A 43,824-nucleotide genomic window follows, 5' to 3' on the forward strand; every position below is an offset into this window, starting at 1 on the left:
TCACGCGCGTCGCCTGACCTCGAGGGGAAAGGGGCGAACTCGGCCTCAACTCGAGTTGCGCAACAACGCCTCCGACACGCTCCCCTGACCGCATGGACGGCCGAACGCCTTGACCGCCGTCTGACAGCCCTTGTCGGCTCGGCGCCGCCACATTCCCCGCCTATCACATGGAAGTTGTCATGACGTCCGAACGCCTGTTTCTGATTGGTGGAGGTGGCTTCGTGGGCCAGAACCTCATCCGTCACTACACAGTCCGAGGCGTGGAGGTGCTCGCGCTGACCCGGAGCCCCGAGTCAGCCAAGGTCGCCGAGGAGCCCGGTCGATCGAAGGTGATGTGCTCGCGACCGGCTTGGAAAGAGTTATGACCAGAAGCCAGTGGCTGATTCATGCCGCGGCAGACACAGGGCACGGCACGCGCGAGCAAGCTTGGGTAAATCTTGAGGGCACTCGCAACATCTTTGGGTCGGCGCGTTCAATTGGCGCCAGGCGAGCGCTTATTATCAGCACCGAGTCCGTTCTGCTTGCTGGGCGGCCGCTAGTGGATGCGGCCGAGGATCAGCCCTTCCCGCGCAGGCCGGCAGGTTCCTATTGCCAGACCAAGGCGGCCGCCGAGCGTATGGTGCTTTCATTCGCCGGCCCAGACTTCGAGGTTGTCGCTATCCGGCCCCGGTTCGTGTGGGGACGCGACGACACCACGGCGATGCCAAACCACGTCGAAGCAGCCTGGTCAGGGCGTATGGCCTGGATCGATGGCGGACGGTATCGGATCTCCACCACTCACATCGCCAATCTTTGCGAAGGCGTCGCACGCGCGTTGGAAGGAGGCCGGAGTGGGGAAATCTACTTCATCGCGGAAGAGGCGCCGTCCTCTTTCGGGATTTTGTGTCCCAGCTACTGGCCATGCAAGGGATTCAGGCGCCGAACAGGATCGTCCCGCGATTGGTCCTCCGCAGCTTGGCCGAGGTCAGTGAGTTACTTGCCACGATCGGTCGTGGGCGGGTCACTGGTCCTCTCAGCCGCCAGGAGTACTCCACCATGGCCGTCGAGGTGACGTTGAACACCGCCAGGGCTCGCAAGGAACTGGGATACCGGCCAGTCATCTCCATCGAAGAGGGTTTGGCCGAACTGATGTCCATGCGAGGGTTGCAGCCTCGCGCGGCTGAGCCTCACAGCGACTTTGTACACGCCGCGGGAACCCAGTAATTGTTCTATTCCAGCGCGATGTGACTTTGGATCTCACAAGCTCTGATCAGTTGCCGATAGGGCGTTTTCTCGAAGGAGGTCCGGTCGCTCATCGGCCGCCCTGGCCGCATCTACCAACCACTCGCGGAAGGCTCGCATGGCCGGGCTGGGCTCGCGAGAGTGGAGACGCGTAAGCCAGTAGCTGCCCGTCTCCACCTCGGCTTCGAAAGGCCGAGCGAGCCGGCCGTTCTCAAGATATGTCGCAAAGAGCCGAACGGGGAGGAGCGCCACGCCGTGCCCGGCCGCGGCCATCTCGGCCAGCGCGAGTGAGGTATCGAACATGGGGCCGCGCAGGGGCGGACAGGGCGCCTGTGCCGCCTCGAACCACCGGGGCCACTCGTCGGCGCGGTAGGATCGCAGAAGCGCCTGACCCTCCAAGTGCTGTGGGCTGGCGAGCACATGGGCCACCTCGGGCCGGCAGAGCGGCGACATGGGAGCTGAGAACAGGCGCTCCGCCACCGTAGCCCGCCAGCTGCCGTCGCCGAAGCGAATGGCGAGATCGAGGCCTTCGCCCGCAAGGTCGACACGGTTGTTGTTGGTGTAGATGCGCAGGTCGACCGAGGGGTGCAGCGCTTCGAACGCCCTGAGGCGCGGCATGAGCCAGCCCACAGCAAAAGTGCCTACGACACCCACATGCAGGGTTTCGTGAAAGCGGCCGTCCATGAAGCGGTCGAGGGTGTCCGACATCCGATCGAAGGCCGTGGTCAGCACTGGCACCAGCGCCGCGCCCTCGTCGGTCAGGACGAGCCCACGCGGCACGCGCCGGAAGAGGTTCACGCCCAGCCGCTCTTCTAGGCTCTTGATCTGGTGGCTGATGGCCGCCTGCGTGACGCACAACTCGACCGCCGCTCGGGTCAGGCTGAGATGACGCGCGGCGGATTCGAAGGCACGCAGGGCATTGAGCGGGATCTGGGGGCGGTCCATGCGAGCTATGAGGAATTCTAATCTTGGCGATGAGATACCATCGTTTGTGGCCCAATGCGGGCCGCGATATCCAGCCTCTACGCAAGAAAAAATATGAGGCATGGTATGCAGACACGTCGCAGCTTCCTGATCTCGTCGGGGCTGGTGGCCACTTTGGCCGCTTCTCCTGCCTGGACGCTGTCCTTTCCGTCCGGGGTCTATGACCTGCTCGACACGGCGATGGCGGATCTCGAGGCGCGCAGTAGAGGCCGTCTTGGAGTCGCCATCCTGGAGAGCGGATCGGGCATGACCTACGCTTGGCGGGGCATGGAGCGGTTCCGGATGGCCAGCACCTTCAAGGCCCTGCTTGCGGGAGCGGTGCTTCGTCGGGTGGACCAGGGCCAGGAAAGTCTCGCGCGTGAGGTCGAGGTCAGGCCCGAGGATCTGGTCGAATACGCCCCCGTGGTGGAGCCGATGGTGGGGCAGAGCCTCACGGTTGGAGCGCTCTGCGAGGGCACTGTAACCTTGAGCGACAACGCCGCCGCTAACCTTCTCCTCGACAGCATGGGCGGCCCGGAGGGCTTCACCGCCATCCTTCGTGAGATTGGTGACGAGGTAACACGCCTCGACCGCCGCGAGCCCGACCTGAACACCGGCACGCCCGACGACCCGCGCGACACCAGCACGCCCCTGGCCTACCTTGCCACGCTGCAGCGGATGCTTCTAGGCAACGCGCTGTCGACCGCCGGGCGCGAGCAACTCCTAGCTTGGTTGGTGGCCAACAAGACCGGCGATGATCGCATTCGCGCGGGGGTGCCCGAAGGCTGGACGGTGGGCGACAAGACCGGCACGAGCGGGCAGGGCGACATCCACGACATCGCAGTTCTGGTCCCGCCGAAGGGGGTACCCATTCTGGTGGTGGCCTTCCTCTCCGAAACCGACCAACCCATTGAGGAGATGAACGGGATCCATGCGGAGATCGGCGCCTTAGCCGCTCAGGTGGCCTAGCAGGGGCTTCGGCCACGTTCTGCTCGAAGCCCGAGGCGGTGACGACGATGGTGCCGAGAAAGACGGGTTCCTCGCCCGAGACATCCACGACCGGCACGCCCTGCGCCAAGGCCAGGGATGGCCCGAGCAGCGTTGCCAGCGCCGTTGCGTGGGGCAGGCGGGATATGCCGGATCGGGTCATCGCTCGTGCCTTTCGATGGTTCGCCGCACGGATAGCCAACAGTGTACCTGGACGGGCCTCGATGGCGGGTCTTTCAGCCGGCGGCACCATTATGCGTAGTGAAGCGCGACCCGGTGGCCGTCCACCTCGCGGACGGTGACGGGCGTGCCGTAGAGCGCGCCCAGGCGTTCGTCGGTCAGGACTTCGCCGGGGGGACCCTCGAAGGCCAGCCGCCCGCGTTTCAGCGCCACGATGCGGTCGGCATGGGCGGCGGCATAGTTCACCTCGTGGAGGACGGCCACGATGGTGCGCCCGTGGCTGTCGGCCACCTCGCGCAGGGTCCGCATGAGGTGGCGCGCATGCGCCATGTCAAGGTTGTTGAGCGGCTCGTCGAGCAGGAGGTAGTCGGTGTCCTGCGCGAAGGTCATGGCCACCAGCGCCCGCTGGCGCTGCCCGCCCGAGACCTCGTCGAGGAAGCGATGGGCGAGGTCCTGGAGGTCGAAGAGGGCGAGGGCCTCCTCCACTTTTTCCTGGTCCCCGGGACCGGGCCGGCCGCGATGGTGCGGAAAGCGGCCGAAGCCCACGAGGTCGCGCAGGGTGAGGCGCGTGCCGATGGGCGTCTCCTGCCGCAGGATGGCGAGCTTGAGCGCGAGCCGGTCGGTGGGGGTGCGGGCGACGTCGAGCCCATCGAAGCGGATGGCGCCCCGTTCGAGCCGCTGGAGCCGCGCCATGAGCGACAGGAGCGTGGACTTGCCCGCGCCGTTGGGGCCAATAAGCGCGGTCACTCCGCCCTTGGGCAGGCGCAGCGTCACGTCCGACAGGATGGGCTGCCCGCCGATGGCATGGCTCACGCCGTCGATCTCGATCATCGCTGCGGCTCCTTGAGGACGAGGAGGAGGAAGGCCAAGCCGCCCAGGAACTCGACCACCACACCCAACGTGGCGGTGAGCCCGAGGAGCCGTTCGACCACGATCTGCCCGCCCACCAGCGTGATCCCGGCGATCAGGGCCGCCGCGGGCAGGAGGAGGGCATGGCGGTGGGTCCGCATCAGGCGGTGCGCGAGCGCGGTCACGAGGAGGCCGAAGAAGGTGACGGGTCCCACGAGAGCCGTGGAGACGCTCACCAGCGCCGCCACGAGGACGAGGACGAGGAGCACGGCGCGGCGATGGTCGAGCCCGAGTCCCACCGCTGTGTCGCGTCCGAGCGCCAGCACGTCAAGCCGGTGGCGCATGACCCAGGCCCCCGCGGCGGCGGCGGCCGAGAGGAGGGCCGCGAGGCCCAGGAGTTCGGTGTCCACCGCGCCGAAGCTCGCGAAGGAGCTCGCCTGCGCCACAACGAAGTCGTTGGGATCGATCAGTCGCTGAAGGAAGCCCGCGAGGCTGCGGAAGAGAACGCCCAGGATGAGGCCGGTGAGCACCATGCGGTGAAGGTCGGGCCGCCGCGAGCCCAGGAGCGTGCCGAAGAGGAGAAGCCCTGCCCCCATGAGGAGGCCGCCCTCCAGGGCGAAGCGCGCCGTGGCGGGCAGCGCGGCCGCGCCCACGCCGCCCAAGCTGAAGACGAGGCCCGTCTGGAGGAGCACGAAGAGCGCGTCGAAGCCCATCACCGAGGGCGTGAGGATGCGATTGCTGCTGACGGTCTGGAACAGGACCGTGGCCACGGCGACAGCCGTGCCCACGACGAGGAGAGCCGCGAGCCGCGCGCCCCTCCAAGTCAGGATGAAGCCCCAGTCTCCCTGCGCGCCCAACGTGAGGAATGCCGCGCAGAGGACGAGGAGGGCCGCAGCCAGGGCGAGGAGCCGGCTATCCTGCACGGCCGGGCCTGCCGTAAAGGAGAGCCAAGAAGACGAGGGCGCCCACGACCCCGAAGACAGTGCCCACGGGGATCTCGTAGGGATGGCGCACCAGCCGGCCCAGGAGGTCGCAGGCCAGCACCAGAATGGAGCCGAGGAGCGCTACCCCGGGCAGCGTCGCGCGCAGGTTGTCGCCCAGGAGGCGGCTCGCGACATTCGGGACGATGATGCCCACGAAGGGGATCATGCCCACGGTCACGACCGTGAGCGCCGAGACCACGGCGACGATCAGGAGCCCTCCGAGCACCACTCGCTCGTAGTCGAGCCCGAGGCTCACGCTCGCCTCGCGCCCGAGCCCCACGATGGTGAAGCGGTCGGCGGCGAAGTAGGCTCCCACGGCCACCGCGCCCGAGAGCCACAGGAGCTCGTAGCGGCCCAGGAGCACGCCCGAGAACTCGCCGTTGGTCCAGACCTCGACGTATTGCAGCAGGTCGAGCTGGTAGCCGATGAACATCACGACCGAGCCCAGGACGGAGCCGTAGACCAGCGCCACCAGCGGCACGAGGAGGGGCTGGGTGGGCGGGAGCCGGCGGACCAGGACGAGGAAGCCCGCCGTGGCGAGAAGCGCGCAGAGGCTCGCCACCACCATCTGCGCCAAGAGCGGCGCCCCGGGCCAGAGGATGGTCACGAGGAGGATGCCCAAGGCCGCGCCCTGGCCGGTGCCGGCCGTGGTGGGCTCCACGAAGCGGTTGCGCACCAGCATCTGCATGACGAGGCCTGCCACCGCCATGGATGCCCCGGTCAGGATCACGGCCAGGGTGCGGGGCAGGCGGCTCACGACGAGCACGCCCCAGGCGTCCGGGTCGCCCGGTGCAAGGTCGATCACGCCGGTCAGGAGGCTCGCCACCGACAGCGCGGCGAGCAACGCCGCCGCGCCCCATGTCACCCGGGCCGTCATCGATCAGCTCGCAGGCCCGAAGGCCTCGAGGAGGCGGTCGAGGTTGCGTCCGAGCGCCTGCACGCCGCCGCCCGCCACGTAGGACTCTGCCGCGGGGAGATAGATCACTTGGCCCTCGCGCCAGGCGGTCGTCTCGGCCACCAGCGCGTTGTCGAGCGTCTCGGCTGCCCGCGCGCCTTCGTCTCCAATGGCCGCGGCGCGGTCGATCACGATCAGCCAGTCGGGGTTGGCGTCGCGGATGAGCTCGAAGCCGATGGCCTCGCCGTGGCTGTCGACCGAGAGCCCTTCGACGGCCTGCGGCAATCCGAGGTCGGTGTGGAGCCAGCCGAAGCGCGAGCCCGCGCCGTAGGCCGAGATCTTGGGCCCGTTGGTGAGCACCACGAGCGCCGTGCCACGCCCCTCGACGGCCGCGCGGGCTTGGGCGAGCTGGGCCTCGATCTCCGCCCGGATCGCCCCGGCCTCGACTTCGCGGCCCAGGAGCGCGCCGTAGGCGTCGAGCCGAGCGAGAGCAGTGCCCACCAGATCGTCGCCCGGGATGGTCATGTCGATGGTGGGGGCCACCTGCGCCAGCGCGTCCACCTGTGCGGCCGAGCGGCCGCCGGCGACGACGAGGTCGGGGGCGAGCGCGTTCACGGCCTCGAAGTCCGGCTCGAAGAGCGTGCCAACGACTTCAGCGTTCGCCGCGAAGTCCTGGAGGTAGTCGAGCGTCACCTGATCGGGAGCGCCGGCGGCCGTGGCGCCCAGCGCGTCGAGCGTGTCCATGGCTGCCACGTCGAAGACGACGAGCGTGTCGGGCGCGACGGGCACCTCGGCGGACCCGCGAGCGGTCTCGACCGTGACGGTCTGGGCAAGGGCCGGCGCGGCCGCGACAAGGGCGGCCACGGCCAGCACGAGGGTGCGTGCCATGGAGGTCTCCTGATGCTGATGGGTCCGGGCGGATGGCTGGCGGGACGTGGCTGGGCCGGACGAGCCTTCAGCTAGCGGGTTGTGCCGCACAGGTCCAGAGATTAAGTCGACAGAAACACTCGGAGTTGATGACCCATGCGGACGGCCCAGACGCGCTTCGACACGGAGCAGGGCGCGAAGTACCTCGCGCAGCTCTGCAAGCATTTCGCCCACAAGACCACCGCCGAGTGGTCCGACACCGAGGGGCGGATCGAGTTCACCGGCGGGCGGGCGCATCTTTCCGCCCAGCCTGCGGGCCTTGCCATCCGGGTGGAGGCGGAGGACGAGGGCACGCTCGACCGCCTCAAGGGCGTGGTCTGGAGCCACCTCGTGCGCTTTGCCTTCCGCGAGCCGGAGCGGCAGCCCGTGTGGGACGCTCCCTGATCCGCGACGCCGGCCGTCCCTGGCACGTCCGACTGTGCCGCGCCCGTTAGCTGTAGCCGATCATCCGGCCCGCCAGCAGCACAAGCGGCCAGAGCAGGAGCGAGACGGCGGCTATGGCCTGCCCGGCGCGGGTCCCGGCCGCCCCGAGCCGGACGTGCAGTCCCGCATTCACGAGGGCGGCCGCGAGCAGCGCCATCTTGAGCCGGAACCAGCCGTTCTGCACGTAGTCGGTCGCGGCCGTCGCGAAAAGCAGGCCGCCGAAGACGCCGGCCATCACGAGCCCGGCCACCGCGAAGGGCCGCAGGAAGGCCACGACCGCCGCGGGCTCCGGGCCGGGCACGAGGTGCAGGAGCCGCAGGTCCATCGGCACGACCGCCCCGACCAGCAGCCCGAGCCCTGCGACATGCCCGGCGTTCACGAGGGGATAGGCCCAGCGCGACGCCCGCAGGTGCTGGGCCAGCGCGGTCGCCTCCAGCGCCTCCGGAAACGTCACGAGCGGTCGGGATAGAGGTCGTGCAACTGGCCACCGATCACGATGCGCTCGGCCTTCATGAGGAGTTGCGCGGGGTCGGTGGAGCGGTGACCCTCGGCGGTCAGTTCCGCCCCGGGGGCGAGCATGTCGTCCGACAGGCCCGCCTGCGCGTTGCGCCAGGGCTGGCCGACCTCGACGGTCCAGGACTCGCCGTTCGCCTCGACGGTGAGGACCCCGTGCGGGTTGCCGAGCCGGGACTCGGTCACGACGCCCGTCAGGGAGAACTCGCCGTCGGCCGTCCAGCGCCAGCCGTGATGGGCCAGCGCGGGCGTCGCAAGCAGTCCGAGAACGACGAAGGCGTGGAACAGGCGCATGGGTCCCTCCTGTCGATACCAGACCTCACGATGCCGGACCCTCGGCCCGGGCGGGATGACGAGTTCGTGACCAGGCGACCGCCGTCGGAGCGGGCGCGGCTCCGCGCCGCCTGAAGGGCCGTCACCCCGATCACAAAAAGACGGCATGATCGCTCGGGTCGCCAGTCATGTTCATCCTGCGACCCTCGCCGCCGGCCTCCCGGTCGGTGCGGGACCCGGCCGGCGCTTCTCCGCGGCCCTCGGTCCTCACGATGGCGACCATTTGGGGGACGCTGGGCGCGCTCGCGCTCGTCGATCACCACCGCCCGATCTAGGCCGAGTGCCGTCATCCCTTGGTAGTCCGGTTCTTTGACTTTGAGGGCCTCCGCCTCCCTGACCTTGAGCGCGGGACCGGCTCGCCGGTCGTGCTCTCGAACGGGAACGGTGGGATGATCCAGGGTTTTCTGTCGCGCGGCCCGGTGGGTGAGGCGGCGCTCCGGCATTGCTTCTTCGCCTTCGATGGACCGGGCCTCGGCTACAGCGACCGGCCGCGCGTCACGGTCTGGACCCAGGGGGCGGAGGCAACTTCCTAGCGGCCGTCCTGCAGCGGCTCGGCCGTCCTCGTGGGCTACAGGGAAGAGGACGCCTTGGGCGGGACGCGCCTGCGCAACCGGTCCGAGTTCAAGCACCTCTTCGAGCGGCGCATCGCGCAGGTGATCAACTCCGACCCGGCTCATGTGGGTGGGATCAGCAAAACGGTTCGGATCGGGAACTGGGCCGAGGCCTACGACGTCGCGCTCGCGCCGCATTGCCCGGTGGGGCCCATCGCGCTCGCGGCTTGCCTCCGGGTGGACGCCGTCTGCCACGACGCCTCTATCCAGGAGCAGTCACGGGGCATCCACTACAACGCCGGAGGCGAGGTTACGGACAACCTGCTGCCCGGCCATGACCTGATCCTGCGGGACGGGTTTCTCCATATCCCCACGGGGCCGGGCCTCGGGATCGAGGTGGACGAGGCCGCTGTAAAGCGGGCGGCGCAGGTCGGCCACCGCTGGCGCGCGCCGCTCTGGCGCCATCGGGTCGGGTCCATCGCCGGATGGTGACGGGGGTTCATTGCGTGCTCTTCGCGCTCTGGGCCTCGCAGGAACGGCTTGACCGTGGCGCGATGCGGGCTCAGGCGGACTATGTGCGGGCGAACGGGCCGACGGGATCGTAATCCTGGTGCTCGCCACCGAGGTGGGCCGGCTGTCGCTGGCCGAGAAGCGCACGGCCATCGCCTGGGCGGCCGAGGACGCGGGCGGGCTGCCGCTGTCCGTCACCGTGGCCGCGAACCCGATGACGGAGCAGCGGGAGATTCTGCGCGCCGACGAGGACGCCGGGGCCGCCCTCGCCATCCTGCATCCGCCGCTGACGGGAGCTACGGGGCGGCGGAGTACATCGAGGCCTTCGCCCGGGTGGGGGAGGGGGCGGCGCTGCCTCTCGCCATCCAGAACGCGCCCAGTACCTGGGGCGGTCGCTGTCGGGGGTGGACGTGGCCGCGCTGCGGGCATGGATGCCGAGCCTGACCGGTGTGAAGGCCGAGACCTCGGCTGTGGGCCTGGCCGGGTTCATCGCGGCCCTGGGCGATGGGATCACCGTGCTGAACGGACGTGGGGCCCAGAGATAACAGACTGTCTGCGCGTGGAGTGCCAGGGCTTCATCGTCGCCCCTATGTCCTGTCCGGCGTGGGCCGTTGCTGGCGCGCCTGGATCGCGGGGGGACTGGCGATCCACGACCCTACCCCGGCGCTGCGCCACACCGAGGCCGGCCTCCGGCTGGTCCGGCGCTGGGCTGCCGGCGCGTGATGGCGGCTTCCACTTTGTCCAACATAGTTATTGACATTGTCCGACAATGAGCGAGGCTGCAGGTGGAATAGCCCCGGACGTCGCATGGTCGCTTCCCTGCACATAGCCAGTCCTGAGACGCGCGTCGGGCATGACGTGATGGACGGCTTGGTGGCGCTGGTGAGCGCCGAAGGGCTGAAGCCCGGGGATCGCCTGCCGCCAGAGACGGAGCTGGCTCGCCGCCTGGGCGTGGGGCGTCACAGGCTTCGCGAGGTCCTGACCGCTTGGGCGCGAGTGGGGATCGTGAGCCGCAACAAGGGTGCCGGGACGGTCCTGGCCGCGCCGATCACCGGGCGGACGCTGGCGCTCCCCCTGGCCGTCACGCTGGAAGCCGAGAGCCTGCTGCGCACGCTCGCCGTCCGGCGCCCGCTCGAGATCGAGGCGGTGCGGCTGGCGGCCCGGGACGCCGCCCCGACAAGCCGGGACCGGATCACGGCCCGCATGCTCGACCTGATGGTGATCTTCGATGGCGGCGGCGACTGGCGCGCGGCCGATCGGGCCTTCCACGCCGCCATTCACGAGGCTACCGGCAATCCGCTGTTCGGCCAGATCATCGGCCAGCTCCAGCGCGCCTTCGACGAGGTCTACGCCACCCCGTTCGGGATGCCGCAGCTCGGGTCGTCCACGATCCCGATGCACCGCCCCCTGGCCGAGGCCGTGGTCGCCGGACGGGCAGACGAGGCGGCCGACTGGATGGCCCGCATCCTCGAAGACACCGAGGCGGCCGCCCGCGCGGTCATGGAAGGACACCGATGACGGGCCCTCTGTCCATCGCCACCCGCCTGACGAAGCCCTGGAGCGATGGGGCGGGACCGATCACGCCGCCGATCCAGCAGACCTCGCTCTTTGCCTTCGACGACTACGCGGCCTTCGAGGCGCGCATGATGGGAGCGTCGGACGAGCCGCTCTATACCCGCGTGCAGAACCCCACCGTCGCGGCCTTCGAATCCATGATGGCCGACTTGGAGGGCGGGGCGGCGGCGGTGGCCTTCGCCAGCGGCATGGGGGCGATCTCGGCGACGCTCCTGGCCCTGGCCCTGGCGCGGCCCGGCGCGCGCGTGGCCTGCGTCGAGCACGTCTATCCCGACGCCTACCGGCTTCTGGAGCGGGTGCTGCGACCCATGGGGGTCGAGGTCAGCTATCACTCGCCCGAGGCCTTCGCGGAGGACGCGGAGCTGCTTCGGGGCGTGGACGTGGCCTATCTCGAAAGCCCCACCTCGATGGTGCTGGACGTCATCGACCTGCCACGCGCGGCCGCCCATGCGAGGCGCCATGGAACGATGACGGTGCTGGACAACTCCTGGGCGACGCCGGTCCACCAGCGCCCGATCGAGTCGGGGATCGACGTCGTGGTCCATTCGGCATCGAAATACATCTCCGGCCATTCGGACACGGTAGCCGGCGTGGTCGTGGGAACGGCCGAGGTGGTGGGTAAGATCCGCGACCTGACGCTGCCGCTCTTGGGCGCCAAGCTCGCGCCCTTCGAGGCCTGGCTGCTGGTCCGGGGCCTCAGGACGCTGGTGCCGCGCATGCGGATGCACGAAGCGACGGCAAACCTGTTCGTGGACCGGCTGGCCCGCCGGCCCGAGGTGACGCGGGTCCGGTCGCCGGGGCCGAACGCGACGCCGGGGCTGACCGGGCGGTCGGGCCTCCTGTCCATCGAACTGGCCGAAGGGATCGACATTCCCCGCCTTGCAGATGGTCTGAAGCATTTCCGCCTGGGCGTGAGCTGGGGCGGGTTCGAGAGCCTAATCGTTCCCGCAGCGATCACGCTGAAGCAGTCGGGCGAGAAGAACGCCCCGCAGCGCTTTGGCGTGAGCCCGCGCCTCGTGCGCCTGTCGCTCGGGCTGGAGGACGCCGAGGACCTCTGGGCCGATCTCGCCGCCGCGCTGGAGGTGGCTGCCGCCTGAACAAACGACAAGCACGGCCCGCCAAGAGGCCGCCCGTACCAACCCAAGGGAGTTACACATGACGATGCGAACCGGACTGCTTTCCAGCGCCGCGCTGGCGCTCATGACCGGCGGGGCCTGGGCCGCCGACCTGACCCTGGTCGAGGTCATCACCTCGCCCGAGCGGACCGAGATCCTGGAGCAACTGGTCTCCGCTTGGGAGCAGGAGACCGGCCACACGGTCGAGATCGTGAGCCTGCCCTGGGGGCAGGCCTTCGAGACGCTGGCGACCATGGTGGCCGGCGGCGACATCCCCGACGTGGTGGAGATGCCCGACCGCTGGCTCGCGCAGTATTCGGCGGCGGGGCAGCTCGTGGACCTCGGGCCCTATGTGGCCGAGTGGGAGCATGGCGGCACGCTGACCGAGCAGACGGTGCGGATGGGCAGCATGACCGCCGCCCAGAAGCTGGAGCAGATCCCCTATGGGTTCTACCTGCGCGCCATGTTCTACAACAAGGACCTGCTGGAGCAGGCGGGCGTGGCCGAGCCGCCCCGCACCATGGAGGAGTTCGTCGCCGCCGCGAAGGCCGTGAGCGAGATGGAAGGCAAGTCGGGCTACTGCCTGCGGGGTGGTCCCGGCGGCACCAACGGCTGGATGATGTTCGCGGCCGCGATGAACGACAGCCCCGAGTTCTTCACCGAGGACGGCCAGTCCACGATCAACCAGCCCGGCTCGGTCGCGGGGCTCCAGATGCTGATCGACCTTTACACGTCGGGCGCCGCGCCGCGCGACAGCATCAACTGGGGCTTCAACGAGATCGTGGCGGGCTTCTACTCGGGCACCTGCGCTTTCCTCGACCAGGACCCCGACGCGCTGATCGGGATCGCGGACCGGATGGACCCCGAGAGCTTCGCCGTCATGCCCATGCCGGTGGGGCCGGGGGGGCGTGCCTTCCCGACCATCGGCTACGCCGGCTGGTCGATCTTCAACGCGACCGAGTTCCCGGACGAGTCCTGGAGTCTCGTGGCGCACCTGTCCTCGCCCGAGTCCAACTCGGTCTGGGCCCAGCGGGTGGGGGTCATCCCGATCCACCAGGGCGCCGACCAGGACCCGTTCTTCCGGACCGAGCAGTTCGCCGGCTGGTTCGAGGAGCTCAACAACCCCGACACCTACATCCCGCTGTCGATGCCGTCGTACCTCGAAGGCTTCGGCTACTTCGCCGACCAGCTCTCCATCGAGACGGCGCAGCAGGCGCTCTTGGGCGAGATCACGGCGCAGGAGATGGCCGACCAGTGGGCCGAATACCTGACGGCAGAATATGCAAAGTATCAGGAGGCCAATTGAGCGCGGCCCTGGCCGACGCCTCCGGGGAACCCCGGGGGCGATTCGCCCGCGTCTATGGGGCGCTGGTGGTGGAGCCGTGGCTCTACCTCCTGCCCTCGCTCCTGCTGATCGGGCTGGTGATGCTGGTGCCCTTGGCCATCGGCCTCAGCTACTCGTTCCGCGAGTTCAACCTGCTTCGCCCCGGCGCAGCCGAATGGGTGGGGCTGCGCAACTATCGCGACCTGTGGAGCGATCCGCAGTTCTGGCGCGCGCTGCGCAACACGTTGATCTGGACGGGGGCGAGCGTGGTCCTCCAGTTCGCCCTAGGGCTCGGGCTCGCTCTCCTGCTGAACACGCAGTTCCATGGCAAGCGGATCGTACAGGCGCTGGTCTTCCTGCCCTGGGCGGTGCCGACCTTCCTGACCGCGCTCACCTTCTCCTGGCTGCTCAACCCGGTGATCGGGCCCGTGCCCCACTGGCTCTTTGCGCTGGGCCTCATTGAGGAGCCGTACAACATCCTCGGCAACCCCGACACGGCGCTCTGGGGGCCCATCCTCGCGAATGTGTGGTACGGCGTGCCGTTCTTTGCCATCACCCTGCTGGCCGCGTTGTCCGCCATCCCGGGCGAGCTCTATGAGGCCGCCGAGATCGACGGCGCCTCGGCTTGGCAGACGTTCACGAAGATCACTCTACCGTTCCTCGCACCCATGATCGCCATAACGGTGATGCTGAGGGCGATCTGGATCGCCAACTTCGCCGACCTCATCTACGTGATGACCGGCGGCGGTCCCGCCAACTCGACGCAGATCCTGTCGTCCTACATTTTCACCACGGCCTTCCGCCGGCTCGACTTCGGCCACGCGTCGGCCGTGGCGGTCGTCCTGCTTCTTCTTCTCATGGTCTATGCGGCGCTCCTGCTGGTGGTGCGGTCGCGGCTGGTGCGCCACTGATGGCGGCGCTGGGCCGCCCCAACCCGGTCCTCGTGGCGGGCAAGTACCTCGCCGTCGCCGCCTATGTGGCCTTTGCGCTGTTCCCGCTTTACTGGCTCGTGAAAATCGCGGTGACGCCCGACCGGCTGATCTATTCCGAGGGGACGCGCTACTGGCCCTCGACGGCCACCTGGGACAACTTCCGCGCCGTCCTCGCCTCGGATTTCCTCCAGTTCTTCGTGAACTCCGTGATCGTGTCGCTGTCCACGGCGGCGATCACGGCCCTGATCGCGGCGGGGGGCGGCTATGCCTTCTCGCGGTTTCAGTTCCGCGGGAAGCGCTGGGTCGTGGCGTTCCTGCTCCTGACGCAGATGTTCCCGCTCCTGATGATCATCGCGCCGATCTACCGGATCGTCGCTGGGCTTGGACTGCTCAATACGCTCCCAAGCCTGATCGTCGTCTACACGGCGTTCAACATCCCCTTCGCCATCTTCCTGATGCAGTCCTTCTTCGACGGCATACCCAAGGACCTGGAGGAGGCCGCGATGATGGATGGCTGCACGCGAATGCAGGCGTTGCGCAAGGTGATCCTGCCGCTGACGCTGCCGGGCCTGGGGGCCACGCTGGGCTTCGTCTTCACCGCCGCCTGGTCCGAGATCCTGTTCGCGCTGATGCTGATCCGGGACGATGACCGCATGACCTTCCCGGTGGGTCTCCTCAACTTCGTGTCCAAGTTCTCGGTCGACTGGGGGCAGATGATGGCCGCGGGCGTTCTGGCGCTGATCCCGTCCTGCCTCTTCTTCGCATTCATCCAACGCTACCTCGTGCAGGGGCTCACCTCCGGCGCGGTGAAGGGCTAGACACATGGCAAGCATCGAACTGAGCGGCATCGCCAAGGTTTACGGGCACGTCGAGGTTCTCCGCGACGTGGACCTCGTCGTGAACGACGGGGAGTTCGTGGTGCTCGTGGGGCCTTCAGGCTGCGGCAAGTCCACGCTGCTGCGCATGATCGCGGGGCTGGAGCCCATCTCGTCCGGGCAGCTCGCCATCGGAGGGCGTCGGATGAACGAAGTGCCGCCGCGCGCCCGCGACATCGCCATGGTCTTCCAGAGCTACGCGCTCTACCCGCACATGACCGTTGCGCGGAACATGGGCTTTCCCATGGAGATCGCACGTCGGCCCAAGGCGGAGCGTCAAGGGCCAGTCGCGCGGGCGGCCGAGGTGCTGGGCCTGCAGAACCTTCTCGAACGCTATCCGCGCGCGCTGTCCGGCGGTCAGAGGCAGCGTGTCGCGATGGGTCGCGCCATCGTTCGCGCGCCCGCCGCCTTCCTGTTCGACGAGCCCTTATCGAACCTCGACGCTGCGCTGCGGGTCGAGATGCGGCTCGAGATCGCACGGCTGCATCGCCGGCTCGGAACGACAACCGTCTATGTGACCCACGATCAAGTCGAGGCCATGACGCTCGCGGACCGGATCGTGGTGATGAACGCGGGCCAGATCCAGCAGGTGGGCACACCCATGGATTTGTACGAGCGGCCAGCCAACCGCTTCGTGGCGGAGTTCATCGGCTCGCCCGCCATGAACATCATCGAGGGAACCCCAGTGCCCGGCGGCCTCCGCATCGCGGAGGGCATCGTCTGGCCAGCTCCCTCGAATGTGACGGCGCTGGGCGTCCGCCCCGAGAATCTGAGCCTCGCGCCCAGCAGCGTCCCAGGCCTTCCGGCGGAGATCCAGATCGTCGAGCGCCTTGGGTCCGACACCAACCTTTATTGCGAGACGCGGGACAACGGCATCCTGCTGGCACGGGTACATGGCAACCTCGACCTCGGCGTCGGGGCTCGCATCACGCTATGGCCCGACCCATTGCGGTTGCACGCCTTTGACGCGCAGGGGAGGCGCATCGGCTGATATCCGTCTCTCGTTTCGAAGCTCAGTGGCCAGTACCGTATCAGTCAAACGCACTCTCGTGCGGCTTGTCCCAGGCTGAGCCGCCTCGTCCTGCCCCTGCCTGGTCCGAAGCGGCCCGTCTTGAAGCGTGAGGCCCTCGAATGGCTGACACTGAAGTCGGTCCGATAACCATCATGCTGCCGACCCGGGCCGGTGGGGCGGTAGGCCCTGCGCGTCGAGGGTCCTGGGCACGCGTTCAAGCATCCGCCTGGCAGCGGTTGTGAGCCGAGGGACTCCGTAGCCGGCCAAGGCAGGGTCAAGGGCCTACGAGTCTCTTGCTCGACTCGACGGCCCCGCGGCTGGTGCCTTGGCCGCTCGGAGCGCTACACCCTCAAAGGGGTGGCGGCTCCATGCTGGGGCCCGGCTCAAAGCCCATGGGCCAGATGAGACGGCCGGGCTTGAGGCCCGCCGGGCTGGCGAGCACATCCACCACGGAACGGCCCAGGGCGCGGCCGAGCTCGCCCAGGTCGAGCCGGAAGCAGGCGAGGCTCGGCGACAGGAAGCCGAGCTGCGGGTTCTGGCGGAAGCCCACGACCGACAGGTCCGCGCCGGGCCGAAGGCCCGCCCGCTCCAGCGTGCTGTAAAGGCCGATCGCCATCATCTCGTGTCCGAGCATGACCGCCGTCGGCCGCGGGTCCATGGCCAGGATCGCCTGCGCGACCTCGACGCCGCCGTTCTCGCTCGCGCTCGTGCGGAGCACCAGCGCGGGGTCGTCGGGCAGGCCGAGCGCGGCCACCGCGGCGCGATAGCCTCGGAGGTAGAGGTGGGCGAGGTTGGCGTCGCCCTGTGGCACGGCAACGGCGATCCGTCGATGACCCAGCGCGGCGAGCCGCTCCACCGACTCGCGCGCGACCGTCTCGAAGTCGAGGTCGATCCAGGCGTAGTCGCCCGGCGTCTCGCTTCGGCCAAGGGCAACAAACGGCGTGTCGCTCCCCGCGAGGTAGGCGATGCGGGCATCCTGCCTCCGGGTAGCGCTGATGATCAGGGCATCCACGGCGCGACGGGCCACCTGGCGCTCCAAGAAGGCGATGGGGTCGTCGGCCGAGTGGCAGGGCAGAATGACGAGGTCGAGGCCTGCAACCGCTAGCTCTTCCTGCAGCGCGTCCACCAGCCACATGAAAAAGCTATCGCCGCCGAGAGTGCTGGGGTTGCCGGTCTCCATGACGAGGCCCACGGTGCTGGTGCGGCCGTGGCGCAGCGCCCGGCCAGACTGGTTCGGACGGTATCCCATCTCCCGCGCGGCATTGAGAACGCGGTCCCGCGTGGCGGGGTTGACGTCGGGCCGCCCGTTGAGAGCGCGCGACACCGTGCCGATCGACAGCTCCAACCGCCGCGCCAGCGCCCGGATCCCGCTCATCCGCTCTCCTCCTCGGCTGATCCCTTCGAAGATGTTTGACAGCAAGCGCGGCCGAGCGGTAGCGTCGGAAACGTTTACGGTGGTGGTCCGGAGGAGCGGACGCCCCGGCTGGAGGAGAGGGCGTCCCGCTCCGAACGAGGGCGCCCACCGGGAGGAAAAGATGCTGCGTGCCGTGATGGCCGGCTGCGGAGCCATGTCCAACGGATGGCTTCGGGCGATCCGCGAGACACCCGCCTTGGCGGCCGAGGTGGAGGTCGTGGGCCTCGTGGACCTCGACGAAAGCGTGGCCCGGGCGCGGGGGGCGGAGCACGGGCTCGACGTGCCTGTCGGTGCCGACCTCGGGGCGATGATCGACATGGTCCGGCCCGATGCCGTGTTCGATCTCGTGGTCCCCCCCGCCCGCGCGGGCGTCGTGGAGCTGGCGCTGGCCCGCGGCTGCCACGTCCTGTCCGAGAAGCCGCTCGCCACGTCGATGGAGGAGGCGCGCCGTCTCCTCGCCGCGGCCGAACGGGCGGGGCGCATCCATGGGGTGGTACAGAACCGCCGTCACCTGCCCGGCATCCGGCGGGTGCGTGCGCTCTTGGCCTCGGGCGCGTTGGGCGAGCTCACGGCGATTCACTCGGACTTCTTCATAGGCGCCCACTTCGGAGGGTTCCGGGAGGAGATGGACCATGTCCTCCTCCTCGACATGGCGATCCACACCTTCGACCAGGCGCGATTCCTCAGCGGGCTCGACGCGGCGCGGGTCTACTGCAGGGAGACCAACCCGCAGGGATCGTGGTACCGGCACGGCGCGGCCGCCGAAGCGCTGTTCGACATGGAGCGGGGCGTCGCCTTCACCTATCGCGGCTCGTGGGTGGCCGAGGGGGCCAACACCGCCTGGGAAGCGTCCTGGCGGATCGTCGGCACGCGCGGGACCGTGCTCTGGGATGGAAACGAGGGCATCGAGGCGCATCGCGTCGCCGGCGGGGAGGGGTTCTTCCGTCCGCTGGAGGAGGTCCCCGTGCCCGAGACCGATCTTCCTGCCGAAGGTCATGCGGGGGTGATCCTCGACTTTGCCCGGGCGCTGCGCGAGGGGCGCCGTCCCCTTACCGACGCCCGCGACAACATCCGTTCCTTGGCGATGGTTTTCGGCGCGATCCGGAGCGCCGAGGCCGGGGCCCCCATGCCCGTAGAGGGCACCGACCTCGAAAGGACCACCGCATGAGCGACCCCGCCAAGAGCATCCGCATCGGCACGATGGTCTCCGCCTCGGGCGGCGAGGCAGCGGACCGGATCGCGCAGATCGCCCATCTGGGCTTCGAGAGCTTCGAGCCCTTCTTCTGGCAGACCACGAACGGCCAGGACCTGGCGGAGCTGGGAAGGCGCTGCCGAGACGCCGTCGGCGACCGCGATATCACGATCTCGACCCTGGGGATGTTTGGCAACCCGCTGGAGGACCAGCCCCTCGACCGTGACACGCTCCAGGGCTGGAAGGACTGCATCGACAGCGCCCACCACTTCGGAGCGACCTGCGTGGCGGGCTTCACCGGCCGCGTCCGGGGCAAGCCGCTGCCGGAAAGCTTGCCGCGGTACCGCGAGGTCTGGTCGGAGCTCGGGCGGCGGGCGGCGGACAAGGGCGTGCGCATCGCCTTCGAGAACTGCGCGATGGACGGCAACTGGCAGACGGGCGACTGGAACATCGCCCACAATCCCGACGCCTGGGAGCTCCTGTTCAACGAGACGCCCGAGGAGCACTTCGGGCTCGAATGGGAGCCCTGCCACCAGCTCGTCTACCTGATCGATCCCTTGCCCCAGATCCGCAAATGGGCGGACCGGATCTTCCACGTCCACGGCAAGGACGCGACCGTGCGCTGGGATGTGATCCGGGAGCACGGCATCTTCGGCAAGCTGCCCTTCGTGTTCATGCGGACGCCGGGCTTCGGCGACTCGAACTGGAGCGACATCATCAGCGAGCTGCGGCTCGCCGGGTGGTCGGGATCCATCGACATCGAGGGCTGGCACGACCCGGTCTACCGCGGGGAACTGGAGATGACCGGGCAGGTCCGGGCGCTTCGCCATCTCAAGGAGGCCCGGGGGGGCGACTTCGTCGCCGAGGACGGCTCCTATGGCGGCGGCGACCCGTCGCTCCTGGACGGCTAGAGGCAGCTTCCAGCATGCCGCTCGATCTTGGCTTGACAGGTGTCGAGAAAGCGGTTTCCCTGCATGAGAAATCGCTTTCCCAAGGGGCCGCGATGCTTGTCGGAGACCGCATCCGCCTGTCAGACGTGGCTCGCGCCGCCGGGGTGAGCCTCGCCACCGCGTCCAAGGCGCTGAATGGTTCCGGCCGGATGACGGCCGAAACGCGCGAGCGGGTGCGGCAGGCCGCCGAGGCGATGGGCTTCCGTCCCAATGCGATGGCCCGGGCGCTGAGCAGCCAGCGCAGCTTCACCGTCGGGCTCCTGACCAACGACGGCTACGGCCGGTTCAGCATGCCCGTCATGGCCGGGGTGGCCGAGGCGCTGGTGGACCAGGGGGTCTCGGTCTTCATGTGCGGGATCGAGGACGACGCCGCGCTTGGCCGGCTGCACGTCGAGGCGATGCTCGACAAGCAGGTGGACGGGATCATCTGCAGCGGCAAGCGCATCGACCGCCGGCTGCCGGTCGACCTGTCGGACCTGCCCGTCCCGGTTGTCTATGTCTTCACGGATGCGCCGGAGGGCGCGGTGTCGCTGGTTTCGGACGACGCGCAGGGGGCCCGCGAAGCGGCCGAGTGGCTGGCCGGGCTCGGCCGCCGACGACTGGCCCACGTGACGGGGCCGGCAAGCTTCGCCTCGGCGCGCGAAAGGGCGCGGGTATTCCGCGAGGTGACCGGCCCAGATTCGACCGTGCTGCACGGCGCCTGGAGCGAGGCTTGGGGGCACGAGGCGGTGGCCCGCCTCTGGGATGGGTCGGCGCCGCCGCCCGACGGCCTCTTCTGCGGCAACGACCAGATCGCCCGCGGCGCTGTGGACGCCCTGCGCGAACGGGGGGTGGCCGTGCCTGGCGATGTGTCGGTCGTGGGCTTCGACAACTGGGAGATCGTGGCCGCCGCCACGCGTCCCCCGCTGACCAGCATCGACATGAACCTCAAGGATCTGGGGCGGGAGGCGGGCCGCCTGATGCTCGCCCTGTCCGAAGGTCGGGCCGTGGAGCCGGGCGTCCGGCGGCAGCCCTGCCGGCTCGTGGTCCGCCAGTCCTGCGGAGGAGGATCGGCACGCTGAAGGTCCGGGCGCCCCGGCGCCCGGGCGACCTGACGAGATGCCCAGCGGGGGCATGCTGCCACCGCCGGAACCTGCCGAAGGGAGCCAACAAGTCTCCCACGGCCTGAATCGCGGCCCCGGCCGCACCAGGGAGGACCCGATGAAGCTTTCCACCATCCGACTTTGGGCCGGCACGGCGATCGCCGGCATGGCCCTGTCTGGCGCCGCCCTGGCGCAGGAACCCGTCACGCTCGTCATCTGGTCGATCGACGGCGCCCAAGGGCGGCCCGGCCCGACCGACACCTTCTCGCGCGAGTTCGACGAGATGAACGACGACATCGTCGTCGAGTACCGCGCGCTGCAGTTCGACGAGATCGTCAACGAGACTCTGCGGGCCTACGCCTCGGGCAACGCGCCCGACATCGTGAGCTTCGACAATCCCGACTTTGCGCTGTTCTCGTCGCGCGGCGCGATGCTCGACATCACCGACATGGTGGCCGAGTCCGATGCCATCGACCCTGAAAACTACTTCGAGGGGCCGCTCAACTCGGTCATGTGGGAGGGCCGCATGTACGGCATCCCCAAGTACACCGACACCATCGGCGTCTTCTACAACAAGGACCTGCTCGAGGCCGCGGGGGTCGAGCCGCCCCGCACCTGGGCCGAGTTCGAAGCTGCGGCCGAGAAGCTCACCGATCCGGCGGCCGGCGTCTACGGCGCCACCTTCTCCGCGCGCGGCAACGAGGAGGGGACGTTCCAGTTCCTGCCCGTGATCCAGATGTCGGGGGGCGACTACTCCAACGTGAACACGCCCGGCGCGCAGGAGGCGCTGGCGCGCATGAAGCGGATGATCGACAACGGCTGGGCCAGCCAGGACGTCCTCACGCTGGGGCAGTACGACTCCACGGGCACGTTCAATTCGGGCAACGCCGCCATGGCGATCTCGGGCCCCTGGGAGCTCGACCGGATGTCGGAGGACGCGCAGTTCGAGTGGGGGGTGACGCTGCTGCCCACCTTCGAGGAGGGCGGCGCGCGTTCCTCGGCCCTGGGCGGCTTCAACCTCGGGATCATGTCCACCACCGAGCATCCGGAGGAGGCGTTCCGCGCGCTCGAGTACTTCGCCGAGCAGGACGACCGCCTGTTCCCCGAGTTCAACTACCTGCCGGCGCGCAACGACATCGAGCTGCCCTCGTCGGGCAACCCCGCTATCGACGAGGCGCTGGCGGTCTTCCAGGAGCAGCTCCAGTACGCCCAGCCGCGGGGACCGCACCCTGACTGGCAGCAGATCTCCAAGGCCATCTACGACGCCATGCAGGCGGCCCTGACGGGCCAGGCCGAGCCCGAGGCCGCGCTCGCTCAGGCGCAGGCCACCATCGACGGCGTCGTCAACTAGGTCCTTCGCATCCCCGATGAACGGCACCGGCCCCCGCGGGCCGGTCCCTCCACCCTCTGAAGGGAGGCGCGCCATGCGTCGCATCGTTTCAAGCCTCGTGGACGGCAGAGGCTTCGACATTCTCCTCGTGGGGGTGACGATGCTCTTCCTCCTCGTGATGGCGGGCCTGCCGCTCGTCTACAACGTCCTGATGAGCTTCCAGCAGGTGGACATGTTCACCCTGGGCGCCTGGGTCAGGCCCTGGGCGGGCTGGGACAACTACCGCGCGGTCCTCTCGCAGCCCGAGTTCCCCCTGGTGATGCGCAACACGGCCGTCTTCGTCTTCGGCTCGATCGCGGGGCAGTTCGTGCTGGGCTTCGCCTTCGCGCTGTTCTTCATGCTGCGCTTTCCCTTCGCCGCCACGATCCGCGGCCTGTTCCTCGTGTCCTGGGTCATGCCGGGTCTCGTGGTCGGCGCGATCTGGAGCTGGATGCTGGCCGGCGACTACGGGGTGGTGAACGCCATCCTGTCCGGGATGGGCCTAGTCGACCGTCCGCTCTTCTGGAAGTCCGACCCCGGACTCTCGATCTGGGCGGTCACCGTCGCCAACATCTGGCTGGGCCTCGCCTTCAACATGCTGCTCCTGTCGGTGGGGCTCGCGGCGATCCCGAGGGACCTCTATGAGGCGGCCGAGCTCGATGGCGCCGGCGCGGCCCAGCGCTTCGCCACGATCACCCTGCCGATGATGCGGTCCACCATCGGGGCGGTGCTGGCCCTGGGGCTTATCTACACGCTCCAGCAGTTCGACCTTTTCCCGGCGATCACCGAGGGCGGCCCCGCCAACTCCTCCAACGTGGCGCAGTACTGGGCTTGGCAGTGGTCCTTCCAGGTGTTCGACTTCGCCAAGGGGGCCACGGTGTCGGTCATGATGCTGGCCTTCGTGCTGGTGGCGGCCGCCGCCTACGTCTGGTCCACCCGGAGCGAGGTGCGCGGATGACCCGCCTGCGCTTCCCCTGGCTCTTCCTGTCGGTCGCGCTGCTCCTCGCCGCGGCCTACCTCTTCCCGCTCTACTGGATGTACGTCACGAGCCTGAAGGGCGCGTCCGAGATCTTCGCCAACCCGCCCACCTTCTGGCCCCGCGACCCCGATCCCGCCATCTACCCCGAGACCTGGATCCGCCGGACGATGCCGGTGTTCCTCTGGAACTCGGTCGTGATCGCCGCGGGCGTGACCGCGCTGACCGTGCTCCTGGGGACGGGCTGCGCTTATGTCCTCGCGCGGTACCGGTCGGGCTGGATCGACGTGGCGCTGTTCGTGATCCTGATGCTCCAGGTCCTGCCGGCCTCGGTCATGATCACGCCGCTCTACGTGGGCTTCAACCAGATCGGCCTGCTCGACACGCCGCGGCTCGCGGTGATCCTGGCGGCCGCCGCCAAGGCCGTGCCGTTCTACATCGTCCTCGTCCGGGCCACCTTCATGAACGTGCCCCGCGAGCTCGAGGAGGCGGCGCTCGTGGACGGCAACTCGCGCTGGGGGGCCTTCTTCTTCATCGTCCTGCCGCTCGCCCGCAACGGCATCCTGGTGCTCGCCATCCTGACCTTCATGACGGCCTTCGGTGAGTACATCTACTCGCGCTCCATCATCACCGAGCCCCGCTACCAGCCGGCGAGCGTGGGCCTCTCGGGCTTCCTCGGCCCCAACTCGACCCAGTGGAACGGCATCATGGCCTATTCGGCCATCTACGTGACGCCGATCCTGGTCCTTTTCGTGATCCTCCAGCGCCGGATCGTCTCCGGCCTCACCGCGGGAGCCCTCAAGTGACGCCCCAGATCGAGATTTCCGGCGTCGACAAGCATTACGGCGCCTACCACGCGCTCAAGGACATCAACCTGACGATCCCGAAGGGTCGCTTCGTGGCGCTCGTCGGGCCTTCGGGCTGCGGCAAGTCCACGCTCCTGCGGTCCATCGCGGGGCTCGAGACGATCAGCTCGGGCACGATGCGCATCGCCGGCGAAAGCATGGCCGGCGTGCCGCCGCGCCGGCGCGACGTGGCGATGGTGTTCCAATCCTACGCGCTCTACCCGCACATGACGGTGCTGGGGAACCTGACCTACTCGCTCCGCTTCAAGCAGGTCGCCAAGGCCGAGGCGCGCCGGCGCGCCGACGAGGTGGCGAGCACCATCGGCCTCACGCAGCTCCTGCATCGCTACCCGCGTGAGCTGTCGGGCGGGCAGCGCCAGCGCGTCGCCATGGGCCGGGCGATCATCCGCGAGCCCAAGGCCTTCCTCTTCGACGAGCCGCTCTCGAACCTCGACGCGGCGCTGCGCGTCCACATGCGGATGGAGATCCGCGCCCTCCACGACCGGCTCAACGCCACCTCGGTCTACGTCACCCACGACCAGATCGAGGCCATGACGATGGCCGACCACGTGGTGGTCATGCGCGACGGCCGGATCGAGCAGCAGGGCGAGCCGCTCGAGCTCTACGACCGCCCCGCCAACCGCTTCGTCGCAGGCTTCATCGGCTCGCCTGCCATGAACTTCGTCGAGGGAACGGTGGAGCCCGACGGCGCCTCCGTTCGGCTCGGCCTGCCTGGCGGGCCGGTGCTGCCGCTCGGCCGGCGGGCCGAGCCGGGGCGCCCCGTGACGGTCGGCCTCCGGCCGGAGCACCTCCGGGTGGACCCCGCGGGCGCCCAGATGCGACTGACCGTCCGAGCCGTCGAGTCGACCGGATCGATGACCTACACGACCACAGAGAGCGAGCCCGAGCTGATGCTCGTGGCCCAGGGTCGCGGGGGGCTCGGGCCCGGCGACGCGGCTCCGCTCTGCATCGATCCCGGCAACATCCACCTCTTCGACCGCGAGACGGGCCTGACCCTCTGACCGCGGCCGCGCCCCTGCCTGCGAGGACCCCCATGCGCACCTATTCGTCCGTTCCCTTCAGCCGGGTTTCCGTCACCGGCCCGTTCTGGCACGAGCGGCTCGAGACCGTGCTGACCCGCACGATTCCGAGCCAGCTACGGATGCTCGAGAAGTGGGACATCCGGGAGTCGATCAGGCTGCCCCAGCCCGTTCCGCCCCTCACGCAGCCGCGCGGGCCCAACGGCTTCACCGTGCAGGTCTTCTGGGACAGCGACATCGGCAAGTGGATCGAGGCCGCCGCCTACGCCCTGTCCCACCGCCGCGACGAGGAGGTGGAGCGCGAGATCGAGTCGATGATCGACGACCTCGAACGCGCGCAGGCGCCCGACGGCTACCTCAACTGCTGGTATCTCGAGCGCGAGCCCGAGAACCGCTGGACCAACCTCCGCGACAACCACGAGCTCTACAACGCCGGGCACCTGCTCGAAGGGGCGGTCGCCTATTTCCACGCCACGGGGCGCGACCGGTTCCTGCGGATCATGGAGCGCTTCGTCGACCATATCGCCGCCACCTTCGGCAGCGGGCCCGGCCAGAAGCGCGGCTATCCCGGCCACCAGGAGCTGGAGCTCGCGCTCATCCGCGCCTGGCACGCCACGGGGCAGCGCAAGTACCTCGACCTCGCCACCTACTTCATCGACGAGCGCGGCACGCGGCCCGGGGGCGTCCACTACTTCGACGAGGAGGCGCGTGCCCGCGGCGAGGACCCGAAGGACTACTGGTTCGCCGACTCGGGCTACGAGTACAGCCAGGCCCACCTGCCGGTGCGGGAGCAGACCAAGGTCGTGGGTCACGCGGTCCGCGCCATGTACATGTACGCCGCCATGGCCGACCTCGCGGCCGAGCACGACGACGCGGCCCTCAAGGCCGCCTGCGAGGCGCTCTGGCGGGACGTCACCGAGCGTCGGATGTACGTCACCGGCGGTTTCGGACCGTCCGAGCGCAACGAGGGCTTCACCCGCGACTACGACCTGCCCAACGACACCGCCTATGCCGAGACCTGCGCCAGCGTCGCCATGATCTTCTGGGCCGCGCGGATGCTGAACCTCGATCTCGACGGGCACTACGCCGACATGCTCGAGCTCGCGCTCTACAACAACGCGCTGGCCGGGCTGTCGCTGGACGGCGAGCACTACTTCTACGACAACAAGCTGGAAAGCGACGGCAGCCACACGCGCTGGGCCTGGCATCGCTGCCCCTGCTGCACGATGAACGTCTCGCGCCTCGTGGCCTCGGTGGGCGGCTACGTCTACGGGCTGGCCGATACGGAGGTGGCGGTCCACCTCTACGGCGGCTCCGGGACGACGCTGCCCGTCGCGGGTGGCCAGGTGACGCTGCGCGAGACGTCGAACTACCCCTGGGACGGCCGCATCCGGGTGGAGGTCGCGCCGGAGGGCGCCGGCCGCTTCACCCTGTCGCTCCGCATCCCGGGCTGGTGCCAGGGCGCGGCCGCCCGGGTCAACGGCGACGCGGTGCCTGTCGTCCCCGAGCGTGGCTACCTCCGGATCACCCGCGCCTGGGCGCCGGGCGACGTGGTGGAACTCGACCTTCCGATGCCGGCCGAGCGGCTCCACGCCCATCCCGACGTGCGTCAGGACGCAGGCCGCGTGGCGCTACGGCGCGGGCCGCTCGTCTACTGCGTCGAGGAACGGGACCAAGACGTGCCGCTGCACCGGCTCCGTCTGGACGACGGGGCACCCCTCTTGGCGCGGCATGAGCCGGCCCTGCTGGGCGGCATCACCGTTATCGAGGGCACCGCCCGGGCCGCGGAGGCTAAGGCCTGGGGTTCGGCCCTCTACAGAACGGAGCCCGCGCCCGAGCGTCCGGCGACGCTGATCGGGGTGCCGTACTACGCCTGGGCGAACCGCGGTCCGAATCCGATGCAGGTATGGCTGCGACAATAGAACGGAGGCCCATGCCCGGGAGCCGTATTTATCCGGCTGAACATGCATTCCGCGTCGCCAAGGAGAGCGGGTTCTGTGAGGTTCCCTCCGACGGCTCCGGATATCGTGGGCTGATAAAGGCCAGCCGGTACCGCGGTTCATGTCCGGCGAAGTGGCGCCAGGACGATGGCAGGCCGGGGACGATGTCCAACCCGCTATCGGGCCGCGCCGGTGGGCGAGCGCGGCCCGGCGCAACTCCCGTTCGTCGGCTTTGGCCAAAAGCAGCGTCTCCTGGGGGTCCTCTAGTGCTCGACCCGAGGCAGACCCGTCGCTGAGGCATCCCGCGGCCACACATCGTCAGCGGGACGCGTCAGTCCGATGAGGCGCTGCCCTCGCGGGAGAAGGTGGCGTCCCTCGGGCCCGTCGCCAGAGCCGGCGGGCGAATCGGCGTCCTGCTGGACGGCGGTTGCGGCGGATGCAAGTGGGACTGGGGGGTCCGTGCCGATGCTCTGTTGCAGGATCCAGTTGCGTGGTTCTTCCGGCACATGATTGCGATTGGCGCAGCGACCGATGAGACGGGCAGCGCGAGGATGAGCGATGATCTGGCGGTTCCGGTTCTGAAGGGCCGAGGTCAGTGCCGGGACGTGCCCGGCCTCCACATCGTCGAGGCGACAGAACCGGGTGGCACCGGAGTGTCGGGGACGATGCCCGCGGTTCTGGCGATCCGTGCTCGCCTGCCGTCACCTTGCCTGGGGGCAGGCTGCAATCGGCGGACTGACAGTTCCGTTCGCGGCGCGACTTTGAGGTTCAAAGGCTTATCTCGAGGAGCGGAATCGTCGGTAAACGATCAGAACGCTCCTCCGCTACCACCAATTCCTGACAGATTGGCGATCCGGCCAAGTCTCGTCGCGGAGGCGGCCCGGGATCCGGGATGGCCGGGCCATTCACCTTCTGCGTGGCCAAAGGCTGTCCGCCAGTTGCCGGGCCGTCTGCCTCAGGACGCCGCGCGCCTCGGGGTCGCCCGCGACCATGGAGCCCAGGAAGCCGCGCGCCTGCTTGAACGTGATGTGCGGCGGCAGGGGCGGCACGTCGGGGTCGGTCACCATGTCGAGCACGAAGGGCCGGTCGGCCGCGAGCGCCTCCTCCCAGGCGGGACCGACCTCGGCGGGGTCCTCGACCCGCCGGCCGCCCAGGCCGATGAGCTTGGCGAACTCGGCGTAGGGTACGTCGGGGAGGTCCTGGCTGCCCTCCCACTTGGGGTCGCCCGCCTGGATGCGCTCCTCCCAGGTGACGTAAGCCAGGTCACGGTTGTTCAGGACCATGACCACGAGGCGCGGATCGGTCCAGCGGCGCCAGTACTTGGCCGCCGTGATGAGTTCGGTGAGGCCGTTCATCTGCATGGCCCCGTCCCCCACGAGAGCGATGGCCGGGCGGTCGGGATGCGCGAACTTGGCGGCGATGGCGTAGGGCACGGCGCAGCCCATGGTGGCGAGCGTGCCGGAGACGGAGCCCATGTTCCCGCGTCTGAACCGGAGGTTCCGGGCGTACCAGACCGTCGTCGTGCCACTGTCTGCCGTGACCACGGCGTTCCCGGGCAGCCGCTCGGACAGCTCGTGGGCGACGCGCTGGGGGTTGATGGGGTTGGCCTCGGCCATGGCCATGGACTCCGCCTGATCCCAGGACTCGGTGGCCGCCACCTCGATCCGCTGGCGCCAACTCCGGTCCGCCTTGGGCGTCAGCAGGCGGAGGAGCGCGCGCAGGGTCGCGGCGGAGTCGCCGACCAGGTTGGCTTCCATTGGGTAGCGCAGGCCCAGCATTCCGGGATCGACGTCGATCTGGACGCCTCGCGCCTGGCCCAAGGGCGGCAGGAACTCGGTGTAGGGGAAGCCCGAGCCCACCATGAGGAGCGTGTCGCAGCCCTGCATGAGATCCCAGCTCGCCTTGGTGCCCAAGAGCCCGATGGAGCCCGTGCAGAAGGGCAGGTCGTCGGGCAGGACGGCCTTGCCGAGGAGCGCCTTGGCCACGCCCGCGCCCAGCCGGTCGGCCACGGCGATGACCTCGTCCGTCGCGCCCAGGGCGCCGGCGCCCACCAGCATCGCGACCCGCTGGCCCGCGTTCAGGATCTCGGCGGCGCGGATCAGCGGGGCGGAGTCCGGGACGATGGGGGCCAAGTCGATGCCCACGCCCGAATGCGTCATGCCATGCTCGCGCGAGGGCTCCTCCATGTTGGCCATCTGCACGTCGTTGGGCAGGATCACGCAGGTGACGCGCCGCTCGGCCTTGGCGATGCGGTAGGCGCGGTCGATCAGGTGCGGCACCTGCGCCGGGGTGAAGGCGGTCTCGATGTAGGCCCCGGCCACGTCCTTGAACAAGGACTGGAGGTCGAGGTCCTGCTGGTAGTGCGAGCCCAGGGCGGTGCGGGCCTGCTGGCCCACCAGCGCCAGCACCGGCTGGTGGTCGAGCCGGGCATCGTAGAGGCCGTTCAGGAGATGGACCGCGCCGGGGCCGGACGTCGCCATGCACACGCCGACCTCGCCCGTGAACTTGGCGGTGCCGCAGGCCATGAGCGCCGCCATCTCCTCGTGCCGGACCTGCACGAAGTCAATCGCGCCCTCCGTGCGGGCCAGCGCCCCCACAAGGCCGCCGATCCCGTCGCCCGGGTAGCCGAAGACCCGCCGCACGCCCCAGGCCCGAAGGCGCTCCCAGATGAAATCCCCGACGGTCTGGGCCATGTGGTTCTCCCCTCTGCCGGGGTCATAACGCGGACCGGAGGGGAGGGTTCACCGGGCGGGGGCGACCGGCCGTCCTCGGAAGAGGGAACACCACTTGGGCCATCGGGTTGGCGCGGCAGCGCGACACGATCAGAGGACGAAGCCTTGGCCGACGAGAAGGGAGTGGAGCAGGCCCTCGACCGCCTGCACGAGACGGGAGAGGACAAGGACAAGGTGTCCGTGGGTGACGTCGTGGAGGCGCTGGGGGACCGGGGCTACGGGCCGCTCCTGTTCGTTCCGGCGCTGATCGAGATCTCGCCCATCGGCGGCATCCCGGCCGTCCCGTCGATCCTGGCGCTCATCATCGCGCTCTTTGCCGTGCAGATCGCCTTGGGGCGAGAGAAGATGTGGCTGCCGGGGTTCCTGCGGAACCTGTCCGTCACGGGGGACCGGATGAAGCGGGCGACGGACAAGCTGCAGCCCGTCGCCCGCTGGCTCGACCGCTGGTTCCACGGGCGGCTGGAGTGGCTCGCCTCCGACAAGGTGCTGCGCGTCGCCGCCGTCCTGATCGTCTTTCTGTGCCTGAGCGTGCCGCCCCTGGAGCTGCTGCCCTTCGCCAGCACCGCGCCGATGGCGGCCATCGCGAGCTTCGGGCTGGCGATGACGCTGCGGGACGGTCTGCTCATGGCCTTGGGCTTCGCGCTGTCGCTGGCGACGGTGGCCGTCGGGTTCGGGCTGATCGGCGGGGGCTGAGGCTGGCCCCCGCCGTGGTATGTGGCCGGTTCAGTCGCGCCCGTAGGTCCCCACCGTCTCCCCGACCGACAGGACGTGGCCCTCCATCGCGTCCAGCACCTCGGTCCGGCTCGCGCCGTGGGGCAGGTCGAGCGTGGTGTCGAGCGCGAAAACCTGCACGTGGTAGGCGTGCGGCGGGTCGCCCACGGGTGGGTTCGGGCCTGTGTAACCCACCGAGCCCTGGTCGTTGCGGCCCTGAAGCACGCCTTCGGGTTGCGCCAGGCGCTCCGAGGCGGGGACGCCTTCGGGAAGGTCGGTGACGTCTGCGGGGATGTTGTAGGCGATCCAATGGACGAAGGGGGGCTCCTCGGCGGCGTCCGGATCCTCCATGAGCAGCACGAAGGACTGCGTGCCGTCCGGACCCTCGGCCCAGTCGAGCGGGGGCGAGATGTTCTCGCCCTGCCGGGCGTGGCGGGTCGGGATGGTCCCGCCGTCCTCGAAGGCGGGCGAGACGACGTCGATGGGGCCGCCCTGCGACGCGACCTCCTGGCTAGCCAGCGTCTCGGGGCCCGGCTCGGGCGGGGTCGGGGCAGGGGCCCCAGTGGCGAGCCCGACCTCGGCCCCCGAGACGTTCGTCGGCTCCAGCGTGGCGCCCTGCGCCTCGGCCGCGTCGCCCTCGGCGCCGGTATAGACGATGCGGTAGATCACGCCACCCGTGTCGTCCGACAGGTAGAGCGCCCCGTCCGGCCCCTGTGCAAGGCCCGCGAGCCGCCCCATCTGGCCCCAACCCGAAGGGCTCTCGGCGTCCTCCATCAGGAAGCCCGTGATGAACGGCTCGATGCCCACCGGCTCGCCGTTCTCGAAGTCGATGCGGACGACCTCGTAGCCCGAGGGCGGGTTGCGGTTCCACGAGCCGCGCATGGGCAGGAAGGCGTCGCCCCGGTAGTCCTCGGGGAAGGCCTCGCCCGTGTAGAAGGCCATCTGCATGGGCGAGGCGTGGGGCGTCCAGAAGCCCTCGGGGTCAGTGCTTTGGGCGGCCCAGTCCTCGATGGTCAGGCCGTTCGCGGGGTAGTCCTGCGGGTTGAGGCGGTCGTCGGCGTAGACATAGGGCCAGCCGTACTGCGCGCCCTCGACGATGAGGTTGATCTCCTCGGGCTGCTCGTTGTCGCCCAGCCAGTCGATGCCCATGTCCATGGACCACAGCGCGCCCGTTCCGGGCTCGAAGGCGTAGCCGATCGTGTTGCGAAGGCCCGAAGCGAAGATAGTCTCGCCCGTGCCGTCAGGCCGGAAGCGCAACATCGTGGCGTGGCGGGGGTCGGACTCGGCGCAGGCGTTGCAGGTCGAGCCCACGGAGACGTAAAGATTGCCGTCCGGTCCCCGCACCACCATGCGGTTCGGGTGCTGGCCCGCGGCCGGAAGCCCTTGCACGATGCGCTCAAGCTCGCCAAACGTGCCGTCCGCGGCGCGCGTCGTGCGGTAGATGTCCTCGACGGTGATCAGGTAGACCGTGTCGCCGTCGATCTCGATGCCGTGCATCTGGGGCCGGGTGGCCACCACTTCGCGCACCTCGGCCTCGCCGTTCCCGTCGGCGTCGCGCAGCATCACCACGTCACCCACGTCGCGGCGGGTGACATAGACGGTGCCGTCGTCAGCCACCCGGATCATGCGCGGGTTGACGAGGTCGCGGGCGAAGACCGAGATCTCGAACCCGTCAGGGAGGGCGAGGCTGTCCACACGCTCGTCGGTCGCCTCGATCTGCAAGGGCTCGACCACATGGCCCACGACGGTGACGGCGGCGTTCTTGGGGTCCTCGAGCTGATCGGCGATCAGGGGCACTTCGGCCTGCGGGAGACGTGACGCGGTATCGTCGTCCTGCGCCAAGGCCAGAGGGGCCAGCCAACAGGTCGAGAGGGCGAGTGCGGTGGTCATCAGGGGGCGCATGGCTGGTCCTCCTTGGCGCTGCGGCTCGGGTCCGACCACGGCCGCCGGGTGATCAGGTCTCGGTCGTCGTTGTCCGCAGAGGAGGTCGGGGGAAACCCTTCCGGGGCTCGCGGCTGACCCCGGCGGACGATGGGCGAGACCGCCGGGTTTCGGCCGGCATTTCCTTGGCTGATTGCCATGAGTCGCCCACAGTATGGCTTTCTTGGAAGGCTCAGGCGATCAGCTTGTCGATGGTGATGGGCAAACTGCGGTGGCGCTGGCCGGTGGCGTGGAAGATGGCATTGGCGATGGCGCCCGCCACGCTGATGATGCCGATCTCGCCCAGGCCCTTGACGCCCAAGGGGGTCACCTCGGGGTCGGGCTCGTCCACGAAGATGACCTCGATGTCCTGGACGTCGGCGTGCGCGGGGATGTGGTACTCGGCGTAATTGTGGTTCATCCAGCGGCCGAGGCGCAGGTCCGCCAGCGTCTCCTCGTGGAGCGCCATGCCGATGCCCATGACGACGCCGCCCAGGATCTGGCTGCGCGCGGTCTTGGGGTTGATGATGCGGCCGGCCGCGATGGCGCTGACCACGCGCGTCACGCGGACTTGGCCGAGTTCCTCGTCCACGCGCACCTCGACGAAGACGGCGCTGTGGGTCTTGCGCGACTTCCGGGCCTGGCTCACGAGGCCGCTCAACCCCGTCGAGGCGGTCTCCTCCACCTCGATCCTGTCGATCGTGGCGGCCTGCATGACCTCGGTGATGGCGACCGAGCGGCCGGGTTCGGACTTCAGCGCCATGCGCCCGTCGGCGAAGGTGAGGTCGTCCACCGAGGACGCGGCGGCGAGGGGCTGGCCTTCGACCTTGGCGGCGGCCTTGAGGAGCTTCTCGCCCACGGCTCGGCAGGCGACCTGCACGGCCGCGCCCGTCGAGGCCGCGGCCCAGGAGCCTCCTTCGACCGGCGCGGTGGGCAGGCGGCTGTCGCCGAGCCGGCTCGTGATCCGCTCGGGCGCGATGCCCAGCGTGTCGGCGGCGACCAGCGTCATCACCGTGTAGGTGCCGGTGCCGATGTCGGCAGTGGCCGAGGCGACCTCCAGATGGCCGTCCGCCGTCAGCGTGGCGCGGGCCGAGGTCTTGGAGAACTGCGCGTCCCAGACGCCGGTCGCCACGCCCCAGCCGATCAGCTCGCGCCCGTCGCGCATGGAGCGCGGCTCGAAGGAGCGGCGGTCCCATCCGAAGGCGGCCGCGCCTTCGCGGTAGGCCTCGCGCAGCGCCTTGGAGGTGAAGGGCTGGCGGTTCATCGCGTCGATGTCCGAGTAGTTGATCTGCCGGAACTCCAGCGGGTCCACCTTGGCCTTGTAGGCCATCTCGTCCATCGCGATCTCGAACAGCGTCATGCCCGTGGCCGCGCCCGGCGCGCGCATGTCGGCGGAGGTATAGGTGTCGCGCGGGGCCACCGTGTACGCGCCGCTCATATTGGGGCAGGCGTAGTTGATCATGCCCCAGGTCACAACGTCCTCCATGTTGTTCTCGAACCGCGAGGTCGAGGTGGTCGCGTCGTTGATCATCGAGGTGAGCTTGCCCGTCCTCTCGGCTCCGAGCTTGATCGAGTAGATGGCCTGCGGGCGGTGGGCGTGGGTGAACATCTGCTGGCGCGTCATCACCACGCGCACCGACCGTTCCAGCTTCTTGGCTGCCAGCACCGCGAGCTGGACCTGGTACTGTGGCCGGAGGCCCGAGCCGAAGGCGCCGCCCACATAGGCGTTGATGACCTGCACGTCCTCCTGACGGAAGCCGAAGGCGGAGGCGATGTAGCTCTGGACGCCCTGCGCGCCCTGGCATTTGTCGTAGACTGTGATCGTGCCGTCCCCGTGCCAATGGACGGTGGAGGCGTGCATCTCCATCGGGTTGTGATGCTCGGTGGCGAGGCGGTACTCGCCCTCGTGGCGCAGGTCGGCCTCGGCATAGGCCTTGTCGGCGTCGCCGTGGGACTTGGGGGCGTGGAAGCTCTTGCGCTTGTAGGTGGGCAGGGTCTTCTCGGCCAGCGACAGGTCGAAGTCGACGTTGTGCGGCTCCTCCTCGTAGGACACGTCCACGAGGGAGGCGGCGAACCGCGCGGCCTCGAACGTCTCGGCGAGGACCAGCGCCACGGGCTGGCCGCTGAACTGGATGCGGTCGTCCCCCAATGCGCGGAATGGGTCGCCGGGGATGGCGAGCTCGTCCTTCCACTTGCTGTCGCGCCAGGCCTCGCTTGGCCGGTTCATGTGCGTCAGCACCTCGACGACGCCGGGCACCGCGCGCGCCGCGCCGTCCGCGATGGCGGTGATGCGGCCCTTGGCGATCCGGCCCGAGACGATCACGCCGTAGAGCACGTCGGGCACCGCGTATTCGGCGGCGTAGTGGGCCTGGCCCGTGACCTTGTCCACGCCGTCCACGCGGCTGAGGGGGGTGCCGATGCCGACCTTGATGGGCTCGTGGCGGGTGTCGGGCATGATGTCCGCTCCTTCTCAGGCGATGCGCTTGTCGGTCTGCGACTGCGGCGTTCCCGCCGTCGCCTGTTCGAGGGCGCGCAGGATGGCCTTGCGCGCCATGGGCACCTTGAAGTCATTGCCGCCCTGGCCGCGCGCGCCCTCCAGCAGCGCATCGGCCGCCGCCCCGAAGGCCTCGCGGCCGGGCTCCTGGCCTCTCAGCAGGTCCTCCGCCTCGGGCCGTCGCCACGGCTTGTGGGCGACGCCGCCCAGCGCGATCCGCACCTCTGCGATGCGCTCGCCCTCAAGCCGCATCGCCACCGCGACCGAGACGAGCGCGAAGGCATAGGACAGGCGCTCGCGGAGCTTCAAATACGTGAAGTTGGTCGGGAAGCTCTCGGGCGGCAGGTCGATGGCAGTGACCAGTTCACCGGGCTCCAGCGTGGTGTCGCGCCAGGGCTCGTCGCCGGGAAGGCGGTGGTAATCCGCGAAGGCGATGACACGGTCGCCCCCGGGGCCGGTCACGCGCACCTCGGCCTTGAGCGCCGCCAGAGCGACGGCCATGTCCGAGGGATGTGTGGCGATGCACTGATGGCTTGTCCCAAGGATCGCGTGGATGCGGCTGACGCCGCCGATCGCCGCGCAGCCCTGGCCGGGCTCGCGCTTGTTGCAGGGGGTGGCCACGTCGTAGAAGTAGTAGCAGCGCGTGCGCTGGTTGATGTTGCCGCCGTTCGTGGCCGCGTTTCGGAGCTGTGCCGTCGCCCCCGCCAGAAGCGCCGAGGACAGGAGCGGATAGCGCGCCTGCACCCGTTGGTCGTAGGCCGTCTCGGTGTTGGTCGCGAGCGCGCCGAGGCGCAGGCCGCCCTGCGCGGTATCCTCGATGCCAGTTAGAGGTAGGCGGGCGATGTCCACCACGCGGGTCGGGCGCGCGACATTCTCCTTGAGAAGGTCCACGAGGTTCGTGCCGCCAGCGAGGTAGGCCACCTCCTCGCCCGCGCCCTCGCGCAGCGCCTCGGCCAAATCCGTGGGGCGGGCGTAGTCGAAGCGGATCATTCCCAGCCCTCCTGGCCCATGACCTCAAGTATCGCGTCGGCTATGTTGGTATAGGCCCCGCAGCGGCAGAGGTTCCCGCTCATCTGCTCGCGGATTTCCTCGCGGGTATGGGCGTGGCCCTCGCGGATCAGCCCCTCGGCCGAGCAGATCTGCCCCGGCGTGCAGTAGCCGCACTGGAAGGCGTCATGCTCGATGAATGCCGCTTGGAGAGGGTGGAGGTTCCCCGGCTGACCCAGCCCTTCGATGGTGGTGATCTCGCAGCCGTCGAGCGTCACCGCGAGCTTGAGGCAGGCGTTCATGCGCGTGCCGTCGATCAGCACGGTGCAGGACCCGCACTGCCCGTGGTCGCAGCCCTTCTTCGTCCCCGTGAGGTGCAGCCCTTCGCGCAGCAGGTCGAGGAGCGTGACCCAGGGCTCCAAGTCCAGCGCCTGCGCCTCGCCGTTGATGGTGAGCCGGACGGGGACGGTGCCTATGGGCCGCGAGGCAAGCGCAAGGCCGGGGTCGTTCGAAAGGCTCAGGGCCGCCTGGCTCATGCCGGGATCTCCTCGATGCGGGTGGGGCTGGCTTCGGGAACGCCGTTGTCGCGATGGCGGAGGTCGGACAGCGCCTTGTAGACCTGCAGCCGCGCCCGCATGACCGAACCCAGCGGGCGATGCGCCGCCAGCGAATGCGAGGGCCGGAAGGTCAGCTCCTCGTCGAAGTAGCGCACGCGGGCGTCGGAATAGGCGTCCTGCCGGGGCAGGGTGATCGTCGCCACTGTGCGGTACTGGCTGTCATCCTCGGGCCACTCGACCGAGGCGTCCTCGATGGGCTGGGTCTCGGCGTTGGCCCAAAGCTGGGCGCGAAGCTCGAAGACCGCATCGTGGGCGCGAAAGAAGGCCACAGTCGCGATGCGGAAGCCGTCCTCGTCCTGGTGCGGGTTGAGCCGCCAGTCGCGCAGGGCGTCCTGCGGGGCCGAGGCGGGAAAGGCGCCGATCTTTGCGACGTGCTCGCCCCAGCGCAGGGGCGTCTGGCTGAAGTAGGCATTGATGAGGGGGTGGTCGTAGGGATGGCCGAAGAACTCGGCCTTGGCGCTGGAGGTCCCGACTGTCTGTAGCACGCGATTCAAGTTTCGCGCGACCGAGGATACTGCACTTTTCGCGAGTTCCGGCATCCCGGCCGAGCCGCTGATGACGGTGCCGTCGCGCAGGAAGCCTTTGGCGGTGCCGGAGGGGAACGTGGTCCCTGTCGCCAGCACGAAGTCCTGCACGGGCGTATCATGGCCGGGCAGGCGCTCGCCCGCGGCCCCAAAGACCTTGATCGATAGGCCGCGATGGGTGGACACCCGGTCGCCCAGCGTCTCGCCCGGCCCCTGGGCGAAGCGCACGCCGACCGGAAAGGTCCCGCCTTTGGCGAACATCCCCTGCGCCAGTTCGGCGGGCAAGTCGTCCGGTACCTCCAGCGTGCCGATCGCGCAGGCCGTGCTCTTGGCGTGGCTCGCGCGGACGGCGTGGTGCTCGCGCGCCTCGACCGTCTCCACCTGCGTGGTCATGCCCTCGATGATGCCATCGATGGTGGCCTGCTCGTCGGGCTCGGGCTGCTCGATTTCGGGGGCATAGCGCAGGTATGGCATAGGAACCTCATGAAGCTGGCGGAGGAGGACGGCTGCGCCGGGACAAGGGACGCCGTTCCGAGAGCCCCGGTCCACGCGTCGAACGTTCCCAAGCGACGGCTGGCGCCATGTCGGTCCTCCCTTGACGCCCGTCTCCGCAGGAGGGGTCGCCGCGTCGCTGGCCGTACCGGGTTCCGCAGGCCGAAGGCCTACGGGACCTGACACGCAAAAGGCCGTTCGTCGCGTCCTTGTTCCCCGGAGAATCAGGGACCCGGCACTCATCCGTGGATGTCCCTGGCGGACGGTCAAGGCTGGGGCGAGGTCAGAGCCTCCAAGTCCGATCGTCGATGCTGCCGAGCACGGCCCCTGGGTCGCTTGTGATCAACCGGACAATCTCCGCATGACTCCGCAGGTGAGCCCGCCTGCCCTGATCGCCCTGCAAGACGGTGACTTCAGAATAGAGATCGCGGGCGAACGCAACGCGATGTTCCGGATGCTCGCCGAGACGGGACTCGGCGGCTGTCGCGTCCCGATCGAGCGCCTCCAAGAGCGGAGTGGCGGCCTGAGCCGGAGCCAGCGGCATGTCGGCCAGGAGGGCCACCACGCCACGGCTGGAGGACGGCAGAGACTTGAGCCCGCGTCGGAGGGAGGCCGACAGGACCTCATCCCCAGTCCTGGTGGCGCGCGACGGTCAGGCGCTTGTCCCCGATCAGGCCCAAGGCCGCCTCCACCAGATCGGCGTCGCTGCCGATCACGGCATGCAGTCTTTCACGGGGGTCGCCAAGTCGATCCGGGCTTCGGCGCAGACCTGGAGTTTGTCCGTCAGGCCGCGAGAAGCCTGCGTCCCCCGCACCGCGATCCGGCTCCGGCCACCAGCAGCAGAGCGTGATGGCCGGTCACGCGCTCGCACCCGTGCCAGCCCGGCGCCGCGCGACGAGGTCGGCTAGAAGGAAGAGTGCGGCCGTCGTGCCCACCACGAAGCCGTCGTGGAGATCCAGCCTGCCAACACGTATCCGATCGCGGCGCCGGCGCGTTGACGAGGCGAACGACCGGAACCGTCCGGCGATGTCCGACCTTGGGCGGCAATGAATCCGGAAACGGAGAAGGTCGGATGATCGATCTATTCGAAAGCTGGGGCGGCATCGGGCGCGTTATGCTCGTGGGAACGCTCGCTTATGCCGGTCTCGTTCTCGTGCTGCGCGTCACGGGCAAGCGGACGCTGTCCAAGATGAACGCTTTCGATCTCGTGGTGACGGTGGCGCTGGGATCGGCCCTCTCGTCCACGATGCTGTCGAAGAGCACGTCCTTGGCAGAAGGCCTCGCGGGGATGGCGCTGCTGGTCCTGCTTCAATTCGCGGTCACCTGGGCATCGGTCCGATCAGATGCCGTGCAGGATCTCGTGAAGGCTCAGCCCGCGCTCCTCGTCCACCGCGGCCAGTGGCGGGAGGCCGCGATGCGCCGCGAACGGGTCACGCGCGAGGAGGTCCTCGCCGCCCTGCGCAGCCAAGGGGTGGCGGTCCTGGACGACAGCACCACCGTGGTGATCGAGACGGACGGATCGCTGTCCGTGCTTGCTGAAGCATCATCCGGAGACGGCAGGTCGAGCCTGGCCAATGTGGCGGGGTCCCAAGGAAGAAAAAGATAAAGGGATACGCATGCAAGATCGGTCGAGAATGCAGGCCGGTTCGCGCCGTGGCGTCGGTCGGGCACCGGATAGTTCCTCTTTGATGGGGGCTTGAGGATGAGTGGTTCCCACCTCCGGCTGATCGCCTCGCGCATGCTGCGATCGCTCTGGTTCCGGCCGGCGCTCTATGCGATCCTGGCACTGGCCGTGCTCGCCACGGCGCCCTTCGTGGCCCATCTCCTGCCCGATGGGCTGATGAAGCTCATCGGCCTCAGCGGCGTCTACGACCTGCTCGACGCGCTCGCCAACACGCTTCTGGCCGTCGCGATCTTCTCCCTTGGAATCATGGCTTCGTCGCTCCATGCGGCCTCCGCCAGCACCTCGCCCCGGGTCCGTCCGCTCCTCGTGGAGGACAGCACCGCGCGCGCCGCCATATCCACCTTCATCGGTGGCTTCGTCTTCGCCGTCGTGGGGATCGTCGGACTGTCTACCGGCTACTACAGCGACGCCTCAAAGGTGCTCCTGTTCTTCGTGACTTGCGCCCTTCTCCTCGGGCTCATCGTGACCTTGATCCGCTGGATCGCCCGGTTGAGCCGCTTGGGCGGAGTGGCCGAGGCCGTCGATCTCGTCGAGGCGGCCACCCGTCAGTCGTTGCGGGAACTCGCGGGCGATCCCCTGTTGGGAGGAGCCCCGGTCTCCGCTCGTCCGCGCGACGGCGTTCCCGTCCTGCCTGGGAAGCCCGGCTTCGTGCAGGCCGTCGACACGGAGAGCTTGGGATGCCTAGCCGAGGAGATGCGAACGGACCTGCACTTGCTTGCGCGACCCGGCGCCTTCGTGGGACCTGGTCGGCCTCTCCTCCTCACGTTGCGTACGTTGTCCGAAGAAGAGGAAAGCCGGCTTCGTGCGGCCTTTCTCGTCGGTGGCCAGCGCACCTATGAGAAGGATCCACGCTTCGGCCTTACGGTGCTGTCCGAGATCGCCTTGCGCGCGCTCTCCCCGGCAGTGAACGACCCGGGCACCGCCATCGGCGTGATCGCCACCTCGACGGCCCTTCTGTCGGATTGGGCGGCCCAAGCAGCCGCGGCCTGTCCGTCGGTGCGCCACCCCCGCCTCCACGTGGAGCGGCTGCCGGTCGAGGATCTGGTCGAGGACGCCTTCCGCTGGATCGCGCGGGATGGGGCGGCGATGCTCGAGGTGCAGCTCTGGGTCCAAAAGGGACTCGGCATGCTGGTCGCGCAGGACGAGGCGAGGTTCGGCCCGGCGGCCCGTCGTCTCGCGGCCGAAGCTCTTGACCGGGCGGAGACGTCGCTGACCCTTCCAGCGGATCGGGAAGCCCTGCGCCTGGTCGCGTGGATCGCGCACCCCGCCTGAGCGCGCCTTAGCGCTTGCGGCCGCCGCCTTGCGGGCCGGACGGGGCTGCGGCCCATCGCGCCGGGGTGGCCAGCCTTCGCGCTGCCGACCACTTCTTCGGTCCGGTCGGGGGTGGGGGGACACCACCGTGTCGGGAAGGGTATGTCGATGCCGGCCCGGTCGAGTGTCTCCTTGATCGCTCGAATGACTCGGACCCGGGTGTGGACGATGCTGGTGCGCCGGCTGTCCTACCACACGCGGACCTTGAGCGTCACCTGCGATCCCGCGAACTCATAGGGCAGGACCTCGGGGCGGGGTCGGCGACGAGGCCTTCGACGCCCCGCCGCGCCGATGGGATCGCCGCCCGCGCCGCAGCGATACCTTTGCCATGGCCGATGCCGACGTCCACTCCGGTCCGTCGCAGCGTGCAAGCGGTGTTTACCGTCACCGCATTGGTGAAGGTGGCGGCGTTGAAGATGATCGCCCGCCGCCCATCATACGTGCGGATCATGGTGGCGCGGTTCTCGATCCACTCGACCTTCCCCCGTGACCATTCGCTACGATTTTGTCGCCCACTCGGAAGGGCCGCCGGAGCAGGAGCGGTGATCCGGCGAGCCAGTTTTGGAGGATGTCCTTGAAAGCGAAGCCGATGGCGACCGAGCCGATGCCAGGGCCCGCGATCAGGTCGCCGGGGTTGAAGGTGGGAATGACGATAATGAGCCCGATGAGCGAGCCCAAGATATGACTACTTACTTGACGAGCAGGTCCAGCGCCGCGCCGGGAATGGCGCGTTCGTGCCGCTCGTCCCAGCGGTGGATCGCTTTCCGGAGTCCCTATGCGACTGCTGCGCAGAGAAGAAGCACGAGGACTGCCACCAAGAGGTTGGGCAGGAGGCGTTGAAACCCCTCCACCGGCGCGGGAAAGGCGAGTTGCTCCTGCTCGGGTGACCTAGGGGGAACTTCCTGTTGCTCCCGGCGGTTGCGGCCCCGATGAATAATCCCGGCCGGAGCCCTGTCATGCGCCTCTCCTACCTCCTTGTCCTCCTGCCCGCGACGGTGAGCGCGGTCTTGGGCGGAGCGGCCTATATAAGGCCTGACAGTGGCGTGGACGGCACCGGGGGGGCGCTCCTGGCGCTGGCCGGAGCGGTGGCGGTGGCGGTAGGGGCGCTCATCGCCCTGACGGCTGTGCTACGCGGGGCGCTGCGCGGCGTCCTCGACGCGCTCCTGTTCCTCGGCGCGGCCTTGACCGCGGTCGCGGCCTGGTTTCTCATGCAGGACGCCTTCGCCGCCGCCATGGCGCTGGCCGCACTAGGGGTTCTGATCGCCGTTCTCCTTCGCCCGCGCAGGAGGCTCGCCTGATGCGCCAACTCGCCGTCCGGCCCCTGCTCGCCCTTGTCCTTCTCGGCTCGCCCGCCCTGGCCGAGCAACCGGTCTGGGACAGCTTTAACGGCAATCTTGCCGCGACCAAGTTCGCCGATGTCACGAGCTTCACGCCCGAGACGGTGGGCCGGCTTGAACGCGCCTGGGAGGTCCAGACCGGCGACGTGTCCGACGGCTCGGGCGAGCTGCCCGAGACGGTCTGGTCCGCCACCCCCATCTACGCGAACGGCACGCTTTATCTTGGCACACCCTTCTACCGCATCCTCGCACTCGACCCGGCGACGGGGGTCCAGAAGTGGAGCTACGACAGCCAGTCCACGCTCGAGGCGCTGACCCAGCCCGCGCTCAAGAACCGTGGCGTCGCCTACTGGGAAAGTGGGGCGGCAGAAGCCTGCGGGAAGCGGGTCTACATCGGCACGATGGACGCCACGCTTCATGCCGTGGACGCCGACACCGGGGAACCATGCGCCGATTTCGGTCAGGGTGGCGTCGTTGATGTGAACCAGTGGAACGACGTCAACGACCGCTTTCCGTTCTCGCTCCTCCAGCCGCCGACGGTGGTGGGCGACACGCTGCTTCTGGGCTGGGCGGGCAAGGATTGGGAATACACCGTGGCGCCGCCGGGCAACCTCCTCGCGCTCGATGCTCGCACGGGCGAACTGCTGTGGGAGACATCCTTTATCCCTGAGGAGATGGTCCAGCAGACCGGCACCGCCAACATCTGGACGTCCATGGCCGCCGACCCGGAGCTCGGGCTAGTCTACGCGCCCGTGTCCTCGCCATCCCCCAACTACTGGGGAGGCAACCGGCTCGATGACATCCCGCTCGCGACCTCCATCACGGCGGTGGACGTGGCGACGGGCGAGGTTCGCTGGAGCCGCCAGATCGTCCACCACGACATCTGGGACTACGACACGCCCTCGGCTCCCGTCCTCGTAGACATCGACCGCGGCGGAGAAACCATTCCCGCTCTCGTGCAGACAACCAAGCAGGGCTTCCTCTTCGTCCTCGACCGCCGCACCGGCGAGCCCGTCTTCCCGATCGAGGAGCGCCCCGTTCCGCCGTCGGACGCCGAGGGCGAGGTCGCCGCGCCCACCCAGCCCTTCGTGGATCTGCCGCCCCCGACCGTAGACGTGTCCGACATGCCCGAGGTCTGGGGGCTGGCCGACCTCCTGAGCGGTGGGCAGTGCTCGGAGGACCGCGAGACCTACCGCTACGAGGGGCCTTTCACGCCCCCGTCGGAGCAGGGGACCTTCATGTATCCGGGCACCGCGGGCGCCAACAACTGGGGTGGCCCGGCGGTCGATCCGGTGAACGACGTGCTCTACATCAACTCGATGCGCATTGTGCAGGTGATCCGCCTGATCCCACGCGCCGAATACGAGGAGGTCGACGGCGGCAGCGGCAACGAGGAGGGCTACTACCCGCAGGAGGGATCGCCCTACGGTATCCACCTGACCGAATGGCGCACGTCCCTCGGCCTGCCCTGCTGGGAGCCGCCCTACGGCACCTTCTCGGCCTACGACCTGCGCACGGGCGAGCGGCTCTACGAGGTGCCCTTCGGCCTCTCGCAGCAATGGGGCTTCTACGGCCTGCGCGACTGGGGCTCGCCCACGCTGGGGGGGCCGGTGGTGACGGCGGGGGGCGTCATCTTCATCGGTGCCTCGATGGACGCGCGGGTACGTGCACTCGACGCGGCCACGGGCAAGGAGATCTGGTCCGATCTCGTGGAGGCCCCCTCGGTCGCCATCCCGGCCGTCTTCACGCACGAAGGCGTCGATTACGTGGTCTTCGTCGCGGGCGGCAACTCGATCCTAAAGCCCGAGGTCTCGGACCAGGTCGTGGCCTACCGGCTTCCGGCTGGCGAATAGCGCTGGACTCCGTCGGTCGAGGGGCTCGCCGACCGTCACGGAACATCTTGTCACAGTCCGACAGAAGGCCAGCGAACTTCTGAGAGACGCCTTGCTTAAGCTTTTCCGGATCGCACGGCATTGTTGCGGAACTCGACTGGAGGCCGAGGTTGCCCCTTTCCCCTTCAGGTCAGGCGACGCGCGTGA

General features: G+C 69.0%; 40 protein-coding genes. 24 read left to right on the forward strand and 16 right to left on the reverse strand.

What is annotated here, in order from left to right; genetic code table 11:
• Positions 1–130 precede the first annotated feature (130 nt).
• Positions 131–1,051 carry an NAD-dependent epimerase/dehydratase family protein gene (locus FHG71_RS24770; RefSeq protein WP_425467367.1) on the forward strand — a complete coding sequence of 307 codons (921 nt, stop codon included), beginning with the start codon at positions 131–133 and terminating at the stop codon, positions 1,049–1,051.
• Between the two features lie 185 nt (positions 1,052–1,236).
• On the opposite strand, the gene FHG71_RS16135 is transcribed toward FHG71_RS24770, so the two are convergent.
• Positions 1,237–2,166: a LysR family transcriptional regulator gene (locus tag FHG71_RS16135; RefSeq protein WP_139082733.1), complete on the reverse strand. Its 930-nt coding sequence runs from the start codon at positions 2,164–2,166 to the stop codon at positions 1,237–1,239.
• A 105-nt stretch (positions 2,167–2,271) separates the two neighbouring features.
• Between FHG71_RS16135 and bla the strand changes: the two genes are divergently transcribed.
• On the forward strand, positions 2,272–3,153 hold the full coding sequence (gene bla, locus FHG71_RS16140) for a class A beta-lactamase (RefSeq protein ID WP_139082734.1): 882 nt from the start codon (positions 2,272–2,274) through the stop codon (positions 3,151–3,153).
• A 270-nt stretch (positions 3,154–3,423) separates the two neighbouring features.
• On the opposite strand, the gene FHG71_RS16145 is transcribed toward bla, so the two are convergent.
• Genes FHG71_RS16145 through FHG71_RS16160 form a run of 4 tightly spaced genes read right to left on the reverse strand, consistent with a single transcriptional unit; the run spans position 3,424 to position 6,966 of the window.
• A complete protein-coding gene (locus tag FHG71_RS16145) occupies positions 3,424–4,182 on the reverse strand; it encodes an iron ABC transporter ATP-binding protein (protein ID WP_139082735.1) in 759 nt (252 codons plus the stop codon).
• Complete coding sequence (locus FHG71_RS16150; RefSeq protein ID WP_139082736.1) at positions 4,179–5,123, reverse strand: iron chelate uptake ABC transporter family permease subunit; 945 nt, start codon at positions 5,121–5,123, stop codon at positions 4,179–4,181. Before FHG71_RS16150 ends, FHG71_RS16145 begins: the two co-directional genes overlap by 4 nt.
• A complete protein-coding gene (locus tag FHG71_RS16155) occupies positions 5,113–6,060 on the reverse strand; it encodes an ABC transporter permease (protein ID WP_139082737.1) in 948 nt (315 codons plus the stop codon). Before FHG71_RS16155 ends, FHG71_RS16150 begins: the two co-directional genes overlap by 11 nt.
• Positions 6,061–6,063: 3 nt before the next feature.
• A complete protein-coding gene (locus tag FHG71_RS16160) occupies positions 6,064–6,966 on the reverse strand; it encodes a siderophore ABC transporter substrate-binding protein (RefSeq protein WP_139082738.1) in 903 nt (300 codons plus the stop codon).
• Positions 6,967–7,101: 135 nt separating this feature from the next.
• On the opposite strand from FHG71_RS16160, the gene FHG71_RS16165 reads away from it, so the two are divergent.
• Complete coding sequence (locus FHG71_RS16165) at positions 7,102–7,389, forward strand: DUF2218 domain-containing protein (protein WP_139082739.1); 288 nt, start codon at positions 7,102–7,104, stop codon at positions 7,387–7,389.
• 46 nt (positions 7,390–7,435) lie between these two features.
• Here FHG71_RS16165 and FHG71_RS16170 read toward each other — a convergent pair whose 3' ends face one another.
• Together FHG71_RS16170 and FHG71_RS16175 are read right to left on the reverse strand one after the other, a co-directional pair.
• A complete protein-coding gene (locus FHG71_RS16170) occupies positions 7,436–7,882 on the reverse strand; it encodes a hypothetical protein (RefSeq protein WP_139082740.1) in 447 nt (148 codons plus the stop codon).
• Positions 7,879–8,235 (reverse strand): DUF6152 family protein, encoded by a 357-nt coding sequence (locus tag FHG71_RS16175; protein WP_139082741.1) that lies wholly within the window; start codon positions 8,233–8,235, stop codon positions 7,879–7,881. The genes FHG71_RS16170 and FHG71_RS16175 overlap by 4 nt, the downstream gene beginning before the upstream one ends.
• Before the next feature lie 428 nt (positions 8,236–8,663).
• Between FHG71_RS16175 and FHG71_RS23635 the strand changes: the two genes are divergently transcribed.
• From FHG71_RS23635 to FHG71_RS16210, 8 genes are all read left to right on the forward strand, one after another.
• A complete protein-coding gene (locus tag FHG71_RS23635) occupies positions 8,664–8,807 on the forward strand; it encodes a hypothetical protein (protein ID WP_176559454.1) in 144 nt (47 codons plus the stop codon).
• A gap of 54 nt (positions 8,808–8,861) precedes the next feature.
• The gene (locus tag FHG71_RS16180; RefSeq protein WP_218014123.1) at positions 8,862–9,317 is read left to right on the forward strand and encodes an enolase C-terminal domain-like protein; all 456 of its coding nucleotides are present in this window, start codon (positions 8,862–8,864) and stop codon (positions 9,315–9,317) included.
• 825 nt (positions 9,318–10,142) lie between these two features.
• Positions 10,143–10,853 carry a FadR/GntR family transcriptional regulator gene (locus tag FHG71_RS16185; protein ID WP_246045483.1) on the forward strand — a complete coding sequence of 237 codons (711 nt, stop codon included), beginning with the start codon at positions 10,143–10,145 and terminating at the stop codon, positions 10,851–10,853.
• On the forward strand, positions 10,850–12,007 hold the full coding sequence (locus FHG71_RS16190) for an aminotransferase class I/II-fold pyridoxal phosphate-dependent enzyme (RefSeq protein WP_139082743.1): 1,158 nt from the start codon (positions 10,850–10,852) through the stop codon (positions 12,005–12,007). Before FHG71_RS16185 ends, FHG71_RS16190 begins: the two co-directional genes overlap by 4 nt.
• Positions 12,008–12,065: 58 nt before the next feature.
• Positions 12,066–13,331 carry an ABC transporter substrate-binding protein gene (locus FHG71_RS16195; protein WP_246045484.1) on the forward strand — a complete coding sequence of 422 codons (1,266 nt, stop codon included), beginning with the start codon at positions 12,066–12,068 and terminating at the stop codon, positions 13,329–13,331.
• On the forward strand, positions 13,328–14,260 hold the full coding sequence (locus FHG71_RS16200) for a carbohydrate ABC transporter permease (protein WP_246045485.1): 933 nt from the start codon (positions 13,328–13,330) through the stop codon (positions 14,258–14,260). The genes FHG71_RS16195 and FHG71_RS16200 overlap by 4 nt, the downstream gene beginning before the upstream one ends.
• On the forward strand, positions 14,260–15,099 hold the full coding sequence (locus FHG71_RS16205) for a carbohydrate ABC transporter permease (RefSeq protein ID WP_139082744.1): 840 nt from the start codon (positions 14,260–14,262) through the stop codon (positions 15,097–15,099). The genes FHG71_RS16200 and FHG71_RS16205 overlap by 1 nt, the downstream gene beginning before the upstream one ends.
• 4 nt (positions 15,100–15,103) lie before the next feature.
• The gene (locus FHG71_RS16210) at positions 15,104–16,147 is read left to right on the forward strand and encodes an ABC transporter ATP-binding protein (protein ID WP_139082745.1); all 1,044 of its coding nucleotides are present in this window, start codon (positions 15,104–15,106) and stop codon (positions 16,145–16,147) included.
• A gap of 370 nt (positions 16,148–16,517) precedes the next feature.
• Here FHG71_RS16210 and FHG71_RS16215 read toward each other — a convergent pair whose 3' ends face one another.
• Complete coding sequence (locus FHG71_RS16215) at positions 16,518–17,543, reverse strand: substrate-binding domain-containing protein (protein ID WP_139082746.1); 1,026 nt, start codon at positions 17,541–17,543, stop codon at positions 16,518–16,520.
• 160 nt (positions 17,544–17,703) lie between these two features.
• Between FHG71_RS16215 and FHG71_RS16220 the strand changes: the two genes are divergently transcribed.
• From FHG71_RS16220 to FHG71_RS16255, 8 genes are all read left to right on the forward strand, one after another.
• A complete protein-coding gene (locus FHG71_RS16220; protein ID WP_139082747.1) occupies positions 17,704–18,750 on the forward strand; it encodes a Gfo/Idh/MocA family protein in 1,047 nt (348 codons plus the stop codon).
• A complete protein-coding gene (locus tag FHG71_RS16225; RefSeq protein WP_139082748.1) occupies positions 18,747–19,685 on the forward strand; it encodes a sugar phosphate isomerase/epimerase family protein in 939 nt (312 codons plus the stop codon). Before FHG71_RS16220 ends, FHG71_RS16225 begins: the two co-directional genes overlap by 4 nt.
• 92 nt (positions 19,686–19,777) lie before the next feature.
• Positions 19,778–20,785: a LacI family DNA-binding transcriptional regulator gene (locus tag FHG71_RS16230; RefSeq protein ID WP_139082749.1), complete on the forward strand. Its 1,008-nt coding sequence runs from the start codon at positions 19,778–19,780 to the stop codon at positions 20,783–20,785.
• A gap of 139 nt (positions 20,786–20,924) precedes the next feature.
• Entirely contained in the window at positions 20,925–22,157 is a 1,233-nt protein-coding gene (locus FHG71_RS16235) for an ABC transporter substrate-binding protein (RefSeq protein WP_139082750.1), read from the forward strand.
• Between the two features lie 73 nt (positions 22,158–22,230).
• The gene (locus FHG71_RS16240; RefSeq protein ID WP_139082751.1) at positions 22,231–23,133 is read left to right on the forward strand and encodes a carbohydrate ABC transporter permease; all 903 of its coding nucleotides are present in this window, start codon (positions 22,231–22,233) and stop codon (positions 23,131–23,133) included.
• Positions 23,130–23,957, forward strand: a complete 828-nt coding sequence (locus FHG71_RS16245) for a carbohydrate ABC transporter permease (RefSeq protein WP_139082752.1) — start codon at positions 23,130–23,132, stop codon at positions 23,955–23,957. Before FHG71_RS16240 ends, FHG71_RS16245 begins: the two co-directional genes overlap by 4 nt.
• Positions 23,954–25,018 carry an ABC transporter ATP-binding protein gene (locus FHG71_RS16250; protein ID WP_139082753.1) on the forward strand — a complete coding sequence of 355 codons (1,065 nt, stop codon included), beginning with the start codon at positions 23,954–23,956 and terminating at the stop codon, positions 25,016–25,018. The genes FHG71_RS16245 and FHG71_RS16250 overlap by 4 nt, the downstream gene beginning before the upstream one ends.
• A 32-nt stretch (positions 25,019–25,050) precedes the next feature.
• A complete protein-coding gene (locus tag FHG71_RS16255) occupies positions 25,051–26,958 on the forward strand; it encodes a glycoside hydrolase family 127 protein (RefSeq protein ID WP_139082754.1) in 1,908 nt (635 codons plus the stop codon).
• Between the two features lie 923 nt (positions 26,959–27,881).
• On the opposite strand, the gene FHG71_RS16260 is transcribed toward FHG71_RS16255, so the two are convergent.
• Complete coding sequence (locus tag FHG71_RS16260; protein ID WP_139082755.1) at positions 27,882–29,669, reverse strand: thiamine pyrophosphate-requiring protein; 1,788 nt, start codon at positions 29,667–29,669, stop codon at positions 27,882–27,884.
• A 144-nt stretch (positions 29,670–29,813) separates the two neighbouring features.
• On the opposite strand from FHG71_RS16260, the gene FHG71_RS16265 reads away from it, so the two are divergent.
• Positions 29,814–30,401, forward strand: coding sequence for an exopolysaccharide biosynthesis protein (locus FHG71_RS16265; protein WP_139082756.1), 588 nt, complete (start codon positions 29,814–29,816; stop codon positions 30,399–30,401).
• A 30-nt stretch (positions 30,402–30,431) separates the two neighbouring features.
• Here the strand turns inward: FHG71_RS16265 and FHG71_RS16270 are convergent, their stop codons facing one another.
• The 6 genes from FHG71_RS16270 to FHG71_RS24775 all read right to left on the reverse strand — a co-directional run bounded on the left by FHG71_RS16270 (position 30,432) and on the right by FHG71_RS24775 (position 38,072).
• Entirely contained in the window at positions 30,432–32,321 is a 1,890-nt protein-coding gene (locus FHG71_RS16270) for a YbhB/YbcL family Raf kinase inhibitor-like protein (protein ID WP_139082757.1), read from the reverse strand.
• Between the two features lie 211 nt (positions 32,322–32,532).
• Positions 32,533–34,794, reverse strand: coding sequence for a xanthine dehydrogenase family protein molybdopterin-binding subunit (locus FHG71_RS16275; protein ID WP_139082758.1), 2,262 nt, complete (start codon positions 34,792–34,794; stop codon positions 32,533–32,535).
• Positions 34,795–34,809: 15 nt separating this feature from the next.
• Complete coding sequence (locus FHG71_RS16280; RefSeq protein WP_139082759.1) at positions 34,810–35,823, reverse strand: FAD binding domain-containing protein; 1,014 nt, start codon at positions 35,821–35,823, stop codon at positions 34,810–34,812.
• Positions 35,820–36,356 carry a (2Fe-2S)-binding protein gene (locus FHG71_RS16285; protein WP_139082760.1) on the reverse strand — a complete coding sequence of 179 codons (537 nt, stop codon included), beginning with the start codon at positions 36,354–36,356 and terminating at the stop codon, positions 35,820–35,822. The genes FHG71_RS16280 and FHG71_RS16285 overlap by 4 nt, the downstream gene beginning before the upstream one ends.
• Complete coding sequence (locus FHG71_RS16290) at positions 36,353–37,435, reverse strand: catalase family protein (protein WP_139082761.1); 1,083 nt, start codon at positions 37,433–37,435, stop codon at positions 36,353–36,355. Before FHG71_RS16290 ends, FHG71_RS16285 begins: the two co-directional genes overlap by 4 nt.
• Before the next feature lie 301 nt (positions 37,436–37,736).
• Positions 37,737–38,072 carry an NTP transferase domain-containing protein gene (locus FHG71_RS24775; RefSeq protein ID WP_139082769.1) on the reverse strand — a complete coding sequence of 112 codons (336 nt, stop codon included), beginning with the start codon at positions 38,070–38,072 and terminating at the stop codon, positions 37,737–37,739.
• A gap of 453 nt (positions 38,073–38,525) precedes the next feature.
• On the opposite strand from FHG71_RS24775, the gene FHG71_RS16300 reads away from it, so the two are divergent.
• Together FHG71_RS16300 and FHG71_RS16305 are read left to right on the forward strand one after the other, a co-directional pair.
• The gene (locus FHG71_RS16300) at positions 38,526–39,059 is read left to right on the forward strand and encodes a DUF421 domain-containing protein (protein WP_139082762.1); all 534 of its coding nucleotides are present in this window, start codon (positions 38,526–38,528) and stop codon (positions 39,057–39,059) included.
• 96 nt (positions 39,060–39,155) lie between these two features.
• Complete coding sequence (locus FHG71_RS16305) at positions 39,156–40,409, forward strand: DUF2254 domain-containing protein (protein ID WP_139082763.1); 1,254 nt, start codon at positions 39,156–39,158, stop codon at positions 40,407–40,409.
• Between the two features lie 250 nt (positions 40,410–40,659).
• On the opposite strand, the gene FHG71_RS16310 is transcribed toward FHG71_RS16305, so the two are convergent.
• A complete protein-coding gene (locus FHG71_RS16310) occupies positions 40,660–40,899 on the reverse strand; it encodes a hypothetical protein (protein ID WP_139082764.1) in 240 nt (79 codons plus the stop codon).
• 505 nt (positions 40,900–41,404) lie between these two features.
• Between FHG71_RS16310 and FHG71_RS23640 the strand changes: the two genes are divergently transcribed.
• Entirely contained in the window at positions 41,405–41,746 is a 342-nt protein-coding gene (locus FHG71_RS23640; RefSeq protein WP_176559456.1) for a hypothetical protein, read from the forward strand.
• Positions 41,746–43,638, forward strand: a complete 1,893-nt coding sequence (locus FHG71_RS16325; RefSeq protein ID WP_139082765.1) for a pyrroloquinoline quinone-dependent dehydrogenase — start codon at positions 41,746–41,748, stop codon at positions 43,636–43,638. Before FHG71_RS23640 ends, FHG71_RS16325 begins: the two co-directional genes overlap by 1 nt.
• The last annotated feature ends 186 nt before the right edge of the window (positions 43,639–43,824 follow it).

The sequence above is a fragment of the Rubellimicrobium roseum genome (assembly GCF_006152145.1).
GTDB lineage: Bacteria > Pseudomonadota > Alphaproteobacteria > Rhodobacterales > Rhodobacteraceae > Rubellimicrobium > Rubellimicrobium roseum.

What these genes read in the sequence shown, in the direction of transcription:
- FHG71_RS16135 (WP_139082733.1), bottom strand. Translation starts at nt 2,166, where the DNA reads ATGGACCGCCCCCAGATCCCGCTCAATGCCCTGCGTGCCTTCGAATCC.
- bla (WP_139082734.1), top strand. Translation starts at nt 2,272, where the DNA reads ATGCAGACACGTCGCAGCTTCCTGATCTCGTCGGGGCTGGTGGCCACT.
- FHG71_RS16145 (WP_139082735.1), bottom strand. Translation starts at nt 4,182, where the DNA reads ATGATCGAGATCGACGGCGTGAGCCATGCCATCGGCGGGCAGCCCATC.
- FHG71_RS16155 (WP_139082737.1), bottom strand. Translation starts at nt 6,060, where the DNA reads ATGACGGCCCGGGTGACATGGGGCGCGGCGGCGTTGCTCGCCGCGCTG.
- FHG71_RS16160 (WP_139082738.1), bottom strand. Translation starts at nt 6,966, where the DNA reads ATGGCACGCACCCTCGTGCTGGCCGTGGCCGCCCTTGTCGCGGCCGCG.
- FHG71_RS16165 (WP_139082739.1), top strand. Translation starts at nt 7,102, where the DNA reads ATGCGGACGGCCCAGACGCGCTTCGACACGGAGCAGGGCGCGAAGTAC.
- FHG71_RS16175 (WP_139082741.1), bottom strand. Translation starts at nt 8,235, where the DNA reads ATGCGCCTGTTCCACGCCTTCGTCGTTCTCGGACTGCTTGCGACGCCC.
- FHG71_RS23635 (WP_176559454.1), top strand. Translation starts at nt 8,664, where the DNA reads ATGATCCAGGGTTTTCTGTCGCGCGGCCCGGTGGGTGAGGCGGCGCTC.
- FHG71_RS16185 (WP_246045483.1), top strand. Translation starts at nt 10,143, where the DNA reads ATGGTCGCTTCCCTGCACATAGCCAGTCCTGAGACGCGCGTCGGGCAT.
- FHG71_RS16190 (WP_139082743.1), top strand. Translation starts at nt 10,850, where the DNA reads ATGACGGGCCCTCTGTCCATCGCCACCCGCCTGACGAAGCCCTGGAGC.
- FHG71_RS16195 (WP_246045484.1), top strand. Translation starts at nt 12,066, where the DNA reads ATGACGATGCGAACCGGACTGCTTTCCAGCGCCGCGCTGGCGCTCATG.
- FHG71_RS16205 (WP_139082744.1), top strand. Translation starts at nt 14,260, where the DNA reads ATGGCGGCGCTGGGCCGCCCCAACCCGGTCCTCGTGGCGGGCAAGTAC.
- FHG71_RS16210 (WP_139082745.1), top strand. Translation starts at nt 15,104, where the DNA reads ATGGCAAGCATCGAACTGAGCGGCATCGCCAAGGTTTACGGGCACGTC.
- FHG71_RS16215 (WP_139082746.1), bottom strand. Translation starts at nt 17,543, where the DNA reads ATGAGCGGGATCCGGGCGCTGGCGCGGCGGTTGGAGCTGTCGATCGGC.
- FHG71_RS16220 (WP_139082747.1), top strand. Translation starts at nt 17,704, where the DNA reads ATGCTGCGTGCCGTGATGGCCGGCTGCGGAGCCATGTCCAACGGATGG.
- FHG71_RS16225 (WP_139082748.1), top strand. Translation starts at nt 18,747, where the DNA reads ATGAGCGACCCCGCCAAGAGCATCCGCATCGGCACGATGGTCTCCGCC.
- FHG71_RS16230 (WP_139082749.1), top strand. Translation starts at nt 19,778, where the DNA reads ATGCTTGTCGGAGACCGCATCCGCCTGTCAGACGTGGCTCGCGCCGCC.
- FHG71_RS16235 (WP_139082750.1), top strand. Translation starts at nt 20,925, where the DNA reads ATGAAGCTTTCCACCATCCGACTTTGGGCCGGCACGGCGATCGCCGGC.
- FHG71_RS16240 (WP_139082751.1), top strand. Translation starts at nt 22,231, where the DNA reads ATGCGTCGCATCGTTTCAAGCCTCGTGGACGGCAGAGGCTTCGACATT.
- FHG71_RS16245 (WP_139082752.1), top strand. Translation starts at nt 23,130, where the DNA reads ATGACCCGCCTGCGCTTCCCCTGGCTCTTCCTGTCGGTCGCGCTGCTC.
- FHG71_RS16255 (WP_139082754.1), top strand. Translation starts at nt 25,051, where the DNA reads ATGCGCACCTATTCGTCCGTTCCCTTCAGCCGGGTTTCCGTCACCGGC.
- FHG71_RS16260 (WP_139082755.1), bottom strand. Translation starts at nt 29,669, where the DNA reads ATGGCCCAGACCGTCGGGGATTTCATCTGGGAGCGCCTTCGGGCCTGG.
- FHG71_RS16270 (WP_139082757.1), bottom strand. Translation starts at nt 32,321, where the DNA reads ATGCGCCCCCTGATGACCACCGCACTCGCCCTCTCGACCTGTTGGCTG.
- FHG71_RS16275 (WP_139082758.1), bottom strand. Translation starts at nt 34,794, where the DNA reads ATGCCCGACACCCGCCACGAGCCCATCAAGGTCGGCATCGGCACCCCC.
- FHG71_RS16280 (WP_139082759.1), bottom strand. Translation starts at nt 35,823, where the DNA reads ATGATCCGCTTCGACTACGCCCGCCCCACGGATTTGGCCGAGGCGCTG.
- FHG71_RS16285 (WP_139082760.1), bottom strand. Translation starts at nt 36,356, where the DNA reads ATGAGCCAGGCGGCCCTGAGCCTTTCGAACGACCCCGGCCTTGCGCTT.
- FHG71_RS16290 (WP_139082761.1), bottom strand. Translation starts at nt 37,435, where the DNA reads ATGCCATACCTGCGCTATGCCCCCGAAATCGAGCAGCCCGAGCCCGAC.
- FHG71_RS16300 (WP_139082762.1), top strand. Translation starts at nt 38,526, where the DNA reads ATGATCGATCTATTCGAAAGCTGGGGCGGCATCGGGCGCGTTATGCTC.
- FHG71_RS16305 (WP_139082763.1), top strand. Translation starts at nt 39,156, where the DNA reads ATGAGTGGTTCCCACCTCCGGCTGATCGCCTCGCGCATGCTGCGATCG.
- FHG71_RS16310 (WP_139082764.1), bottom strand. Translation starts at nt 40,899, where the DNA reads ATGATCCGCACGTATGATGGGCGGCGGGCGATCATCTTCAACGCCGCC.
- FHG71_RS23640 (WP_176559456.1), top strand. Translation starts at nt 41,405, where the DNA reads ATGCGCCTCTCCTACCTCCTTGTCCTCCTGCCCGCGACGGTGAGCGCG.
- FHG71_RS16325 (WP_139082765.1), top strand. Translation starts at nt 41,746, where the DNA reads ATGCGCCAACTCGCCGTCCGGCCCCTGCTCGCCCTTGTCCTTCTCGGC.